At 67.9% G+C, this 57301-nt stretch carries 48 protein-coding genes (2 of these 48 only partly in view); 24 read left to right on the top strand and 24 right to left on the bottom strand.

The window, feature by feature from the left end; translation table 11 throughout:
- Both ACFQ9K_RS09390 and ACFQ9K_RS09385 read left to right on the top strand, forming a co-directional pair.
- Nucleotides 1–157: the end of an amidase gene (locus ACFQ9K_RS09390; RefSeq protein ID WP_378721171.1), read on the top strand. 1232 nt of this gene lie to the left of the window's left edge; the window shows 157 of its 1389 coding nt (coding positions 1233–1389); the start codon falls outside the window, past its left edge; the stop codon is at nucleotides 155–157.
- Nucleotides 158–166: 9 nt separating this feature from the next.
- A complete protein-coding gene (locus ACFQ9K_RS09385; RefSeq protein WP_378721172.1) occupies nucleotides 167–733 on the top strand; it encodes a TetR/AcrR family transcriptional regulator in 567 nt (188 codons plus the stop codon).
- Between the two features lie 7 nt (nucleotides 734–740).
- Here the strand turns inward: ACFQ9K_RS09385 and ACFQ9K_RS09380 are convergent, their stop codons facing one another.
- Complete coding sequence (locus tag ACFQ9K_RS09380) at nucleotides 741–1373, bottom strand: TetR/AcrR family transcriptional regulator (protein WP_378721173.1); 633 nt, start codon at nucleotides 1371–1373, stop codon at nucleotides 741–743.
- Between the two features lie 100 nt (nucleotides 1374–1473).
- Between ACFQ9K_RS09380 and ACFQ9K_RS09375 the strand changes: the two genes are divergently transcribed.
- The gene (locus ACFQ9K_RS09375) at nucleotides 1474–3594 is read left to right on the top strand and encodes a HelD family protein (RefSeq protein ID WP_378721174.1); all 2121 of its coding nucleotides are present in this window, start codon (nucleotides 1474–1476) and stop codon (nucleotides 3592–3594) included.
- Nucleotides 3595–3669: 75 nt separating this feature from the next.
- Here the strand turns inward: ACFQ9K_RS09375 and ACFQ9K_RS09370 are convergent, their stop codons facing one another.
- The 3 genes from ACFQ9K_RS09370 to ACFQ9K_RS09360 all read right to left on the bottom strand — a co-directional run bounded on the left by ACFQ9K_RS09370 (nucleotide 3670) and on the right by ACFQ9K_RS09360 (nucleotide 6375).
- Nucleotides 3670–4272, bottom strand: a complete 603-nt coding sequence (locus ACFQ9K_RS09370) for a hypothetical protein (protein WP_378721175.1) — start codon at nucleotides 4270–4272, stop codon at nucleotides 3670–3672.
- Between the two features lie 223 nt (nucleotides 4273–4495).
- A complete protein-coding gene (locus ACFQ9K_RS09365; protein WP_378721176.1) occupies nucleotides 4496–5767 on the bottom strand; it encodes an MFS transporter in 1272 nt (423 codons plus the stop codon).
- An 11-nt stretch (nucleotides 5768–5778) separates the two neighbouring features.
- The gene (locus tag ACFQ9K_RS09360) at nucleotides 5779–6375 is read right to left on the bottom strand and encodes a winged helix-turn-helix domain-containing protein (protein ID WP_378721177.1); all 597 of its coding nucleotides are present in this window, start codon (nucleotides 6373–6375) and stop codon (nucleotides 5779–5781) included.
- A gap of 112 nt (nucleotides 6376–6487) precedes the next feature.
- On the opposite strand from ACFQ9K_RS09360, the gene ACFQ9K_RS09355 reads away from it, so the two are divergent.
- A complete protein-coding gene (locus tag ACFQ9K_RS09355) occupies nucleotides 6488–8149 on the top strand; it encodes a bifunctional 3'-5' exonuclease/DNA polymerase (RefSeq protein WP_378721178.1) in 1662 nt (553 codons plus the stop codon).
- A gap of 120 nt (nucleotides 8150–8269) precedes the next feature.
- Nucleotides 8270–9013 (top strand): MerR family transcriptional regulator, encoded by a 744-nt coding sequence (locus ACFQ9K_RS09350; protein ID WP_378721179.1) that lies wholly within the window; start codon nucleotides 8270–8272, stop codon nucleotides 9011–9013.
- 54 nt (nucleotides 9014–9067) lie between these two features.
- Here ACFQ9K_RS09350 and ACFQ9K_RS09345 read toward each other — a convergent pair whose 3' ends face one another.
- The 5 genes from ACFQ9K_RS09345 to ACFQ9K_RS09325 all read right to left on the bottom strand — a co-directional run bounded on the left by ACFQ9K_RS09345 (nucleotide 9068) and on the right by ACFQ9K_RS09325 (nucleotide 18961).
- Complete coding sequence (locus tag ACFQ9K_RS09345) at nucleotides 9068–10588, bottom strand: FAD-dependent monooxygenase (RefSeq protein ID WP_378721180.1); 1521 nt, start codon at nucleotides 10586–10588, stop codon at nucleotides 9068–9070.
- Between the two features lie 159 nt (nucleotides 10589–10747).
- A complete protein-coding gene (locus ACFQ9K_RS09340) occupies nucleotides 10748–11413 on the bottom strand; it encodes a hypothetical protein (protein WP_378721181.1) in 666 nt (221 codons plus the stop codon).
- A gap of 87 nt (nucleotides 11414–11500) precedes the next feature.
- A complete protein-coding gene (locus ACFQ9K_RS09335) occupies nucleotides 11501–12442 on the bottom strand; it encodes an alpha/beta hydrolase family protein (protein ID WP_378721182.1) in 942 nt (313 codons plus the stop codon).
- Between the two features lie 177 nt (nucleotides 12443–12619).
- Entirely contained in the window at nucleotides 12620–13351 is a 732-nt protein-coding gene (locus ACFQ9K_RS09330) for a DUF2071 domain-containing protein (RefSeq protein ID WP_378721184.1), read from the bottom strand.
- 153 nt (nucleotides 13352–13504) lie between these two features.
- Entirely contained in the window at nucleotides 13505–18961 is a 5457-nt protein-coding gene (locus tag ACFQ9K_RS09325) for a carboxyl transferase domain-containing protein (protein WP_378725453.1), read from the bottom strand.
- A 708-nt stretch (nucleotides 18962–19669) separates the two neighbouring features.
- Between ACFQ9K_RS09325 and ACFQ9K_RS09320 the strand changes: the two genes are divergently transcribed.
- Nucleotides 19670–20785: a hypothetical protein gene (locus ACFQ9K_RS09320; protein WP_378725456.1), complete on the top strand. Its 1116-nt coding sequence runs from the start codon at nucleotides 19670–19672 to the stop codon at nucleotides 20783–20785.
- Nucleotides 20786–20875: 90 nt separating this feature from the next.
- Here ACFQ9K_RS09320 and ACFQ9K_RS09315 read toward each other — a convergent pair whose 3' ends face one another.
- A complete protein-coding gene (locus tag ACFQ9K_RS09315) occupies nucleotides 20876–21067 on the bottom strand; it encodes a hypothetical protein (RefSeq protein ID WP_378725458.1) in 192 nt (63 codons plus the stop codon).
- Nucleotides 21068–21485: 418 nt separating this feature from the next.
- On the opposite strand from ACFQ9K_RS09315, the gene ACFQ9K_RS09310 reads away from it, so the two are divergent.
- The 3 genes from ACFQ9K_RS09310 to ACFQ9K_RS09300 all read left to right on the top strand — a co-directional run bounded on the left by ACFQ9K_RS09310 (nucleotide 21486) and on the right by ACFQ9K_RS09300 (nucleotide 22723).
- Complete coding sequence (locus tag ACFQ9K_RS09310; RefSeq protein WP_378725460.1) at nucleotides 21486–21863, top strand: hypothetical protein; 378 nt, start codon at nucleotides 21486–21488, stop codon at nucleotides 21861–21863.
- 98 nt (nucleotides 21864–21961) lie between these two features.
- Nucleotides 21962–22402: a protealysin inhibitor emfourin gene (locus ACFQ9K_RS09305; RefSeq protein WP_378725462.1), complete on the top strand. Its 441-nt coding sequence runs from the start codon at nucleotides 21962–21964 to the stop codon at nucleotides 22400–22402.
- Nucleotides 22403–22462: 60 nt separating this feature from the next.
- Entirely contained in the window at nucleotides 22463–22723 is a 261-nt protein-coding gene (locus ACFQ9K_RS09300) for a hypothetical protein (protein ID WP_378725464.1), read from the top strand.
- A gap of 90 nt (nucleotides 22724–22813) precedes the next feature.
- Here the strand turns inward: ACFQ9K_RS09300 and ACFQ9K_RS09295 are convergent, their stop codons facing one another.
- A complete protein-coding gene (locus tag ACFQ9K_RS09295; protein WP_378725466.1) occupies nucleotides 22814–23599 on the bottom strand; it encodes an MBL fold metallo-hydrolase in 786 nt (261 codons plus the stop codon).
- Nucleotides 23600–23931: 332 nt separating this feature from the next.
- On the opposite strand from ACFQ9K_RS09295, the gene ACFQ9K_RS09290 reads away from it, so the two are divergent.
- The 4 genes from ACFQ9K_RS09290 (at nucleotide 23932) to ACFQ9K_RS09275 (ending at nucleotide 28629) form a co-directional block, all read left to right on the top strand.
- Nucleotides 23932–24849 carry an SDR family NAD(P)-dependent oxidoreductase gene (locus tag ACFQ9K_RS09290; protein ID WP_378983025.1) on the top strand — a complete coding sequence of 306 codons (918 nt, stop codon included), beginning with the start codon at nucleotides 23932–23934 and terminating at the stop codon, nucleotides 24847–24849.
- A gap of 161 nt (nucleotides 24850–25010) precedes the next feature.
- Nucleotides 25011–25664 (top strand): maleylpyruvate isomerase N-terminal domain-containing protein, encoded by a 654-nt coding sequence (locus ACFQ9K_RS09285; protein WP_378718159.1) that lies wholly within the window; start codon nucleotides 25011–25013, stop codon nucleotides 25662–25664.
- Nucleotides 25665–25960: 296 nt separating this feature from the next.
- Nucleotides 25961–27919 carry a cutinase family protein gene (locus ACFQ9K_RS09280; RefSeq protein WP_378718161.1) on the top strand — a complete coding sequence of 653 codons (1959 nt, stop codon included), beginning with the start codon at nucleotides 25961–25963 and terminating at the stop codon, nucleotides 27917–27919.
- Between the two features lie 116 nt (nucleotides 27920–28035).
- On the top strand, nucleotides 28036–28629 hold the full coding sequence (locus tag ACFQ9K_RS09275) for a class I SAM-dependent methyltransferase (protein ID WP_378718206.1): 594 nt from the start codon (nucleotides 28036–28038) through the stop codon (nucleotides 28627–28629).
- Between the two features lies 1 nt (nucleotide 28630).
- On the opposite strand, the gene ACFQ9K_RS09270 is transcribed toward ACFQ9K_RS09275, so the two are convergent.
- Nucleotides 28631–29962: a PLP-dependent aminotransferase family protein gene (locus tag ACFQ9K_RS09270; protein WP_378718162.1), complete on the bottom strand. Its 1332-nt coding sequence runs from the start codon at nucleotides 29960–29962 to the stop codon at nucleotides 28631–28633.
- An 86-nt stretch (nucleotides 29963–30048) separates the two neighbouring features.
- Here ACFQ9K_RS09270 and ACFQ9K_RS09265 point away from each other — a divergent pair, with 86 nt between their 5' ends.
- Both ACFQ9K_RS09265 and ACFQ9K_RS09260 read left to right on the top strand, forming a co-directional pair.
- Nucleotides 30049–30666, top strand: a complete 618-nt coding sequence (locus tag ACFQ9K_RS09265) for a DJ-1/PfpI family protein (protein ID WP_378718164.1) — start codon at nucleotides 30049–30051, stop codon at nucleotides 30664–30666.
- 200 nt (nucleotides 30667–30866) lie between these two features.
- Entirely contained in the window at nucleotides 30867–31853 is a 987-nt protein-coding gene (locus tag ACFQ9K_RS09260; RefSeq protein WP_378718165.1) for an ABC transporter ATP-binding protein, read from the top strand.
- 4 nt (nucleotides 31854–31857) lie between these two features.
- On the opposite strand, the gene ACFQ9K_RS09255 is transcribed toward ACFQ9K_RS09260, so the two are convergent.
- Entirely contained in the window at nucleotides 31858–32733 is an 876-nt protein-coding gene (locus ACFQ9K_RS09255; protein ID WP_378718166.1) for an NAD(P)-dependent oxidoreductase, read from the bottom strand.
- A 50-nt stretch (nucleotides 32734–32783) separates the two neighbouring features.
- Between ACFQ9K_RS09255 and ACFQ9K_RS09250 the strand changes: the two genes are divergently transcribed.
- Nucleotides 32784–33188, top strand: coding sequence for a MerR family transcriptional regulator (locus ACFQ9K_RS09250; protein WP_378718168.1), 405 nt, complete (start codon nucleotides 32784–32786; stop codon nucleotides 33186–33188).
- A gap of 215 nt (nucleotides 33189–33403) precedes the next feature.
- Nucleotides 33404–35149: an alpha/beta fold hydrolase gene (locus ACFQ9K_RS09245; protein WP_378718170.1), complete on the top strand. Its 1746-nt coding sequence runs from the start codon at nucleotides 33404–33406 to the stop codon at nucleotides 35147–35149.
- Nucleotides 35150–35153: 4 nt separating this feature from the next.
- Here ACFQ9K_RS09245 and ACFQ9K_RS09240 read toward each other — a convergent pair whose 3' ends face one another.
- From ACFQ9K_RS09240 to ACFQ9K_RS09210, 7 genes are read right to left on the bottom strand one after another with little or no spacing between them, the layout of a single operon-like run.
- Nucleotides 35154–35549, bottom strand: a complete 396-nt coding sequence (locus tag ACFQ9K_RS09240; RefSeq protein ID WP_378718171.1) for a RidA family protein — start codon at nucleotides 35547–35549, stop codon at nucleotides 35154–35156.
- Nucleotides 35546–37183: an AMP-binding protein gene (locus tag ACFQ9K_RS09235; protein WP_378718173.1), complete on the bottom strand. Its 1638-nt coding sequence runs from the start codon at nucleotides 37181–37183 to the stop codon at nucleotides 35546–35548. Before ACFQ9K_RS09235 ends, ACFQ9K_RS09240 begins: the two co-directional genes overlap by 4 nt.
- Before the next feature lie 33 nt (nucleotides 37184–37216).
- Complete coding sequence (locus ACFQ9K_RS09230) at nucleotides 37217–38392, bottom strand: acyl-CoA dehydrogenase family protein (protein ID WP_378718174.1); 1176 nt, start codon at nucleotides 38390–38392, stop codon at nucleotides 37217–37219.
- Nucleotides 38393–38394: 2 nt separating this feature from the next.
- Nucleotides 38395–39246: an enoyl-CoA hydratase family protein gene (locus tag ACFQ9K_RS09225; RefSeq protein WP_378718175.1), complete on the bottom strand. Its 852-nt coding sequence runs from the start codon at nucleotides 39244–39246 to the stop codon at nucleotides 38395–38397.
- Nucleotides 39243–39776: a MarR family winged helix-turn-helix transcriptional regulator gene (locus tag ACFQ9K_RS09220; RefSeq protein ID WP_378718176.1), complete on the bottom strand. Its 534-nt coding sequence runs from the start codon at nucleotides 39774–39776 to the stop codon at nucleotides 39243–39245. The genes ACFQ9K_RS09225 and ACFQ9K_RS09220 overlap by 4 nt, the downstream gene beginning before the upstream one ends.
- 1 nt (nucleotide 39777) lies before the next feature.
- Nucleotides 39778–40566, bottom strand: coding sequence for an SDR family NAD(P)-dependent oxidoreductase (locus tag ACFQ9K_RS09215; protein ID WP_378718178.1), 789 nt, complete (start codon nucleotides 40564–40566; stop codon nucleotides 39778–39780).
- A gap of 5 nt (nucleotides 40567–40571) precedes the next feature.
- A complete protein-coding gene (locus ACFQ9K_RS09210) occupies nucleotides 40572–42914 on the bottom strand; it encodes a bifunctional salicylyl-CoA 5-hydroxylase/oxidoreductase (protein ID WP_378718179.1) in 2343 nt (780 codons plus the stop codon).
- A 129-nt stretch (nucleotides 42915–43043) separates the two neighbouring features.
- Here ACFQ9K_RS09210 and ACFQ9K_RS09205 point away from each other — a divergent pair, with 129 nt between their 5' ends.
- On the top strand, nucleotides 43044–43580 hold the full coding sequence (locus tag ACFQ9K_RS09205) for a hypothetical protein (RefSeq protein WP_378718180.1): 537 nt from the start codon (nucleotides 43044–43046) through the stop codon (nucleotides 43578–43580).
- A gap of 25 nt (nucleotides 43581–43605) precedes the next feature.
- Here the strand turns inward: ACFQ9K_RS09205 and ACFQ9K_RS09200 are convergent, their stop codons facing one another.
- From ACFQ9K_RS09200 to ACFQ9K_RS09190, 3 genes are all read right to left on the bottom strand, one after another.
- Nucleotides 43606–44418 (bottom strand): siderophore-interacting protein, encoded by an 813-nt coding sequence (locus ACFQ9K_RS09200; RefSeq protein ID WP_378718182.1) that lies wholly within the window; start codon nucleotides 44416–44418, stop codon nucleotides 43606–43608.
- Between the two features lie 12 nt (nucleotides 44419–44430).
- Nucleotides 44431–45447 (bottom strand): ABC transporter substrate-binding protein, encoded by a 1017-nt coding sequence (locus ACFQ9K_RS09195; RefSeq protein ID WP_378718183.1) that lies wholly within the window; start codon nucleotides 45445–45447, stop codon nucleotides 44431–44433.
- Nucleotides 45448–45625: 178 nt separating this feature from the next.
- Nucleotides 45626–46111 (bottom strand): carboxymuconolactone decarboxylase family protein, encoded by a 486-nt coding sequence (locus ACFQ9K_RS09190; protein WP_378718184.1) that lies wholly within the window; start codon nucleotides 46109–46111, stop codon nucleotides 45626–45628.
- Nucleotides 46112–46280: 169 nt separating this feature from the next.
- Between ACFQ9K_RS09190 and ACFQ9K_RS09185 the strand changes: the two genes are divergently transcribed.
- The 4 genes from ACFQ9K_RS09185 to ACFQ9K_RS09170 all read left to right on the top strand — a co-directional run bounded on the left by ACFQ9K_RS09185 (nucleotide 46281) and on the right by ACFQ9K_RS09170 (nucleotide 52222).
- Nucleotides 46281–47207 (top strand): RNA polymerase sigma-70 factor, encoded by a 927-nt coding sequence (locus ACFQ9K_RS09185; RefSeq protein WP_378718185.1) that lies wholly within the window; start codon nucleotides 46281–46283, stop codon nucleotides 47205–47207.
- Nucleotides 47208–47274: 67 nt separating this feature from the next.
- On the top strand, nucleotides 47275–48078 hold the full coding sequence (locus ACFQ9K_RS09180; RefSeq protein ID WP_378718187.1) for a DUF6585 family protein: 804 nt from the start codon (nucleotides 47275–47277) through the stop codon (nucleotides 48076–48078).
- Between the two features lie 220 nt (nucleotides 48079–48298).
- A complete protein-coding gene (locus tag ACFQ9K_RS09175) occupies nucleotides 48299–48595 on the top strand; it encodes a WXG100 family type VII secretion target (protein WP_378718188.1) in 297 nt (98 codons plus the stop codon).
- 21 nt (nucleotides 48596–48616) lie between these two features.
- Complete coding sequence (locus ACFQ9K_RS09170) at nucleotides 48617–52222, top strand: hypothetical protein (RefSeq protein ID WP_378718189.1); 3606 nt, start codon at nucleotides 48617–48619, stop codon at nucleotides 52220–52222.
- A 232-nt stretch (nucleotides 52223–52454) separates the two neighbouring features.
- On the opposite strand, the gene ACFQ9K_RS09165 is transcribed toward ACFQ9K_RS09170, so the two are convergent.
- Nucleotides 52455–52877, bottom strand: coding sequence for a hypothetical protein (locus tag ACFQ9K_RS09165; protein WP_378718208.1), 423 nt, complete (start codon nucleotides 52875–52877; stop codon nucleotides 52455–52457).
- A 198-nt stretch (nucleotides 52878–53075) separates the two neighbouring features.
- On the opposite strand from ACFQ9K_RS09165, the gene ACFQ9K_RS09160 reads away from it, so the two are divergent.
- A complete protein-coding gene (locus ACFQ9K_RS09160) occupies nucleotides 53076–54161 on the top strand; it encodes an Acg family FMN-binding oxidoreductase (protein ID WP_378718190.1) in 1086 nt (361 codons plus the stop codon).
- Between the two features lie 488 nt (nucleotides 54162–54649).
- A protein-coding gene (locus ACFQ9K_RS09155; protein ID WP_378718191.1) for an amino acid adenylation domain-containing protein crosses the window boundary here: on the top strand, nucleotides 54650–57301 show its beginning. 6003 nt of this gene lie beyond the right edge of the window; only the first 2652 of its 8655 coding nucleotides appear in the window; its start codon is at nucleotides 54650–54652; its stop codon lies off the right edge, out of view.

The following is a 57301-nucleotide window of genomic DNA, read 5'->3' as shown; positions in this document are numbered from 1 at the left end:
CCCCGCGCTGTCGGTGCCGGTCGGCAATGACCGCACGGGGCTGCCGATCGGCATGCAACTCCTCGGCCATCCCTTCGGCGAGGCGACTCTGCTGCGCGTCGGGCGGGCCTACGAGCGGACCGCCACGAGCTCGTCGCCGCGGTGGGCGGCGAATTAGGGTGACGGCATGAGCCGCAAGCCGATGGTCCGTCCCGGAGGGCGAAGCACGCGCGTCCAACAGGCGGTCCACACGGCCACGCACGAGCTGATGGCCGAGCTCGGGCGCGACGGATTGACCGTTCCGCTGATCGCCGCCCGGGCCGGCGTCACCCCGTCGACGATCTACCGGCGGTGGGGTGACCTGCGCGAATTGCTCAGCGACGTCGCGGTCGAACGCCTGCGCCCGGACACCGAACCGGAGGATCACGGCACCCTGACCGGTGATCTGACCGCGTGGGCCGAGCAATTCCTGGACGAGATGAACTCGCCGCCCGGTCGGGCCTACATCCGGGACGCGCTGCTCGGCGACCCCGATGGGTCGAATGCCGGGCAGTGCTCCGACTACGCCTTGGCGCAGATCGCGGCGATCGTCGCGCGGGCGGACAGTCGCGGCGAACCGACGCCCGATCCCGAGGACGTCCTCGACCGGGTGGTGGCTCCGATGATGTACCGCATCCTCTTTCGGCCCAGCGCGCTGACCGCCGAGTACGCCGGCCGGCTGGTCGACGGCTTCTTCGCCGCGCCCGTCGACTAGGCCGCCGTCAGTGATCTGCGGCCAGGCCGCGCTCCAGGAGACCGAAGGCGGCCTCGGTCCGCGCCACCGCCGTGGGGTAGATTTCGTCGGCGCTCCGACCGGAGCGGATCGCCTGGGCATTGTGATACGTGAGGATCCGCTGTGCGCTGAACACCTGTGCCGCAACGAGATGCGCGGTGAACGCGTCGTCCGGCTCGACGGTATCGCGCAGTGCGTCGGCGAGATCCTGCTCCTGGGCGACCATGTAGCCGGCCAGATGAGCCATCAGTGCGGGCGTCGAGTACAGCAGGCTGTGGAACGTGACGGCCTCCGGCGTGTCGTTGAGTCCGGTGAGCGGATCTCGCTCGGCGAGTAGATCGAGAAAGTTCCGCCGGAGCGCGCCCAGCGCGGACGTGCCCGCCGGACGTTCCCGGACCACGACCGCGGACCCCCGCCCGCCGCCGATGAACCGGCGCAGCACCAGATCTTCCTTCGTCGGGAAGTAGGCGAACAGCGTGGGCTTGGACACCTCGGCCGCCGCCGCGATATCGGCGACCGAGACGCCGTCGAACCCCGATTCCTGGAACAGCGTGAAGGCCGCGTCCACGATCGCCTGCCGCGTGCGGCTCTTCTTGCGCTCGCGCAACCCGGGTTCTTCCATGGCCCCAGCCTAGCGAAATATAACCACGTAAATGATTTGACACGGTCATATAATTAACCGAGTTAAGATATCTGTCTATCGAGTGGGGGTTGACGCGACCATGCAACACACCGATCACGACCACCACGTCGAACCCGAGATCCGGGTCGAACGCGACTACCTGAGCGACTGCCGCGCGGCGCTGGCGCGCATGCGCGAAGCGGCGGTGACCGCGCTGGCCACCGGCCGGGGCGAGGGCGACGTCTTCGACAAGATGCAGAACTTCGCGGCCAGGCAGTTCCATCAGCGGCAGATCAGGGAGCTGTCCGGGCTCGACGAGGTGCCGTTGTTCTTCGGACGTCTGGACTTTCCGCTGGGCGAGGTCTACGACACCGTCCGGGATATCGGCGCGCCGTCGTCCGCGCCCGACAGCGATCGCGTCTACATCGGCCGCCGCGGCGTCAGCGACGAGGCGGGCGAGCTGATGGTGATCGACTGGCGTGCGCCGCTCTCGCGTGCCTTCTACGAAGCGAGCCAACAGGATTCGATGCGGGTCCGGGTGCGCCGCCGGTTCGGCTTCGACCACGACGGTGCGTTGACCGCCTTCGAGGACGAATCGCTGGACTCCCGGTTCGCCCCGTCCGACGCGAGCGATCTGCTGGCCGCGGAGATCGAGCGGCCGCGCACGGGCCCGATGCGCGACATCGTGGCCACGATCCAGCCCGAACAGATGAGCCTGGTGCGTTCTCCGTTGCGGCGCACGCTGTGTGTGCAGGGGGCGCCCGGCACCGGGAAGACCGCCGTCGGCCTGCACCGGCTGGCGTATCTGCTGTTCACCGAGCGGGAACGGTTGCAGCGGGAGGGCGGGGTAGCGGTGATCGGTCCCAACCGGGCGTTCCTCGCCTACGTCCGCAATGTGCTGCCCGCGCTCGGCGAGGTGGAGGTCTTGCAGACCACCATCGACGAGCTGACCAGCTCGGGCATCACCGTGACGCGGGTCGACGATCCGCGGGCCGAACGGATCAAGGGCGATGCGCGGATGGCCGAAGTCCTTCGGCGGCAGCTATTTTCGCGAATCCGGCCGCTGGAGGAGTCGGTACCGGTGAAGCATGCCCAGCGCACGTGGCATCTGTATCCCGAGGAACTCGCCGACGAACTCGCCGGGGTGCGCGAGCGCGGGACCGACTATCGCAGCGGCATCGAGTTGCTCGCCCAGCGACTGGCTCTGCTGGTGTTGCGTCAGCTGGAACGCAGCGGCAGTCCGGCCGGTCCGGGCACGCTGCGCCAGCTCTGCCGGAACCGGGCGATCGTCCGCGCGGTCCAGCGGATGTGGCCCGAAACCGACGCGGTCCGAATGGTTTTCGACATTCTCACCGATCCGGACGAGCTCGCCCGCGCGGCGGACGGGATTCTCCGCGCCGAGGAACAAGCGGCCATCTTGCGTACGCCGCGCCCGCGCGGTCCGCGAACGATGACCTGGTCCAGCCCCGACCTCGCCCTCATCGATGAGGCCGCGGGGTTGATCGAACGCCCGGCCAAGCTCGGTCACGTCGTCGTCGACGAGGCGCAGGATCTCAGCCCGATGCAAATCCGCGCGATCGGCCGCCGCGTCGCCGGCGCCTGCACCGTCCTCGGTGACCTGGCCCAGGCCACCAGTCCGTCGGCCGCCGAAGACTGGACCGCGGTACTCGCCCACCTCGGCCGACCGGACGGGCAGATCGAGGAACTCACCCGCGGCTACCGCGTCCCCGCGCAGATCATCGATTACGCCGCCCGTTTGCTCCCGCACATCGCCCCGGAATTGCGGGGTCCCGCCTCGTATCGCCGCTCGGCGGACGCTCTCCGAATCGTCAGGGCGGCACCGGAAGACATCACCCAGACGATGCTCGAGGCATGTGCTCGCGCGTTGACCGAGGAGGGGTCCATCGGACTGATCGCCGCCGATGCCGACATCCCCGAACTGCGTCGAGTACTGTCCGCCAACGGTTTACCGCACACCGTCCTCGGCGCCGACGACGAAAACGCCGACCCCGCCCGCCTGGCGCTGGTCCCGGTCACGCTCGCGAAGGGTCTGGAGTTCGACACCGTCCTGGTCGTCGAACCCGCCCGCATCGCCGCGGCGGAACAGCTTGGCCTGCAACGCCTTTACGTAGCCCTCACCCGAGCCGTCAGCAACCTCCACATCATTCACGCCGACCCGCTCCCCGAACCGCTGGCGCGCGAACCCGCGATGAGCGTTTAGGGCGTGTCTCGTGTCCAGCGGACGATTCCGCAGAATGTGCGCGCTGCGCTGGGATGTGCGCGGCCTGCGGGGAGGCTAGTCGATCGGGCGGTAGTGCATGGCGGTGTCGAAGACCGTCAGCCATTCGGCGCCGACGGCTCGGTAGCCGAAACGGGTGTTCAGTGCCTCGATTACGGCGGGCATGTGCGCCGCGCCGTAGACGATCGCGACGACTTCCCGACGATCCCCGCGTTCCTCGTGTATCTCGGTCAGGGCTGACACGAGGTCCTCGTCCCGGTCGTGCAGAAAGGTCTTGTGCATGAACCGGAGCCGCACCTCGGTGTTGTCGTAGATCTCGAATCGACTGCGCAACAACCAATCCCGACCGCCGAGTGCCATTACCGCCACGTAGAACGGGGTGAGCAGCAGCAGGTCGAGCAGGGACAGCACCGGTAGCCGCCGCCGTCGACTGCGGCGCGATGAATGCTCCGGCCACATGACCGGTACGCCGAGCGCCGCATGATTGATGTCCTGGTGCACCAGGGTCCGCGCGGAACGCTGCAGTGTCATTCGCAGGGCGAGGACGATCGCGTGGCCGGTCGAACTGGGCGTATCGTCTCCTTCGGAGACGATCAGATCGCATTCGCGCAGCCGGTCGGCGACCGCACGGTAGAACTGCGGCTGACCGATATGGATCATCGGAAACAGCCTAAAAGTCAGCGGTTGTCCGCGAACCCGCAGATCGATGACCGCAGCCCGAAGACGCTGAACTCGGTGACCTGCACCGCCCACCTCCCTACGGCGGCACCGGAAGCCTCGTTCGCGCTCCCGGGTGTCCACACAGCGTACGGCTGGGTCACGGCCGCGCGTGTGCCGTCAATTTCGGTGGCACCGGCCCGCGAACTCGGGGGAGTCCGCGCCGCTAGCCGTTGTCCGTGCAGGTCCGGAGGCGAGGGATGGGGGAGGGGAGCAAGAAGAGGAAGGCGCTGAGTGCGGCGACGGTAGCGATCCAGAGCGTGGGGCGCAGCCCGACAGCGGTCGCGAGCGTGCCACCGGCCAGCGAGCCGAGCGGGCGGACCCCGTAGTTGACCGCCCGGTAGGCGCCGGAAACGCGGGCGAGCATGCGATTCGGGGTGATCGCGGTGAAGAGGGACGACGCGGTGACGTCCAGCCACATGACGCCGAGGCCGGAACCGAATTCGGCGGCGGTGAGCAGGACGAGCACAGCCGGGCCGGTGCCGTGCGCCGCCGGAATCAGCAGCATCGGAGCCGGGAACACGACGCAGCCGGCAACGAAGGTCGGGCCGACGCCGATCCGGTCGGCGAGCGGGCCCGCGGTGACCGCGCCGAGTAGGCCGCCGACCGCGCCCGCACCCAGAACCAGGCCGATCGCACCGGGTTCGAGGCGCAGAACGTCGATGGCATACAGCATGAACAACGCCGCCACCATCAAGGTGAAGAAGTTGACGGTGGCGGTGGCGGCCAGCGCGGCGCGCATGATGGGCGAGCCCGCGATGAACCGGATGCCCCCGGTGAACTGCCCGCGAACCGCTTGCTGCGCAGGCAGTTCCGGCGGCGCGATGTGCGCCAGGGCGACGGCGGAGGCCAGGAACGACACGGCGTCGGCAAGCAGGGCGACCGGCGCCGAAATCAGCTGTACCAGAAGGCCGCCGATGCTCGGCCCGGCCATCTGCGACATCGCGCGGCTGGCGCTGATCAGTGAGTTGCCCGCGATATAGCGTTGCGGCGCAACGAGAGCGGGGAACAGAGACGCGTTGCAGACGTCGAAGAAGACGGACAGCGTGCCCACCGACAACGCGACCACGTAGAGCTGGGTGAGGGTCAGCCCGTCGAAGAGGTACACCAGCGGGATACTGGCAACGAGGACGAACCGGCCGAGATCTGCCGCGATCATCACCCGGCGCCGGCGTGCGCGACGATCCGCCCAGACGCCGGCCTGCAAGCCGAACAGCAAGTGCGGCAACCATCCTGCCGCCACCAGCAGGCCCATCTGGGTGGCGTCGGCATGGGTGACCAGGACGGCGACCATCGGGATCACGACGAGCGAGATCTGGTCGCCGAGGGTGGATATCGTCTGGCCGGTCCAGTATCGGCGGAAGCTCACGTCGCGCAGCAGCTCGGGGAACCAGCGTTTTCTCCGGCCGGACAGCGAGATCGAGGGCGGCGCGGGCACGGCTGTCGGACCTACTTGTTGTCCCGATCGGCGGTGTCCGTGGGAAAAGCCAACTGCAACAGCGTGATCGGCCGCGACCCAGCGGGCCGCGCATCCGCGTCGTCGAGCCGCCCCAGATACGGCCGCAGCAACTCATCGAACTTCGCACCCAGTTCGGTCAACTCGGCCACGGTCAGGTGCAGTACCGTGTCGCCGAACCGAGCGGCCTCCTGCCAGTCGGCCGGCTCCTCGGCCCTGGTCCGAATCCACCGCGCCATGAGTTCGAAATACCGCTCGGCGACCGCTGATTCGAGCGCTTCCGCCGCGGCCGCCGCCGCGGGATCGGCGGTGTGCGCCGCCCAGCTGGTGAACAACGCGGTGGCCCGCCACGGCTTCTCCCGCCCACGCCCGCCCCCGGCCTCCTCCACCAGCCCGTACTTCGCCAGCTGTCGCAGATGAAACGAGCAGCCGGCCACACTTTCCCCGATCGCATCCGCCGCCCGGGTCGCCGTCATCGGCCCCTCCTGCCGCAACAGCCCCACCAGCGCCAGTCGCGTCGGATGCGCGTAGGCGCGCAGCGCTCGCGGATCGGTGAGCTGGATCGAGCTGGGCACATGCCGATCGGCCATCATCTAAAGATATCTTTAGAAAGACTTCTTTACAAGCAATCCGGGGGAGCCGATCGCGACTCCGGCGCGCGGCCGGGCGGATATGTCGGTCCCCGATGCCAGACTCTGGGGCATGAGATGGGCGGTGGCCGAGGCGGGCGAGGGAGGTGCGCGTCTGTGTCCGCTCGATCAGGACGGTCACCCGGCGGGGCCGGTGCTGCACGAGCCCTCGCTGGTCGAGGCGGTGCGCTCGCGCCCCGAGGTCGATCGGTGGGTCTGGCGGTCCACGGCGGAGATCTACCGGACCCTGCTGGCGGCCGGTGTGCGGGTCGACCGCTGCTACGACGTGCAGACCGCGGAGTCCCTGCTGATCGGTCACGAGGAGGGGCAGTCGGGTCAGCCGCGGTCGCTGGCGGCCGCGTGGGCGCGGCTGCACAACTTGCCCGTCCCGCTGGACGCGCCCGCCCGAGCCGCCGAGACACAACCGTCACTGTTCGAGTCCGGCCCGGTGCCGCTGCCGCCCGGCACCGACGAATTCACCGCCCTGCTGGAGGTTTACGCGGATCAGGTAGCGCGCACGGCGAAAACGGAATATCCGGAACGGATGCGGTTGCTCGTCGCCGCTGAGTCGGCGGGCATGCTGGTGGCCACGGAGATGCAGCAGGCCGGGATTCCGTGGCGCGCGGACGTGCACCGCGAGCTGCTGGACAAGATGCTGGGCGAACGTTTCCCCGGCAGTTCGGAACCGCGCAAGATGGCGGAGCTGGCCGACGAGGTGTCGCGGGCGCTCGGCGTGCGCGTCCGGGCGGATCTGCCGCAGGACATCATCAAGGCGTTCGCCCGGGCCGGAATCCTGTTGTCCTCCACCCGGAAATGGGAACTCCAGCGGATCGATCATCCCGCGGTCGCACCGCTGCTTGCCTACAAATCGCTCTACCGCCTGCACACCGCCAACGGCTGGGCCTGGCTCGAACAATGGGTGCACGAGGGCCGCTTCCGGCCCGAATACCTGCCCGGCGGCACGGTTACCGGCCGCTGGACCACCAACGGCGGTGGCGCACTACAGATCCCGAAGGTGGTCCGGCAGGCGATCCGCGCGGACCCGGGGTGGTCGCTGGTCGTCGCCGACGCCGACCAGATGGAGCCGCGCGTCCTGGCCGCGGTGTCCCGTGATCCCGGACTGATGGAGGTCGCGGGCCGCGGCGACGACCTGTACGCGGACCTGGCCGCCCGCGCCTTCAGTGGCGACCGGGATCAGGCCAAAATCGCTTTGCTCGGCGCCATCTACGGCCAGACCTCCGGCGACGCCCTCACCCACATGGCCGAACTCCGCCGCCGGTATCCGGCCGCGATCGCGTACGTCGACGACGCGGCGCACGCCGGTGAGGAGGGCCGCCTGGTCCGGACCTGGATGGGCCGCACCTGCACGCCGGTGTCCGTCGCGCTGCCCGACGAGGCGGACCTGCCCCAGGAGGAAGTCCGGTACGGCACCGCCGCGGCCCGCGCTCGCGGTCGTTTCACCCGCAACTTCGTGGTGCAGGGCAGCGCCGCCGACTGGGCCCTGCTGGTGCTGGCCGGCCTGCGCCGGGCGATATACACCGCAGGCCTGCGCGCCGAACTCGTCTTCTTCCAGCACGACGAGGTCATCGTGCACTGCCCCGCAGAGGAGGCCGCGCAGGTCGCGGCGATGATCGCCGCCGCGGCCGACGACGCGGGCCGGATCGCGTTCGGGCCGACGCCGGTGCGTTTTCCGTTCACGACGGCGATCGTGGAGTGCTACTGGGATGCCAAATGATCGCAGGCCCCTCAGCGGCTGACGTAGCGGCCGGTTGACCATGCCGCAGCGGCATGGTTTTGACTGGAGTCGATCGTCGGCACCGGTGTGCCGGCAACTCCGATTCCTGAGGGGGCAGTCGTGGCGTGGAGTACTCGTCAGCTAGCCGATCTCGCCGGCACGAGCGTGCGGGCGGTGCGGCACTATCACGAGGTAGGGCTGCTCAACGAGCCCGAACGACGGTCGAATGGCTACAAGAGCTACGGCGTCGCGCACCTGGTGCGGCTGCTGCGGATCAAGCGCCTGACCGATCTCGGGTTCTCGCTGGCCCAGATCGCCGAGATGGGCGAGGCCGCCGAACATCCCGAACAGGCACTGCGCGCCTTGGACGCCGAGCTCGCGGCGAGCATCGAACGCATGCAACGCATTCGGGTCGAGTTGGCCCAGACCCTGCGGCAGGCCGCACCGACCGATCTGCCGCCCGCGCTGGCCCAGGCGGCCGCGCGCGCGGATCTGTCCGACGCCGATCGCGCGTTCGTCGTCGTGCTGGCCCGGGTGCTCGGCCCGGCGGGCATCGACGCGTATATCGAGATGCTCCAGACCTATAAGGCGGATCCCGCCGCGGTCGAGTTCGACAACCTGCCCGCCGACGCCGACGTGAAGACCCGCCGAAATCTGGCCACGAGGATGGTGCCGCAGGTCCGGACGATGCTCACCAAGCATCCGAATCTGCTGAACCCGTATGTCGACGCGCCGCGGGGCGCGCGCTATGCCTGGCAGGCGGCGGAGGTGGCGGTGAACGATCTCTACAACCCGGCCCAGATCGATGTGCTGGCCCGCGTCGGCGAGGAGATCGAGGCCTCGCCCGAGCCCGGCTGGGCCTGATCGGACGGCGCGAACAATGCCGTGGCCGCCCTCGCGAGGACGGCCACGACTCGCTTAAGCCCCGAACCAGTGGGTGAGCGCCTCGCGCAGCGTGCGCACCGCGCTCTCGACGGGTTCGTCGATGGTTGCGGCCCAGGCGATGTGCGCGTCCGGGCGGATCAGTAGCGCATCGGCCGGGCGGTCACCGGCTTTCGCGGTCCGGATATCGACGCGGTCCCGCCACTCGCCGGCGATCTCCCGGAACTCCGGACGATCCGCGAGGTCGAGCAGGACCGGCCGGGCGGCGCGCAGCAGTTCCGCGACACCGGTGACGCCCGCATCGGTGTGCAGGGTCAGGTCGGGCGCGAACGTGCCGGTCAACGGGTGGTGCTCGGAACCGGGCATCGGATAGCGAATATCGGCATGACCGACCAGCTCGCCCATGCGCCGCAACGCCGGCTCATCGCTGACCAGTTCCTGGAACACCTGCCGCAGCGCGTCGGCGGCCGGATCGTCGCCGCGCCGCAACGCCACCTGTGCTCGTGTTTGCAGCATGGCGCGGGCGCCGGCGAAGTGGCGTTCGTCGTGATAGGTGTCGAGCAGGCCGTCCGGCGCCCAGCCGTTGACCGCCGCGCCCAGCTTCCAGGCCAGGTTGACCGTGTCGAGCATGCCCACATTGAGCGCCGTGCCGGTGGCGGGGAACAGGTGGGCCGCATCGCCGGCCAGCATGATCCGCCCGTCCCGGTAGCGCTCGACCTGCCGATCCTTGAAGGTGTAGCGCGACAGCCGAATCGGCTCGCCCAGCGGCAGCTCCGCGCCGAGCACCCGGCGAGCGCTGGCCGCCATCTCGGCCATGGTCAGCGGTTCGTCGTCGTCGTATTCGGCCGACTCGTCCTCGGTGGTCTGCATGGACCACACGCCGTCCATGATCGCGAACGCGAACACCCCGCGGTCGGTCCGGGTGAATCCGGAATTGATCCGGCCCAGCCCGGGGACCTCGATGTCGCCGTTGTCCAGCACCGCCACCGTATCCGGCACGGTGACCTGGGCCAGCCGGTTGACCTCCGGATAGGTGGTGCCGGGGAAGGGAATTGCGGCCAGCTCGCGGATTCGGCTGCGTCCACCGTCGCAGCCGACCAGGTAGCGGGCGGTCACCTGATGGGTTCCGTCCGGTCCGCGTACGTCCGCGGTCACCGTGTGCTCGTCCTGGCGCACCCCGACCACCTCGTGCCCGCGCCGGATCTCGGCGCCGAGTTCGCGAGCGTGATCGTCGAGCAGCCGCTCGATCTCCCGCTGCGGGATCGGCAACGCGTGCATCGGCACGTCGGCCATGCCGGTGAAGTCCAAATAGATGTTGCCGAACGGGAATCGGGGCGCGGTGTGCGGATCGCTGCTGACCGCCTCGAACCGGTCGAGCAGGCCGCGGTAACGCAGCAGGTCCAGGATTCGCCCGCCGATACCGCTGGCCTTCGGGGTGTCGCGCCGCTGCGACTGCCGTTCCACAACCAGCGAACGCACTCCGGCAAGGCGCAGCTCACCGGCCAGCATCAGGCCACTCGGGCCGGCGCCCACGATGATTACGTCGGTGTCGGTCACTCAATAACTCCCATTTACGCAGGTTCTGGCTACGGCGCATGAGTATGCCGTACCGCCGGGGCCTTGCGGCAAGCCCCGTAGTGCGCTATATGTTGGGAGGGGAAGGGGCGGGGGACTCGAGTTCCGGCAACCTATTGGCAAGGCCGCGAACGCATCTGCTCACACCAGCGCGGCACGACCTTGCGCGTACTCGATCAGGGTTTCGACGTAGTCCGACGTATCCGGATCCGCCTGGCACGCACGAAGTCGCGTGACCGCCTCGTCGAGTTCCGGACCCGGTCCACGGTCGGCGAGCAGGACGACGATCGCCTCCCAGGTCGCGAACCGCGGGTCCGGATCGGTCAGCAGCTCATCGAGGTATTCGTCGGGTTCGAGTAGTCGAAGTGCCCGGCGCGCGTAGGCGTGCACGCGCTTGGGTAGCTCGGCCCGAATGGTGTCGACGTCCGCCTGCAGCGCGTGTCCGCCGGGTAGGCCGGGGTCGACCCGCAACGACCACAGCTCGGTCAGGTGCTCCGGCAGGCCGCGTTCGTTGAGCAGGCCGGGCCCGCTCGCCTGCTCGATCGGCACGAGGGGCAGGCCCAGTTGCGCGTTGCGCCAGTTGCGGAACTCCCACCAGGCCAGCGGTGTCGCGGTCAAGCACAACCCGAACCTGAGCACCTGCTGCCCGTCGGTCCAGGTGCGTTGCGTCCGGGTGCGTCCGACGGACGCCAGACCGCCCGGCACCTCCCGCGCCCACGAACCCTCCGAGCCTTCGAAACCATAGGGCAGCAGCAGCTTGCCCGCATCGCGCGTCAGCCGGCGCAGCGCCGAGTCCATTCCGACCATGTCAGCAGGCTAGCGGTAGCCGCCGACATATCCGGATCAGCATGCATCGCACCGTGTTTCGCGGTATTCGGAGGACTCCTCTTCGGCTTACTTCGACTCCACCCGGCCGAGCGGGTCGGCGCCCGCCGTCAGCGCGTCCTGCGCCGACTGCCAGGCGAGGTCGCCCGGATAGAACCTGCTGCGCAGGTAGGCCCAGGTGAGTCGCTGGACCGCCGCCACGCGGGCGGGATTCTCATCCGTGGTCTCGGCGACGTCGTAGCCCGAGATCCCGCCGAGCCCGTGCTCCGCGCCGAAGAGGGTGAGCAGGGATTTCGGGCCGGGCGCGAGCAAGTACGGATCGGTGTGCCAGCGCGGGCCGTCGACGGTCAGGTGCGCCGAAGCGTCCTGGTCGCCGGCGACCACGAGCGCGGGGGTCGTCATCGTGGTGAAGTCCGTGGTCGAGAAGAATGAGTAGTTCCGCGTGACGAACTCGGTGAGGGCGTCGCCACCCCGGCCGGGCGCGGCCAGCAGCACGCCCGCCGTGATGCGCGGCTCGGCGAGGTTCACCTCGGTTCCGTCGTCCGGATCGGCGAGCCGCGCGCCGAGCAACAGGCTCGCGGTGTGCCCGCCCATCGAGTGCCCGGCGACCGCTACCTTGCCGCGGTCCATGCGCCCGGACAGTTGCGGCACGGCGGATTCGAGCGTGTCGAGCTGGTCGAGGATGTATGTCATGTCCTGCGCCCGTGACCGCCAATACATCGGTGCCCCAGGGGTATTGGGATCCAACCGCAAGGTGGAGGAACTCAGGTGGGTGGGCTGGATGACGACGAAACCGTGCGCCGCCCAGAAGTTGACCAGGGGTGCGTAGCCGTTCAGCGAGGACAGATTGTTCGAATGGCCCTGGCCATGCGAGAGCAGGATGATCGGCAGATCGCTGCCGGTCGTCGGTGCGGACACCCGCAGTTGCAGGTCGACCGGCCGGCCGGGAGCCGGCAGCGTGATCGGGCTGACCGAGAGGACGGGTGTCGCGCCGAGGGCGGGTTCGTTCATGATGCGTCTTTCCGTTCGATGACCGTCGCCGATTCCGTTCGGCGACTGCGGTTTTCGGAAGAGTCAGCGCGAAGCGCGCCGAAGCGGAACATCGCTCCGATTCAATATGCGGAGCGATGTTCCGCTTTGTCAACGGTCGCATCGTTCGGTGCGGCAGCGGGCCCGGCCCGAGCCGGATCAGGCCATCGCGGGTAGCCGCATCGGCTCGGTGACGTTCCAGTTGGCCGGGACGTCGCGCATGAGCAGCGTGCAGTCGAGAGTGGCGCTGCCGCTGGGGAATCGGGTCGGATCGTCGAAGAAGGTCGAGCGGACGGCGTGGGTGTGCGCCGGGTGCACCCGCCAGGCGTCGGTGGACAACTCGAGGCCGTCGAGCCGGCTGCCGTCGCGGCTGGCCGAGTACCCGACGCGACCCGCGCGGAAGAAGTCCGACGCGGCGGTCAGGTCGGGGAACAGCATGCTGCCGCCGAATTCGCCGACGGTGCGCACATCCACGCTGACCCGGGTCGAATTGTCGCGAGTCGTGTAAGCGACGTGCAGGTCGCGTTCGCTCTCCACGACGTCGAAGCGGGCGAAACTGTGCACGCCGGGGAACAGTCGTCCGCCGAGCGCCACATTCAACGACGATCCGCTGTCCCGCCGCGGAATATAGACACCGCTCTCGATCCCGTCCGGACCGTCCCATTCGACGGCAATTCGGTGCGCGGCATTCTCGCTGCGCACCCCGACCGCGCCGGGCAACCCGACCGGACGCACCTGACCGAGCCGGACCAGGCAGATTCCCGCGACCGCCCAGTCGTTCGCCAGGTGCGGACGTAGCGGCGCGGGCAGCAGGTCCGCGACCACCTCGGGCTCGACCCGGTAATTGATAAGCAGTCGTCTCTCGATGACGCTCGAAATCCGCGGCATCATGGCGTAATTCCTCTCCCCGGCCCCTCCGATCTCGACGGTACTCAGAATCGTTCGCACTGGCTCCGAGACCTTCATCGCATTCGGCCGGAAACGCCGGAGGGCGGGGACCGAATATCGGTCCCCGCCCTCCGTTACCGCACGTGCGGCTGTCGATCAGCCCAGCCGCGCCTCGATCGCCTCGATGATCCGCGGCCGCAGCTCGGCCGCACTGATCACGGCGTCGACCGAGCCGACCTCGACCGCGCGGTGGATGTTGTGCACCTTGTCGAACTCCGCGGCGACCTCGCTCAGCTTCTCCGTGCGCACCGACGACCTGGTCTCGTCGAGCTCGGCGGTCAGCGTCGCGCGGTCGGTGCCGGACGCGTTCGCGGCCCGCGCCGCCAGGTCCCGCACCCGGGCATCGTTCGCGGTGCGCCGGTTGACGTCACCGGCGAACACGACCGCGGCGGCCGGAGCGCCACCGAGCACCGAGGCGAACGAACCCTCCAGCGCGAGCACGGTCATGTTCGGGTTCAGCTGCTTGGAGAACACCACGAACGCGCCACCGTGATACCGCGAGATCACGCAGAACACAATGGGCCCTTGGAAGTTCACGATCGCGCGGCCGATCTCGGCGCCGTACTCCAGCTGCAGCTTCTTCATCGACTCGGGCGAGCCGTCGAAGCCGGACAGGTTGGCCAGCACGACCAGCGGCCGGTTTCCGCTGGCCCCGTTGATCGCCCGGGCCGCCTTCTTCGACGACTGCGGGAACAGGGTGCCCGCGGTGTAGGTGTCCGGTCCGTCGGTGGCCGGGAAGCCACGCCGCGGCACGCCCCTGGACTCGATGCCCAACAGGCACACCGGAATACCGCCGACGTGCGCGTCCTGCACCACCGCGGTCTCGGCGTCGGCCATGCCCGCCCAGCGCTCCAGCACCGCGTGGTCCTGGTCGGACACTGCACGCATGACGGACCGAATGTCGAAGGGCTTCTTGCGATCCGGGTTCGCGGTCGCGGAGAAGATCTCGCCGACGGTACGGAAGTCGCTGTCCGCCAGCATGTGCGGGAAGTCGGAGATGTCGCGATCGATGGGATCGGTGGTCTGCGACCGCCGCGGCGTCTGCTCGCCGGGTGCGATGTAGGTGTGGTCGTAGTGCGCCATCAGCACGTCGCGCGCCGCGGCCAGATCCGGTGCCCAGTACTGGGCCTGGCCGTTCGGGCCCATCACGCGGTCGTAGCCGCCGATGCCGAAGTTGTCCTCGGCCGACACACCGCCGGAGAAGTCCAGCGCCTGCTTGCCGGTGAGCACCATCGCGGAGTCCGGCGTCATCACCAGGATGCCCTTGGTGTGCATGAGCATCGTCGCCTCGGCGTTCCAGTACGGCTGCGCGCCGACGTTGATGCCCGCGACCACGATGTTGATTTCGCGCCCGTCCTGGGTGAATTCGACGATCCGCTTGAGCGCGGCCGCCACCCAGTCCATGTTCTCGGTGCCGGACTCCATGGAGATCCTGGCGCCCGAGGACAGCGCGTACCACTCCAGCGGCACCTGCATCTGCTCGGCCAGGTCCAGCGCCGCGATGATCCGGCGGCACTCCGGCTCCGACAGCGCGCCAAGGGATTTCGTCGGATCACCGAGCAGCACCACCCGGCTGATGCCCTCCGGGTACTGCTTCGTCGGCGTGTTGACCACACCGACGACGATCGCCGCGGTGTTGCGTCCCTTCGGCCGGTCGACCGGCACCAGCGTGTAGTCGGGGGCGAGGTCGTACTCGTCGAATTCGCCGAGCAGGCCGGTCAATTCGTACGGGTAGACGGTGCCGCGGCTGCTGGCCCGGAGCACCTTCTGCCGGTACTCGTCGAGCGGCTCGATCACGTCGTCGGTGCGCTCACCGACGGTGACCTCGGTGGCGTCGAACCCGATGCGCACGGCGACCTTGGTCAGCTCACCGGACTTCGGGTCCCGCTGCCGCGCGATGAGCAGGATCTCCTCCAGCCCGGCGCCCGCGGTGGTCGGGCGCACGTGCCGCACGACCGTCTCCAGCTCGGCCGGGGTGACGTCGATCGGCGGCCAGATGTACATCACGATGCGGTTGGTGTTGAACCGGTTCGCCGACGGCCGCATCGACTGCGCTCGGCGGATCGAGTCGAGACAGGTCGCGATGGCGATCTCGGCGGTCGGCAGCGCGAGCAGCCTGCCGTCCTGCTCACGCAGCGCGGCCAGGTCCCGAACCTGGGCGAACGCGATGAGGCGCTCGTCGGACGGGTTCTCCTTGGCGACGCAGCGGAACAGGTACACCTCTTCGTCGTCGGAGGACGGCAGGCGGGTGAGGTCGAACTTGCGCAGCCGCTGCATCTGCATCCGCTGGGCGATGTACGGGTGCAGGCCGCGGATCAGTCGCTCCTCGGCCATGCCGGTGGCCGACGGACGGAAGGTGAAGTGGTGGTGCATCACCGCGCCGCCGCTGCCCGCGACCGCGACGGTGATCCGGTGCACCTGGCTCGGCAACGGATAACCGCCGAGCACCTCGTGCAGCGCCGACGCCATCGCGTCGAAGTCCGCGGGCTGCTTTTCCCAGCTGAGGTAGATGTCGGCGTCGATGGATGCGGCGCCGCCCCTGGCCAGCTCGGTGAGCCCGTTCAGCACGGTGTCGAGCGCGTCGAATCGCACGGCCGCCGACACCAGGCTCAGGCCACGGCGTTCGGCGATCACGAAGGTGCAACCGGCCACCTCGCGGGTGTGCACGTCGCTGAGGCCCTTGTTGCCGTAGTAGCGACGGGTCAGCACCTCCAGCATGACCGTGTTGTCCCGGTTGCCGCGGACCAGTCGCTGCCCGAGCAGCCGCACCAGCGGCTCGGTGCTGCGCACCATCTCGGAGATGCGCTCGGCCCGGTCCGGCGGTCCCTGGTGCGCGTCGAGGTAGCGCAGGTGCTTGCGGATGTTGGTGTAGACGCGGGCGCGGTTGCGGCGCAGCAACGGCTGGCCGTACCAGGCGTAGACCAGGCCGCGCGCGAGATCGGCGATCACCGGGACGCGGACCTGGGTGGCCGCGACGAGCCGCTCCAGGGCCAGGCCGACCGGTTCGCGCAGCGCGCGATCCGGCATCGGCTCCTGCAACCATTCGCGCAGCAGCGTGGTGATGACGGTGACCGTGTCGGACGGACGCTGCTGGGCGAGGAAGATCCGGAAGACCGCGGCCTCGAGTTCGGGGGTGCGGTCCAGCTCGGTCACGCCGTAGTGGCGCAGCGCGTTGGCGAGCTTGGCCTGGAACGACTCCGGCAGGCCCGCCCGTTCCACGTCGAGGCTCTGCAGGTAGGTGTGGAAGTACTCGCGCGCGCTGTGCACGTGGCTGTGGCTGCCGTCGTCCTCGGACGAGCGGTTCTGGCTCAGCTCGGCCAGGTCGGCGAACACCTCCATGAGCTCGAGTTCCTCGGCCAGCGGCCTGCGGCCGTCGGCGAGGGCGGCCCGGCGCGCGGTGAGGTAGTCGCTGAGCACGCGGCTGTCGTCGTGCGGGTCGACGTCGTAGCCGAGCAGCAGGCTGCGCAGGTCTTCCTGGCCGCGGGCGGTGCGCTCGTGCGGCTGGATCTGGGCGGGCCCGACCGGCAGGTCCAGCTCGACCGACCCGGTCGCGGCTTCCGCCTCGGCCTCGTCCCCGTCGCCGAGCGGCTCGAGCCACATCATCGGGGCGCCGGTCTCCACCTGGCTGCCCACGGAGACGGCGCACTCCTTGACCCGCGCCTTGAACGGCGCGCGCAGCACCGTCTCCATCTTCATGCTCTCCAGCACCAGGATCGGGGCGCCGGCCTCGACCTCGGCGCCGACCTCGAGCGGCGTCGCGACGACCAGCGCGGGCGCGGGGGAGCGGACGACGCCACCCTCGTCGCGGCTGATCCGGTGGGTCACGCCGTCGACATCGACGAGGTGGACCGGGCCGTGCGTGCCGGTGGTCAGGCGGTAGCGGGTGCCGTTGACCATGATCTGGCCGGTATGCCGGTCGAAACGCTCGAGATCGACGTCGGCGGTCCGGATGTCGCCGGCCGCCTCGATGCCGATGCGGAACCGGTGCGCGCCGATCCGCGCGACGCGTACCCGGTAGCCGGTGCCGCGCAGCTTGAGATCGAGCGGACGGCCGCTCTCGTGCTGGACCTGCGGACGGCCGCCGGACGCGGTGGACAGCAACCGATGCTGTTCGGCGCGCTCGTCTTCTTCGTAGGCGTCGATCGCCGCCGCGGCGAGCGCGATGGCGGAGTGCCGGTGCGAGACGAGCCGGCCCTCGGCGCGGACGCGGTCGATCCAGCCGGTGTCGGCGCTGGCGTCGATCACCTCGGGCTGGTTCAGCAGGTCGAGCACGAAACTCTTGTTGGTCGCGCCGCCCTCGATGATCACCCTGGTCTGGGCGACCGCGCGGCGCAGCCGGCCGAGCGCCTGCTCGCGGTCGCTGCCGTACGCGATGATCTTGGCGATCATCGAGTCGAAGTCGGCCGGAATCGTGTCGCCCTCGCTGACGCCGGTGTCGACGCGGATGCCCGGCCCGGCGGGCAGGTTCAAGCGCGCGATGCGGCCGGGGGCCGGGGCGAAGTCGCGGTCGGGGTCCTCTGCGTTGAGCCTGGCCTCGATGGCGTGTCCGCGCTCGATGGGCATCTCGCCCTCGAGCCGGCCGCCGGAGGCCACGTGCAGCTGGGCCCGGACCAGGTCGAAACCGGTGGTGTACTCGGTGATCGGGTGCTCGACCTGGAGGCGGGTGTTCACCTCGAGGAAGGCGAACAGCTGATCGCCGGGGTGGTAGAGGAACTCGACGGTCGCCGCGCCGCGGTAACCGACCGCGATCGCCAGCCGCTCGGCCGAGGCCTTGAGCTCGGCGGCCTGTTCGGCGCTGAGCACCGGCGACGCCGACTCCTCGATGACCTTCTGGTTGCGCCGCTGCACCGAGCAGTCGCGGACGCCGAGCGCCCATGCCGTGCCCTGCCCGTCCGCGATCACCTGGACCTCGACGTGGCGGGCGCCGGTGACCAGGCGCTCCAGGAACACGACGCCGCTGCCGAACGCGCGCGCGGCTTCCTGCCGGGTGCGCTCGTAGGCGTCGACCAGGTCGGCGTCGTTGGTGACCACGCGGATGCCGCGCCCGCCGCCGCCGGCGGTCGCCTTGAGCATCAGCGGGTAGCCGATCTCGGCCGCGGCGGTCATGGCGGCTTCCACGGTCTCGACCGCGCCGCGGCTCCACGGCGCGACCGGCACGCCGACCTCTTCGGCGATCAGCTTCGCGCCGATCTTGTCGCCGAGCTTGCGCATGGCATCCGGGCTCGGTCCGATGAAGGTGACGCCGATCTGCTCACACAGCTCCGCGAACGCCGGATCTTCCGCGACGAAACCCCAACCGACCCATGCCGCGTCGGCACGGGTCGCGATCAGCGCCTGTTCCAGCGCTTTCAGGTCCAGATACGGACGCGCGGACGCGGGGCCGAGGTCATAGGCGATGTCGGCCTCGCGCACGAACGTCGCGTTCCGGTCGACGTCGGTGTACAGGGCGACGGTTTCGATCGGACGCGCGGTTGCCGCGGCCAAATCTCGGACGGCGTGGATGAGGCGCATAGCGGCCTCTCCCCGGTTCACGATGGCGATGCGGCTGAACACTCGCCGACTCCTTCCTCTCCTGAGCGCTGGCCCGGACGACGGGCGAGGGGTTGCAACTCTCGGTCCCGCGTAGTGTGCACCTCTTATCCAAATATGTGCACAGCGAACGGGTGTTACCGGCCCGTAGCGTGAAATTACCTATCGCCACCCGGTCCGGCAGGTGACCTGTGCGCCGGACCGAAGGCTCGATCCCGACGAATGAATCACTTTGCGTACAAACAGTATCGACCCTGAGTCGAGGATTCGTCTCGCGGTCGTCCAGCCGGAACGCGCCCACAGTGCGAAGCGATTGTATTTCTGTTCACCCGGCGCCGTCAGCTGGGAGCGGACTCCGGTCCAGCGGCGACACTGCCCGCCGTGTTGGTCAGAAGGTCGAGCCGCCCCGGTCGCGGCGTTCGTCCTCGGGCAAGGCAGTGACCAGCCGGTATCCGTCGTTCACGGAATCCCGACGTCCGCAAGACCGCTGCGTTGGAGCCGGCCGCAATCTCGGTGCGTATCTCGAGAGCTAGCGCGGATCACGACCGAGACGGCCTGGGTGCGGTGTTCCGGAGCGGGTTGCGCGCGCTCCCCGAGATGATCGGACGGTGCTGAGCACGTCAGGCGGGGTCCTGGACCTGTATGGTCTGCTGAGGCGGGAAGGTTGGGGGGATGTCCGATGTGTTTGCGAAGCAATGAGTTCTGTCTCTGGCAGAGGGCTGTGGGCACAGCATGACCAACTTGACGGTCGATGTGGCCAGTCTTGCGGGGTTCAGGCTGGATCAGCAGGACATCGGGACCACGTCCTCCTCGAACGCCACTCGCTTACTGTCTGCGCTGACTCTGCCCGCGGGCTCGTCGGGATTGATCGCGACGATCGGACAGTCACTGGAGAAGTTCAAGAGTGCGTACTCCGCTGTGCAGCAGGCGGATCTGACCACCATCGAAAAACTCGGTGCCGATCTTGCCACCGTCGAAACGAGCTACCGGGAAACCGACGACTCGAACGCGAACGCGATGAACTCCATCGGCGGCTCGGGGACGCCGAGTTCGTTGAGTGCCGAGCACGGCGTCAGCCGATTCACTGGTCTGCAACAGCCCAATCTGCCTGACGTTCATGAGAGTTCGTTCACGGTCCGCCAGATGGTCACCTCGGCCATCGAACTGATCTCGGTCTACGACGATCGCATGCACGAGGCTATCGGCATCAAGCCTGCCGCAGACGTGCTCACCCCGCTGGTCGCGGACTGGGAAGCCCTGCAAGCCATCGGCCGGCGAATCGCGCTGCTCGGCATCAACGATTACGTCACGTCGGAAAATCTCATCGGCGGAACCAGATGGTTGCAAAGCAAATGGTCGGGCGGTGCCGCCCAGGCTTTCGGCACATCCGCCAACTCGCTCGGACAATCAATTGCCGGGCGCAGCCTTGACCTGGAGGCGGTATCGAAGATTGTCGAGAACGGCGGTGCCTGCCTCGAACGAGTGGTTTACAACCAGGCGGCGGGCTTGAGTGACGGAATACTGCAGCCGATGACCGTTCTCGGCGCGACCTTCCCGCTGGGCGGGTGGGCGCCGTATGCGGGCAAGACCGTGAGTGCGGTAGCGCAAGCGGATATCCGTGCGGCGTTCGATGCGCTCAAACAGGGAATGGAATCGCGCCAAGCGGCGATCAAGACGGTGGTCGAGCGGATCGCGCAGGCACTCGACTATACGCCCGGGCGGACAGTGCCGACCTTTCGGGCGGACGATTTCGGCATTCCGGACAGAATCGTAGTTGATCTGGGGGATAGGAAGTTTGGGTTCGGTGACAACATATGGTGGACGGACAACATTGCTTCTGCTGTGTAAAACCGGCTGTGGCGGCGTGCGCTGATGGCGCCCCAGATCCCCGGAATGCCGCCGACGCCGCCGACCGATGCAGGCCAGGGCAGCCACGGCTCACAACCGTGGTATAGCCGGTACGATGACATCAAATTCCTGGACACGATCGCGGTGGCGTTGGCCGGTGCTGACGCCGCGGGGCTGCCCAACGCGAAAGTGCACTTGGAGCATTACCTTGATAACACCGGTGATGATCTGAAGCTCGATCCGGACCGGATCATGAACGATGACGCCGGACTGAAGAGACATATCGATAGCATCGTCACCAAGTCTGTCCAGCTGACTGCGCTCGACCCGGCCAACCATGGTAAACCGGCGGCGTTCCAATCAGCCTGGGAGGACTACACCTTTGCCATGGGACGGTACGAAGAAGACCGAGATCGGCGGAATCGAGTGGTCAGACCGTCAGTTGGGCGCTTTGCACACCGCAGGATTGGCCTGGGAGTTCAATATGATCGGGTCTTCGACGATCAAGCATTACGAGGGGGACCTGCCTACTTATGGATCACTCAGCTTGCCGCCTGGGCAGCCGCAGACTTCCGCTCCGGGGCGATGAGGTTGTTCGATGACCGGACGTCGGTGGATGCTGCGTGTCCTTATGTTGTCGGTTGTGGGGTTGGCCGGGGCCGGGTGCGACAGCGTCATCGATCGCGCGACGGCGCCGGAAGTGGAGACCTCGACCAGTGTCGAGCTCGTGCGGGAAGCGGTCGAGTACGGCGGGTGGGTGCTGCCGGGGAACTCGAAGGTGCTGCTCGTCCGGAAAGAGATCATTCGAGACCGGAAGTACCAGGTGGCCGCGGAGATGTCGCCTACGGATTTCGCTTCGATGCTGGAGCAGTCTCGGTTCACGGCTCCTTTCGCGCGGGACGCTCCGCCATATCTGACCACGCCGATCGCCGGTCCTGACCTGGCGACGTCGCCGAGTGTTCAACGGGCGCAAGAGTGGTTCACCTCGTCGGCGGGGAGGGTGATGCTTCGCGATGTGGTGGTCGATGAACGTGACGCGAACACCAGAGTGGTCCACATCGAGTTCCGCGGAGTTTGAACGCGGCGGCGAGATCGCGGTCTGAGCCCGTGGCAAGCTCGGGGCAACTGGGGAGCGGGGGCGTTGTGTGGGGCTGGTCGCGGCGATACTGTGCGGCTATGAGCGACTCTCGGTACCGCCGCGGTCTCGCGCGACCGCTGTTCCTGTCCGCCGTGGTCGTCGGGCTGCTGCTTGCCACGGCCGCCTGTGGGGGGACGGGCGAAAGTCATTCCGCGCCAGCGGCTCCGGCGGCGGCCACCAGCGTCGTGGTGAACCAGACCGGGGGCTTCGCCGGGGTCAACCAGGTCTATACCGTCGACGAAACGGTCGACAATCCGCGCCGCGGCGCGTTGTTCGAGCTGGCCGCCGCCCCGGACTTCCGCACGCTCACCGACGCGTACACCGGTCCGAACGATTGCCGCGACTCCTATTTGTACGCGGTGACCGTCACCTATCGCGACGGCACCACCAAGAGCGTCAGCGCCGACGAATGCAACGAGTCACCCAAGGCGCTGACCGATATCATCGCGCTGACCAAGGAAATCGGCCGCCGCAGCTGAGGCCGGTGTCGGTCGTTCGGATGACTTGTCCGCCCATTTCACCGGTCGCAAAATTGATTGATGTCAAGCGCGGCCGATGCTGAATTCGAATCCATGGTCCGGGGATACCTCGTGGCCCGCGCGGACGGCTTCCCGTACTCACCCAGCGCGATCGTGGCGTTCGCCAAGGGGATGCGCCGCACTGGCGGCGATCCCATCCGGCTCCTTTTCGGGCTCGATATCTTCGCCGACCAGCTGGGTGAATACGAGGCGATCCTGGACCTCAGGACTCGAGTCGACGCCGAGGAGACCGCACCGGCGCCGTCGGGCCTGGTCGACTGACCCGAGCCGGGCCAGGGATCAGCAGCCGGCGCACCGCCGAATGATCCTTCCGCCAACCGCGCCACGAACACGGTTGGCGGAGCACGGAGCTCAGGTCAGGTGGTCGAAATCGCCACGCACCCAGCCGATGTGGCGGTCGGCAGAGCGGCGAATGATCGCGCGGGCATCGGTATCGATGGTCTTACCGAAGTTGTCGTACAGGCGGTCGAATTCGAATTCCTCGGCGTTCGTCGTGACCCGATCGACCACGGCGGCCGACAATGGAATGCGGTTCGGGTAACTACGCATGAACGCGACCGTTTTACGGTCCGGGTTGGCCTGAATCGTGTCCGCGCTGAACAACACACCCTTGCCCCCGGCGCCCGCGGCCCAATGCAGAACCGAGCTGCCCGCGAAATGCCCGCCCAACTGACGCACGGTGATCCCCGGCAGCAATTCGAGCCGATCCGACCACGGCCGGATCACCGGATCCGGCCGTGCGACCCAGTGCAGATCGGACTCCGGGACATATACCGGTACCCCGCCGAGCAACCGGCTCCACTCCACCTGAACGCCGTAATGATGCGGATGACTCGGCACGATCGCGACGACCTCACCGAGCGCGAGCACCCGCCGCGCCGCATCCTCGTCGACATACCCGGTCACGTCCCACAGCACGTTCCCCGCGGGCGTCCGCACCACATGCGACTCCTGCCCGATGCCGACCGCCGGTTCCACCGTCACGCCGAACATATCCGGCTCCAACTCCCGCACCACCACCGTGTGGCCGTCCGCGACCAGCTTGTCCAGCGTCACCCACAACTGCCCCTCCGTCGGCACCCACTGCCGCTCATCGGCACAAATACGGCAGACCTCCGCCTCGGCCGTATGCTCCACCGCGCACGTCTGACAGATCTTCCACATATCGACCCCGTCCAATCAGGTACACCCATCCCTGTTCTACACGCAGTACGAATCCCCGCGCAGTCGAACCTCCAGCACACGGGCACGAAGACCACCGTCGCCCTTCGCCGCAAGCGAAACCTGCTCGCCCACCGCGATACCACCCGCGACCGTGGCGGTGAACTCGATGCGGGTTCGGATTCTTACGCGGCTTTGCCCGTGGCTTGGCATTTCCTTGAGGGTGGTCTTCCACCCTGAACGAGACGCCCGGTGGTTACCGGGGATCGTGACGGAAGGAAGTGCCTGCCATGCCTCATCCTCTCCCTATGACCGGTCGTGCCGGAGCATCGCCGGATCACGCAGGGCCACAGCTGTTCTGGAGCCGCGAGAGCCTGTCACCGCCGGACGCTCGGCTCACTTTGCCTGCCGATGTCGTGTGCTACTGGCGCGATCGCCACGTCGTGATCACCGGCGGAACCAGCGGCATCGGGCTGGCGGTGGCCGAGCTGGCGCTGTCCGCGGGTGCCACGGTCAGCGTGCTCGCGCTCGAAGACACTGGACTGGAACGTCTTTCGGCGTTCGCGGAATCCGAGCCGCGATTGACGGTGTTCGCCGCCGACGTGACGAACAGGGCGCAGGTCGATGCCGCCGTGGCGAAGGCCCGCGCCCACCACGGCGATATCGGTGCGGTGATCGCGTGCGCCGGCATCGCCAGGCCCGATTACTTCGACCGCCTGACCGACGCCGATTTCGTCCGGCACATGGCGGTGAATTACTTTGGCGCACTGCACGTTATCCAACCGGCACTACCGGATCTGCGCTCCGGTTACCGCAGCAGCATCACGGTCATCTCGTCCCTGGCCGCAGTGCTGCCCTGTTTCGGATACGGCGCCTACAGTCCGAGCAAATCCGCCGTGCGCACCCTCTGCGAGGTGCTGCGCCAAGAACTGAAGCCCAAGGGCGTCACGGTCACCGTGGTCATGCCCCCCGACGTCGACACCCCGCAACTGGCCGCCGAGGCGGCGACGAAACCCGCGGAACTGCGGGCCCTGAGCTCATCGGCGCCGATCACGGCGAACGCCGTCGCCGAAGCCCTGCTGATCGGCGCGGCGCGCGGTCGCGCCGCCGTCGTACCGACCCGATCGGGCCGTCTGATGCACTGGCTCTCCGCCGTCGCACCTCGTCTGCTGGCCTGGATCATGGACCGAACCATCTCCCGAGTCCAACGCCGCAACCCGTACTGAAACGGCCAAAGTGGCAGCGGCCGGCCAGGTTTCGGCAGGCCGGCCGCGACCGCTCGGTCACCTCCGGGTTGCCGTGATCCCGCCACGAACTGGTCGTCCGTCCCTGCCTCGAGAACTCGAAACCGCTGGCCCCGACGCCCGCGCGCTGCTAACTTGCCGCGGTGGATCTCTTCTCACGCTCATGGACAGCGTTGCGCACGGCCGTCGCCGAACTCGCGGATCAGGACTTCCAACTCCCTTCCGGCTGCACCGGCTGGCTGATCCGAGACCTGGTGTGCCACTTGATCATCGACGCACAGGACGTGCTGATCACGCTCGTCACCCCCACCGAGGCAGAACCGACCCGCGACGCGATCACCTACTGGAACGTCGTGCAACCCCCGACCGGCGACGACCCGCTAGATGCCCTCATCGTCCGCTTGGCCGCCGCCTACCAGCATCCCGAACTGCTCAAGCTCCACCTCGACGACCTCGGTGCCGCCGCGGGCCGAGCCGCGGTACTCGCGAACCCCGACACCAGGGTCGCCACTCAGGAATACGTCCTCACCACAGCCGACTATCTCGGCGCCTACGTCATGGAATGGACGCTGCACCACCTCGACCTCATCGCCCACCTCCCCGACGCCGCCGACCCGCCCGCCGAAACCCTGTCCCACGCCCGGCAGACGCTCGAAAAGATCGCCGGCACAACGTTTCCCGCATCGATGCCGGACAAGGACGCGCTTCTGATCGGCACCGGCCGCCGCATCACCACCGACGCGGAGCGCACCGAATTGGGCGCCCTGGCAGCCCGGCTCCCGTTCGCTCTCGGATAGTCGCGCGCACGCCCGGATTCGATTGAAAGTGCTGCTTAACGTATGTAAGTAGGACACCGCTCGGAGTTCACGGTTCGGGAAATTGATTTACCGTAGTCCCGGATCGACCGTTCGAAGGGCCCACAGCGGCGTGGTGCTCCTTCGGCATGAATTCCATATATCGAAGCGCGGCACGCTACTTCGCCCGGCAACAGCCCCCAGCGCAGTCCCACTCGTCTCGCGGCGGGTGGCTGGGTGATGCGCGTGCCCGTGCGGCCGACCGACCGAATTCGGTAGTGAGGGTGCAGGTGTCAGTCATGCGTTCGTCCAAGCGGTGTGTCGTCGCCACGATGGTGACCGTCGGGGTAGCCGTCGGTTCGACCGCCGTCGCCGCGCCCGTGCACGCGGAGCAGGCCGGGTGCGCGGCGACGTTCAACCTGTTCATCCCCGGAACCTGGGAGACCGACGAGGACGCCGACCCCACCCAGCCCGTCGGCATGCTCGCGCCGATCGCGGAGGCGATTCGCCGCCAGCAGGGACCGAGATCCGAAATCTATTTCACGCCGTACATGGCCCGCGCGTTCGACAACGGCTACACCTACGCCGACAGCAAGAGCACCGCGCTGAACAATGCCGCCGCGGTGCTGCGGGACTACGGATCACGGTGCCCCACGGCGAGATTCACCATCAACGGCTACAGCCAGGGCGCCGACGCCGCTGGCGATCTCGCCGCGGAGATCGGCAATGATCGCGGCCCCGTCCCGGCGGATCGGGTGCTGGCCGTCGGCCTGCTGTCCGATCCCGGCGCCGGGACCAAGGGTGAGTCCGCCGTCGGCCCCGGCACCGCGGGCACCGGCATCGCCGATCCGCGACCACAGGGCATGGGCAAGCTGTCCGGCCGGGTCACCTCGATCTGCGACCCGCACGACCTGTACTGCTCGATCCAGAAGAGCAACAACCCCCTGCTCGGCGCGCTGGGCTCGATCCTGAGCAAGGCCTTCAGCGGCGCACCGCCTGCCGATAACGGCTTCCCCCTCGCCGCGGCCCTCACCTCGGATTTCTCGAAGGCCGACCTCCCCGGCCTGGCCGCCTCCGTCGCCGGCCTGACCTCGAGCCTCGCCGCTCCCGCCGGCCTCGACCTCGCGCGGATCCGGGTCAGCGCGAACAAACTGCTGGACACCCTCACCCCGGTGGTCGACCTGGTCGACTCCGGCGCGGCCAACCCGGCCGCCACCGCCCGCCTGCTCGCCGCCCCGGACGGCACCGACGAGCACAACGCCGGCGAGGTCCTGACCATGGCCGGGAAATCCGACCTGGCCGGTGCCGCGTCGGCGGTGCGCACGATCGCCGACATCTCGACCACCCTGCTGGACCGCGGCGTCAGCACGGTCCCGTCGGGCTCGACCAAGGCCCGCTCGCTGCGTGCCGCCGCCCACGCCGCCCGCGACCGCGTCGCCCCGCTGGCCTCCACGCCGCCCGAAGTCCTTGGATCGTCGACGCGCGTGCTGTCCCTGCTCAAACCGAGCGTGCTGGTCGACCAGGCACTCGACGTCGCCGCCGACGTCACCACCTTCGATTTCCCCGGCATCCTCGGCAACCTCACGCTGTTGCCGCAGAAGATCGTCGCGATGGACGCCGAGGGCGCCCACCAGGTCGCGGGCGAGCTGAACAATCAACTGCAACCGCTGCTCGAACTCGTGGGCAGCGTTGACCTGAACTGGATTTCGCAGATCCTCTCGATCATCCCGGACGCGCAGGGCTTCACCGAGGTCGCCGCGAAGGTGACCTCGATCCTGTCCGGCGCCGACATCCCGCGGCTGGCGAACATCGTCGCCCGAATCCAAGACATCGCCTGGTCGGTGCTCGCGAAGCTGGTTCCGCCGCCGGGCCAGGCCCCGGACCTGATCGGCGCGGGCGCCGCGTTGTCCGGCCTGCTGCCGATCGGCGCCGACCTGGCGTCCGTGGCGTTCGACCTGTTCAGCGGCAAGGCGCGGCCCGCCCCGCCGAAAGTGCTCGGCAAGCGCGCCCCCGCTCCGGCCCACCCGGTCGCCCAGCCGGACGTCGCCCTCGACGACCTGGCCGCACCGCTCGGTCAGATGACCACCTTCCACGACATCAACCTGGTCAACCTGGTCGTAGACGGCCTGAGCGCCGCTAACTTCGTCGCCTCGGGGGTGCACTCGAACTATGGATCCCTCGTCGTGGACGGCTCCGGCCGCAATGCCGTGCAGTGGCTCGGCGATTGGCTGAACCAGCGGATCGGTTACGTCAAATAGGCGTGGCGGCAGTGCCATGATGAGGGGAAACCTGTCGGTCTCGGGAAGGGGACGACGTGGCGGAGCCGTCGAAGGATGATCCGTACGGTGGTCGGCAACCGACCAGTCATGAGCGGATGACGGGCCAGCCCTGGGACGCGTCGTATCAGGACGGGCCCGCGCCGTGGGATGTCGGCGGGCCGCAGCCGGCGATAGCGCGGGTGGCGGCGGCGGGCGGAATCGCCGGGGCTGTGCTGGATGTCGGGTGCGGGTCCGGCGAGAACGCGCTTTATGTTGCCTCGCTCGGGTTTTCGGTGCTCGGTGTCGACGTGGCGGAGACCGCGCTGGCGATCGCGCGAGAACAGGCCGGCGCGCGGGGGATCGAGGCCGAGTTCGCCGTCGCCGACGCGTTTCATCTGGAACGTTTGGGACGTACGTTCGGGACTCTGCTGGACAGCGGGATGTTCCACACCTGTGATCGTGATGAGCGGCCGGGGTACGCGGCCAGTCTCGCCGCGGCGGCCGAGCCGGGCGGCACGCTGTATGTGTTGTGCTTCAGCGACATCGGGCCGGATGTCGGCCCGCACCCGGTCGGCCGGGACGAGCTCGGCGGGGTGTTCGAGGCCGACGGACAATGGAATGTCGTTGCCATAGAACCGGATCGGGTACTGACGCGGTTTCACGGCGACCAGGGTGCGTCCGGGTGGTTCGCGACCATCCGGCGGATTTAGCTCAGCGGTAGGCGTATTCGTCGACGACCCGCTTGACCGTGCCCAGTGCCGCACGCAAGGTGTCGAGGTCGGTCGAGCCGAGTGCCAGCCGGATGGCGTGCGGGACGTGCGCGGACGTGGCGAACGGCTCCGCCGTCGAGACCGAGATGCGTTCGCGCATGAGCGCTGCCGCGATCTGATCGGCGCGCACCTCGTCGGCCAGCGGGAGCCAGAGGAAATAGGACGACGGATGGCCGATATAGGGCAGACCGGCGAGAACGTCGCGTGCGATGGCCTGCCGGGCTTTCGCGTCGTCGCGTTTCTGCTCCTCCATGCGAGCGACGGTGCCGTCTTCCAGCCACCGGCACGCGATCGCCGTCATCACCGCGGGGGTGTTCCAGGTCGTGGCGCGGATCGTCCGCTCGATGGCCGGCACCGAACTGGTTGGGGCCACGACGAATCCGAAGCGCAACCCGGTCGCGACATTCTTGGAGAGAGCGGAGACGTAGACGGTTCGTTCCGGTGCGAGCGCGGCGAGCGGGGCCGGCGGTTGCTCGACCAGGAAGGCGTATGCGGCGTCCTCGATGATCAGCAGGTCGTATCTGCGCGCGATGTCCACGAACCGCGCGCGATGGTCCGCCGGTGTGACCGAGCCCAACGGGTTGTGCATGGTCGGCATCGCGTACACGGCGCGCACCCGCCTGGTCGCGCACAGCTGCTCGAACGCGTCCAGGTCAGGCATGTTGCCGGACAATGGAATTGGTGCGAGCTCCAGATGGAGTGCGGCGGCGAGCACCTTGAACCCCGGATAGGTCAGGGCATCCGCCGCGACGACATCGCCGGGCCGCAGCGCCGCCATCGCCGTCACCGTCAGTCCGTGCTGAGCGCCGCTGACGATCAGCACGCGAGCGCCGTCGACCGGCACCCCGATCTGGGTCACGTGGCGGGCCACCGTGTCCCGCTCGTGCGGCCGCCCGCCATGCGGCTGATAGCGCAACAGCGCCTCCACATCACCGGAGGACGCGAGCTGACGCAACGCTTGACGCAGCAGCTCGGTCTGACCGGGCAGCGCCGGATAGTTGAAGCTGAGATCCACCCCGTCCGCGGTAGTCGCCACCTGGTCGATGCCATAACTGGGCGGCACCGCGATCTCGCGAACGAAGGTGCCCCGTCCGGGCTCCCCGCTCACCAGTCCCATGGCTTCGAGTTCCGCATAGACCCGCGAGGCCGTGACCAGAGCCATTCCCTCGGTCGCCGCCAGGCGGCGATGCGTCGGCAGCCGCGTGCCCGACGGCAACCGCCCGGAACGGATGTCGGCCGCCAACGCATCCACCACACTCTTGTACCGAGACATGCGCCGATTGTATGCATGACAATTTCTTGATTGTATTGAACCGACCGCAATACAGTGCGTGGCAACACGTTCGAAAGGTCGTCGCCATGCATATCGCCATCCTCACCTTCGAGGGGTACAACGAACTCGACTCGCTCATCGCCCTCGGCGTGCTCAACCGCATCAAGCGGCCGGACTGGCGGGTCACGATCGCCAGCCCCACGCGCCGAGTCCGCTCGATGAACGGCGTCGTCATCGAGTCGATGGCCACCCTGGAGGAAGCCTGCTCCGCGGACGCGGTCCTCGTCGGCAGCGGCAGTCACACCCGCGAGGTGGTCACCGACCCGGCCCTCATGGCGCGCCTGCGGCTCGACCCGTCCCGCCAGCTCCTGGCCGGACAATGTTCCGGCACACTGGTTTTGGCCAAACTCGGCCTGCTCGACGGGGTTCCCGCCTGCACCGACCTGACCACCAAACCCTGGGTCCAGGCAGCGGGCGTCGACGTGCTCAACCAACCCCTCTTCGCCAGGGGCAACATCGCCACCGCCGGCGGCTGCCTCGCCTCCCCCTACCTCGCCGCCTGGATCATCGCCCACCTGGAAAGCGTCGAAGCCGCCGAAGCGGCCCTGTATTACGTTGCGCCGGTGGGTGAAAAGGAAGCCTACGTAGCCAACGCCATGCGAAACATCACCCCCTATCTGCACCCGGAACCGGCGGCCGTTTAAGACCGCGGTGTGCGATCGCTCGGGCGCCACAGCCGGACGGACGTGGCGTTTGTGCGTTGTCCCAACTTCGGTTCGGTCCGCGGAATCGGAGACTTTCGCGGTACGTCTCGGTTTACAGTGGATCGACGGTCCAGCACGAGATGTCGGGGGCGTTCAGGCCTCGCCGGTGGGTTCTCGTCGGGAATCTATGGAGGTCTAGCATGGGCGTCGCGGTCAGGGCTGAGGGTGTCACCAAATCGTTTGGCTCGCAACGAATCTGGCAGGACGTATCGCTGACGCTGCCCTACGGTGAGGTCAGCGCGCTGCTCGGCCCGTCGGGCACCGGGAAATCGGTCTTCCTGAAGTCGCTGATCGGTCTGCTCCGTCCCGAACGCGGCTCGATCTATATCGGCGACACCGATATCACCAGCTGCTCCAACAAGGAGCTGTACGAGATCCGCAAACTCTTCGGCGTGCTGTTCCAGGACGGCGCGCTGTTCGGGTCGATGACCCTCTACGACAATGTCGCCTTCCCGCTGCGGGAGCACACGAAGAAGTCGGAGTCGCAGATCAAGCAGATCGTCATGGAAAAGCTCGAGCTGACCGGCCTGCTCGGCGACGAGGGCAAACTTCCCGGGGAAATCTCCGGCGGCATGCGCAAACGCGCCGGCCTCGCCCGCGCCCTCGTGCTCGATCCGCAGATCATCCTCGTCGACGAGCCGGACTCCGGCCTCGACCCGGTCCGCACCTCCTATCTGAGCCAATTGCTGATCGATATCAACGCGCAAATCGACGCCACCATCCTGATCGTCACCCATAACATCAATCTGGCCCGGACCGTCCCCGACAACATCGGCATGCTGTTCCGCCGCCAACTCGTCATGTTCGGTCCGCGCGAAGTGCTGCTCACCTCCGACGAACCCGTCGTCAAACAATTCCTCAACGGACGCATGCAAGGCCCCATCGGCATGTCCGAGGAAAAAGACGAGGCCCAAATGGCGCGCGAACAGGCGATGTTCGACGCGGGCCACCACCACGGCGGCGCCGAGGAAGTAGAAGGCATCATCCCCCAAATGGAAGCCCAACCAGGCATGCCCGTCCGCCAGGCGGTCCTACGCCGCAAGGACCGCGTCCGCGAAATCATGCACACCCTCCCGCACGCCGCCCAAGCCGCAATCCGCGAGTCCCTCGACCGAAAAACCAACTAACCCGTCACTTCCCGGGTTTGGTGAATTCCTTGATCAGCACCGGATATTGTTCGCCGGCGTGTCCGGCGGCGATCGCTCGGTCGGCGATCTGCTTGAACAGTTTCGGCAGTTCGGCGTTCACGCCCACCGCTTCGCTTTCCTCGATCAGGTGGGTCATCGCCCGCACGTCGGTCTCCAGTGCCGATACTTCGGCGGGGAAGGAATCGTTGTCGATCTGCTCGGCGTAGCCGGGGAGCCAGTCCGCTACGCCGACAGCCATGTGCCGGGCAAACGGGGCGAACGTCGCGGCGTCGACTCCGGCGGTTTCCAGCATGGCGGTGCCTTGCAACCAGGCGTTCAGCACGCTCCACATCATCGCCAGGCCGGCCACGTCGTACAGCGATGCCAGCCCGTGGTCTGCGCCCAGGTAGGAGACGGTGCCGAGCGCCGCGAGCGTCGACTCGTGCGCCTCGAACACCGACTGCGGGCCGCTGTGCAGAATCATCGCGTCGGCGGTCCCGATCGCCGGGGGCACGGCCATGATCGCGCCGTCGAGGTAATCCACGCCGTGTTCCTCGGCCCATCGCGCGGCGGATCGAGCCTGCGCCGAATCGCCCGAGGTGAGGTTGAGCAGGGTCGTGCCGTTCGGATCGATAGCGCTGGCGCCGAGCAGTTCGCGCACGGCCGGGTAGTCGGTGAGGCACAGGATCGTCAGGGGGCTCGCGCCGAGCGCGTCATCGAGCGTCGGAGCCAGTCGCGCACCCGCGGCCACCAATGGATCCGCCTTGGCGGGCGTGCGATTCCACACGGTTGTCGGCTGTCCGGCCTTCAGGAACGCGCCGGCCAGGGCCTGGCCCATCAGCCCGAGTCCGATGACTGTCACGGAGGTTTCGTTGTTCATGGCAGCATCATGAACGTTGATACCGGTGTGAAGGTCAAGTGAGGTTTTCGATGTTGATCGGTGAACTGAGTAGTCGGACGCGCGTCAACACCCATCAATTGCGCTACTACGAGGCCCAGGGCCTGCTGGACGCGAAGCGTGGCGCGAACGGTTACCGCGAGTACGACGAGACCGCCGTGCTGCGGGTGAAGCAGATTCGGCACCTGCTCGACGCCGGCCTGTCGTCCGAGGACATCGCCTATCTGTTGCCGTGTGCCGTCGGCGAGGCTCCGGAACTCCCCGGGTGCCCGGAATTGCTGACCGCGATGCGGACCCGGCTGCGGCGCCTGGACGACCAACTCGACAAACTCGCCAGATCCCGCGACGCCCTTGCCGATTACATCGACGCGGCCGAACGCACCGGCGCCGCCTATCCGCCTTTCGGCGACGCTGAATCGTTGCCCGTATCCGCCTGATTAGCTGGGTCGTGCGCGGCAATCAACGGAACCGTTCGAGATATCGGCGCGGTTACTTGTGACGGTTGGATGTTCGCGCGCGAAACCGCTGACAGAGTGCATAAAAGTCCGGTGTCCGATTCTCGTGTTGGACAAGGGAATGGCGACCGTCCTGTGTAGTTTGCTATTTGATAGCTCAAGTGCCCTTCATTCGATTGGGACCAGGGGAGTCGATCATGGCAATCAGGAGATTTGCGGCTATCGCTCGGCGGGCGGCCGACCCGGGCGCGCCTCGGCGGCCGGTGGCGCACCCGCAACCGGAGGTCAGCACCGGGCCGCTGGCGGTACTGGTTGCGGCGCTCGTCTTGGCCGCGATCTTCGCGCCCGCCTGTAGCAGCTCGGAGCCTCCGGCCCGGCCGGCCGACAAGGCGTCGATACAGCAGCGCCCGGCATCGAATGTGCAGTGGGCGGCGTGCGCCGGCGACGAACTCGCGGGTCTGGAATGCGCCACGGTGCAGGTGCCGATGGATTACCGCAATCCCGGTCTCGGACAGCTGGATATCGCGATCAGCCGAGCCGGTGCGAAAGATCCGCAACGACGTCTCGGCGTGCTGTTCACCAATCCGGGCGGCCCCGGCGGCGCGGGATTGGCCATGCCGGCCGGATACGCCGAACAACCGATCGGGCAGGTCTTCGACATCATCGGCATCGACGTGCGCGGGGTGGGCAAATCGACGAACCTCGCTCCCTGCGCGCCCGTCGATGAGGCCCGATTCCCGGTCTCTTCGCAGAGCAGGCCGACCGACAACGACCTGATCCAGCTCGTCGAACAAGCGAAGGCCAAGGAAGCGGCGTGCGCCCAGACCGGTGGTGAATTCCGCCGCTATGTGACCACCATGAACACCGCCCGCGACATGGACAACATCCGCGGCCAACTCGGCGAGTCCATGATCAACTACCTCGGTGTCTCCTACGGCACCTGGCTCGGCGCGGTCTACGGCGAGATGTTTCCCCAGCGGCTGAACCGGAACGTGCTCGACTCGGCGATGGATCCGCGGGTCAGCTGGCGCGCGGGCGATGTGAACAACGCCGCGGCGACCAAGCAGAACTTCGAGGACTGGGCGACGTGGACGGCCGAGCGCGACGCGGTGTTCCACCTCGGCGCGACACCGTCGGCGGTGCGCGGTTCCATCGACACCATCGCCGACGCGATCGCCGAACACCCGGTCGGCGGCTTCGACAATCGTGACGACTTCGACGGCGCCGTCGGCGAATTCACCCGCTACCGCAAGTCCTGGGCCGCGTTCGCCAAGAGCATGCACTACGTGCTCGACGAGGTCAACGGCGGACCGCCGCGGCCCGAGGTGGACCGGAGCAATCAGCACGCCGTGCACACCGCGGACGCGCTCGACGACGACGCGGTCACCGAACGCGACGACCAGGACATGTCCGACGCGGTGAACACAGCGGTGCTCTGCGATTGGGACTGGCCGACCGACATGGAGGTCTACTACCGCGACATGCGTTCGGCCCGAGACACATTCCCGTACGGCAACACGGTCGGCCAGCTCGGCCCCAACGCCTGCTCGTTCCACGCGGGCAAGGCCGAGCCGCTGGTCCGGGTCGGCGCACCGAAATACCCGCGCGGCCTGGTGGTTCAGTCCGACGGCGACACCCAGACCTCGCTCGTCGACGGCCGGAATATGGCCGAGACCCTCGACAGCGTCCTGATCGTCGTGCACAACGAAGGCGCACACGGCCTCTACGCCGCCGACCCGGCGAACACCTGCGTCGACGACGCCGTCAACGCCTACCTGATGGACGCGAAACTCCCTGCCGCGACGGTCGATTGCGTGACCGCGGACCCGCCCATGCCCGTCCCCTCCCGGCCTGACCCGGCCAACCCTGACCCCGAGGCCGGCATCCCGCTGCTGGGCGAAACCGCCGACCAGCTGAAGGCCGAAGTCGAGGCCGGACCCTGAACGCTCAGCGATCCGGAATCACGGCCGTGACCTCGATCTCGACCTTGGCGTCCGGCTCGACGAGGCGGGACACCTCGACGGCGGTCATCGCGGCGCCGAACCCGCCGATGATCTCGCGGAAGGCCACCCCGATCTCCCGGTACGCGCGCACGTAGGCATCCACATCGGTGATGTACCAGGTCATTCGGACGATGTGCGCGGGTTCGGCACCGGCCTCGGCGAGCACCGCCACGATGTTCAGCAGCGCCTGGCGCACCTGATCGGCGAGGTCGGCGGAGCGGAACACACCGTCGGCGTCCCAGCCGATCATGCCGGCCACGAACACCAGTTCGCCGCGTGCGGCAATGCCGTTCGCGTAACCGCGCGGCCGCGGCCAGCCGGGCGGTTGCAGGATCCTCATGCCGTGGCCGCCGAATCGCCCTGCACCGCACCGATTTCCCGTAGCCGGAAGCGTTGCAGCTTGCCGGTGGGCGTGCGCGGCAGGGCGTCCACGAAGGCGATCGCCCTCGGGTACTTGTACGGGGCCACCGTCTGTTTCACGAAGTCCTGCAATTCCTCCACCATCCCGTCGCGGGTCTCGATCTCCTCGCGCAGCACCACATACGCCTTGACGATCTGGCCGCGATCCTCGTCGGGCACGCCGATCACGGCGCAGTCGGCGACCGCGAAATGCCCGGCCAGTGCGTCCTCGACCTCGGGTGCGGCGATGTTGTAGCCGGCCGACACGATCATGTCGTCCGAGCGGGCTTGATAGTGGAAATAGCCGTCCGCGTCCATGGAATAGGCGTCGCCGGTGTAGTTCCAGCCGTCGCGCACGTAGACCGTCTGCCGGTCGTCGGCGAGGTAGCGACAACCGGTCGGACCGCGCACCGCGAGCAGGCCGATCTCGCCGGGAGGCAGGGTGTTTCCGTCCTCGTCCACGACGCGTGCCTCGTACCCGGGGACCGCCTTGCCCGTCGCGCCCGGTCTGGCGTGCGCCTCGTCGGCGGAGATGAAGATGTGCAGCATCTCGGTGGCGCCGATGCCGTCGATCAGTTCGATGCCGGTGGCCTCGCGCCACCGGGTGCGGGTGCTCGGCGGCAAGGATTCGCCCGCCGAGACGCATCTGCGCAACGAGGTGCCATGGAGGTCGTGGCGAGCGAGGATGCGGTATGACGTCGGCGCGGTGAAAAGTACCGTCGCACCGAACTTCTCGATCGCGTCGAGCAACTGCGGCGGTCCAGCCTGCTCGAGCAGCACCGTGGAGGCGCCGACCGACAGGGGAAACAGCAGCAGCCCACCCAGTCCGAAGGTGAAGGCCAGCGGGGGGCTGCCGATGAACACATCGTCGGGCTCCGGCCGCAGGATGTGCTGAGGGAAGCAGTGACAGATCGCCATGACATCGCGGTGGAAGTGCACGGTCGCCTTCGGCACGCCGGTGGTGCCGGAGGTGAAGGCGATGAGGCAGACGTCGTCCGCGGCGGTGGCGACCGGGTCGAATCGCCCGTCGTGGCGGGTCATCAGCGCCTCCAGGCCGTCGGCGGCCGTGCTGTTGAAATAGCGCACCTGGTCCAGCGTCGGGCAGGCGGCGACTACCTCCTCCAGTCGCGATGCGAGCGCGGAATCGCAGAGCGCGTGCGTGATTCGCGCCTTGTCGACGATCTGGGTGAGCTCCTTGACCCGCAGCAGCGGCATGGCCGTCACCGCGATGCCGCCCGCCTTCAGCACGGCGAACCAGCACGCCGCCAGCATGGGGTTGTTCGGGGCATCCAGCAGCACCCGGTTGCCGGGCACGAGGCCCAGGTCCTGCACCAGCACGGCCGCAATGCGATTGGCGCGCTCGTTCAGGTCGGCATAGGTCCAGCGTGCTCCGCCGGGCGCTTGCACACACAGGCGGTCGCCGTTGCCGATGTCCAGCTGCCGGTCGAGTAGCTCTGCGGCGCAATTGAGCTGGTCCGGAAATCGCAGTTCGGGTGCGTCGAACACGAGGTCCGGCCACTGCTCCAGCGGCGGCAGGTGGTCGCGGGCGAAGGTGTCGATGTGCGCGCTTGTCATGGTCGAACCTTGGGAGAGAGCGGAAATCGTGAATCAGGACGCCGAATCGGGGGTGGCGCCGCGCAGGAGTTCGCGGGCGATGATCAGTTGCTGTACTTCGGTGGCGCCCTCGTAGATGCGCAAGGCGCGGATGTCGCGGTAGAGCCGCTCGACCGGCTGATCGCTGACCACCCCGAGCGCACCCCACATCTGGACGGCGGCATCGATGACTCGTTGCGCGCCTTCGGTCGCCGCCAGTTTGGCCATGGCCGCCTCGCGGGTAACGGCTCGCCCCTGATCGCGTTGCCAGGCCGCGCGGTAGGTGAGCAGCGCGGTCGCGTCGATGGTGGTCGCCATCTGCGCGAGTTCGGCCTGGGTCAGTTGGAAGTCGGACAGGACCCCGCCGAACATGCGCCGCGAGGTCGCCCTGGCGAGCGCCTCGGCCATGGCGCGCCGCGCGAACCCGACGGCCGCGGCGGCCACCGAGGTCCGGAAGACGTCGAGGGTCCGCATGGCGAGCGCGAAACCCCGTCCCGCGTCGCCGATCAGCCGGTCCGCCGGGACCCGGCAGCCGTCGAAGCGCAACCGGGCGAGCGGATGTGGCGCGATCACGTCGATGCGTTCGGCGATGTGCAGCCCCGGGGTGTCCGCGTCGACGATGAAGGCCGAAATGCCGCGGGCGTCCGGGGCTTCGCCGGTGCGGGCGAAGACGACATAGAAGTCGGCGATGCCGCCGTTGGAGATCCAGGTCTTCTCGCCGTCGAGCACGTACCCGTCACTGTCGGCCCGCGCGGTGCAGGCCAGCGCGGCGGCGTCGGAGCCCGCTCCGGTTTCGGAGAGCGCGAACGCGGCGATCGCCGTGCCGGCCGCCACCCGCGGCAGATACCGCCGCTTCTGCTCGTCGGTCCCGGCCAGGCTGATCGCGCCGGACCCGAGTCCCTGCATGGCGAAGACGAAGTCGGCCAGCGCATTGCGTTCGGCGAGGATCTCGCGGGCGAGACACAGTGCGCGCGTATCGATCTGGACGCGGTTGCCGCCGAATTCCGGGCCGGCGACGGTGTGTCGGAGCCAGCCCGCGTCGCCGAGCGTGCGGACCAGCCTGCGGCAGCGGGCATCGACGTCGGTGCTGGTCCCGCTGTTCAGCTTGCCGGCTGCCCAGTCGTGCAGCGCGGCGGCCAGTTTCCGGTGCTCGTCATCGAAGAATGGCCAGTCCCAATGGGCCTCGGACATGGTTAGTTCCCTTCGAACTTCGGGCGCTGCTTGTCCCGGAACGCGTGATAGGCGCGTTTGAAGTCCTCGGTGAGCATGCAGAGGGCCTGCGCCTGCGCTTCGGCCTCGATGGCCTGATCCACCGTCATCGACCACTCCTGGTGCAGCATGGTCTTGGTGATGCCCTGCGCGAACGTCGGTCCCTCGGCCAGCCGGCGCGCGAACCGCCCCGCGGTGTCGAGCAGCTGGTCCGGTTCGGCCAATTCGTTGTAGAACCCCCACGCGTAGGCCTCGTCGCCGGTCATCGCCCGCCCGGTGTACAACAGCTCGGACGCGCGACCCTGCCCGATGATGCGCGGCAGGATCGCGCAGGCACCCATGTCGCACCCGGCGAGGCCGACCCGGGTGAACAGGAAAGCCGTTGCGCTGCGGGCGGTTCCGACGCGCAGGTCGGCGGCCATCGCGAGAATCGCGCCCGCCCCGGCGCAGACGCCGTCCACGGCGGCCACGATCGGCTGCGGGCAGGCGCGCATCGCCTTGACCAGATCGCCGGTCATCCTGGTGAACATCAGCAACTCGGGCGCGGGCAGCGCGATCAACGGGCCGATGATGTCGTGCACGTCGCCGCCGGAGCAGAAGTTCTCGCCCGCGCCGTGCAGCACGATCACCGCGACGTCCTCGGCGTAGGCCAAGCGGCGGAACAGATCTCGCAGCTCGGCGTAGGAGTCGAAGGTCAGCGGGTTCTTGCGGTCCGGCCGATCGAGCATGATCGTGCCGACACCCTCGTGCACGTCCCACTGGAAGTGAATGGCCGGGTAGTCGGCGAGGGTCACGCGGTTGGCCTCGCGCAGCGCGGGGTCGAGGTGCTGGGTCATGAGCGTTCCTGAGGATTCGATACGGGGGAGGGGTCGGCCGTGGCGGCCAGGTGCACCCGCAACTGCCCGAGCAGATCGAACAGCGCCTGTTCGTCGCCGCGGCCGAAGCCGGCGAACATCTCGGTCAGCCAGCGTTCGTGTTCGGCGGCCATTTCCTCGAAGCGCTCGCGTCCGAGTTCGGTCAGCCGCACCAGGGTCGCGCGCTTGTCCACCGGGTCCGGGATCCGGTCGACCCAGCCCTCGGCCACCAGCTGATCGGTCAGGCCGGTGACATTGCCGCCGGTCACCATCAGATAGCGGGACAGCGCGCTCATCCGCAGACCGTCGTGATGCCGGTCGAGCTGGGCCAGATAGTCGAAGCGGGGGAGGGTCGTGGCGAACCGGACCCGCAGCCGGGTGCGGATCTCCTGCTCGATCTCGTTGGTGGTGGCCAGCAGTCGCAGCCACAGCCGCACGTCGAGGTGGTCGCCGGAGACGGTGCGGGCCTCCCTGCCGATGCGCTCGTCGCCGAGTTCGCGCTGCGTGGTCACCTCACATCACCTCCCCGCCGCTGACCGAAATCGACTGTCCGGTCAGCGAAGCCGCTGCGTCCGAGCAGAGCCAGGCGACGGTGGCGGCGACCTCGTCCGGCTGGATCAGCCGGCCCTGCGGGTTGTGCTCGGTGAAGGCGGCTCGGGCGGCGTCGGCGCTGCGGCCGGTCGTCTCGATCACGTGGGTCACGCTCTCCTGCAACAGGTCGGTGTCGGTGAAGCCGGGGCAGATCGCGTTCACGGTGATCGGCGTGCCCGCGAGTTCCAGTGCGAGCGAACGGGTCAGGCCGATCACGCCGTGCTTGGCCGCCGCGTAGGCGGTGACGTAGGGGTAGCCGCGCAGGCCGGCCGTGCTGGCGATGTTGATCACGCGGCCGCGGCCTGCCGCGAGCATGTCGGGGAGCGCGCTGCGCGTGCACAGGAAGGTACCGGTCAGGTTGACGGCCAACATGTTCTGCCACAGTTCGTCGGTGGTGCGGCGCAGCGGTGCGCTCGCCGCTCGGCCTGCGTTGTTGACCAGGATGTCGATCGCGCCGTGCATCAGGCGGGCGTCGGTGAACGCGGCGGCGATGGCCTCCGGGTCGGTGATGTCGCAGGCGATGGCATGCGCCTGCGCCGACTTCGGCAGTCGGGCAACGGTTTCGGTGGCCCGGACGAAGTCGCGGGACAGCAGGGTGAGGCGAGCGCCCTGGTCCGCCAGGCGGTGCGCGATCGCGGCGCCGATGCCGCGTGATCCACCGGTGACCAGCGCGTGCCGGTCGGTCAGACCGCGTGGGATGTCGTCGGGCATGCCGGTCAGGCCTTCCCGGCCGCGGCGGCGGCCTGCTGGCGTTGGATATTCGCTTCGAATTGCCGTTTGGCGGCACGGTATTGCTTGGGCCAGCCGAGTTCGGTGAAGCCGATCTTGGCCGCCTCGGTGAGGGTCCAGGACGGGTTCGCCAGGTGCGGGCGGGCGATGGCGCACAGGTCGGCCCGACCGGCCGCGACGATGCTGTTCACGTGGTCGGCCTCGGAGATGGCGCCGACGGCGATCGTCGGAATCCCCGCCTCCTGCCGCACCCGGTCGGCGAACGGGGTCTGCCACATCCGCCCGAAGATCGGTTGTTCCTGCTTGGTGACCTGACCGGAGGAGCAGTCGATGAGATCGGCGCCCGCCTCCTTGAACCGCTTCGCGATCTCGACGGCGTCAGCGGGGGTGATGCCGCCCTCGACCCAGTCGTGCGCCGAAATGCGCACTGACATAGGAAGATCGGCGGGCCACGCCGCGCGCACGGCGGTAAAGACCGCCAACGGATAACGCAGCCGGTTCTCCAGCGAGCCGCCGTACTCGTCGGTGCGCCGATTGGTCAGCGGCGAGATGAAGCTGGACAAGAGATAGCCGTGCGCGCAATGCAATTCGAGCCAGTCGAAGCCCGCGGTGGCCGTGCGCTCGGTCGCGGCGACGAACTGGGCCGTGACCTCGTCCATGTCGGCGCGGGTCATCGCGCGCGACCACTGGCTCTGGCCGGCCAGATACTGCTGCGGCGAGGCCGAGATCAACGGCCAGTTCGGTTCGTCGTCGTCGGCCGTGAGTGGTTGATCGGTGCCGTCCCACATGCGACGGGTGGAGCCCTTGGCGCCCGAATGCCCCAGCTGCATACCGATCTTCGCGTCGGTGTTGGCATGCACCCAGTCGGCGATGCGCTGCCAGGCCTGCCGCTGCTCGTCGGTGTACAGGCCGGGACAGCCGGGCGTGATCCGGCCGGTCGCGCTGACACAGGTCATCTCGGCGAACACCAGGCCTGCGCCGCCCTGCGCGCGAGCGCCGAGGTGCACCAGGTGGAAGTCGCCGGGCACACCGTGAACGGCCGAATACTGGGCCATGGGGGAGACGACGATCCGGTTCTTCAACGTCACCGAGCGTGCTGTATACGGCGTGAACATCGGTGGGACGGAGGCTTCTTCGGCGGTTCGCGGCAGCCCGGCGCGCGCGTCGAACCAGCGTTCGTAGTTCTCCAGCCAGCCCTTGTCGCGCAGGCGCAGGTTCTCGTGGCTGATCCGCTGGCTGCGGGTGAGCATCGAGTACATGAACTGCTCGGGTTCGAGTTGATCGCAATAGCGTTCGCCGCAGACCTCGAACCACTCCATCGCGTTCCAGGCCGCGTTCTGGAGTCGCAGCGCGTCGATCGACCGGATCTCCTGGTAGCGCGTGAGCACCGCGGGCAGGTCCGCGGGAGTGTCGCCGTGCTCGCCGAGCTGACGCACCAGTTCGATGGCGTCCTCGAGCGCCAGCTTGGTGCCCGAGCCGATGGCGAAATGCGCGGTGTGCACGGCATCGCCCATCAGCACGACATGGCTGTTGCCGTTGTGCAGCCACCACTTCTCGCATTTCACCCGCTGGAAGTTCTGCCACCCCGAGCCAGGCAGCTGGCGCGAGTTCGTCAGCAACTTCTCGCCTTGCAGGTTGTCGGCGAACACGCGCTCGCAGAACGCGACCGACTCGTCCGGCGTGGCGCGGTCGAGTCCGTGTGCCCGCCACACGTGTTCGGGCGCTTCGACGATGAACGTGCTGGTGCGCTCGTCGAACTTGTAGATATGTGCCTGCAACCAGCCGTGTTCGGTCTGCACGAAGTCGAAGGTGAAAGCGTCGTACAGCTTCTCGGTGCCGAGCCAGATGTAGCGGTTCGGGCGCGTCACGAGGTCGGGCACGAAGATGTCCTGGTGCCCGCCGCGGGTCCTGGAGGAAATGCCGTCGGCCGCGACGATCAGGTCCGCGTCGGGAAACTCGCTGTCGGCGGCGACCTCCCGGTCGAACTCCAGCTTCACCCCGACCTCTTCGCACCGCGCCTGCAAGATGTTCAACAGCTTCTTGCGGCCGATCCCGACGAAACCATGTCCGCCGGAACGCAATACCCGCCCCTTGAACCGCAACTCGATGTCGTCCCAATGATTGAACGCCGACTCGATCCGGTCCGCGGTGGTCCGATCCCACACCCGCATCGTCTCCATCGTGGCGTCGGAGAACACCACCCCCCACCCGAAAGTGTCATAGGGACGGTTCCGCTCGACCACGGTCACCTCGTGATCGGCATTCAGCTGCTTCATCAACAACCCGAAGTACAGTCCGGCAGGCCCACCACCGACGCACACGACCTTCATACGCTCTCCTCGAGTCGCGGTACGAAGTACTTTACCTCTAAAGCTTTAGACATAAAGCATTTTCACCGGATTGCGGACCCGCGGCGATTGCCGCGGCGAGGTCGGTGCCGGACGTTTAGGGTCGGCTGCATGACTCCGGAAGCTCGAGTTCTTGCCGAAGCGTTCCTGGATGACCCGCTGATGACCTACTTCTGGCCGGATCCAGCCCGCCGCCGGCGCGCGCTGCCGCGCTTCTGGCACTCCCGCGTGGAAGCGCGGCGGCGCCATGGGTTCGTCGACACCGCCTCGGATGGTGACGAGGTCGTGAGCGTCGTGCTGTGGGAGCGGGCGGGCGTAGTCTCGCCGATGGCAAAGCCGTTCAGCTTGCTCCGTTCGCTGGGAGTTGCGCTACCGCGTGCCCTGGCCGTGTCCCGCCGGCTCGACAGCCTTCGACCCCGAACGCCGCATCTGTATCTGGCGTGCGGGGGAGCGTTGCCGGCCGCTCGCGGGAGGGGGTTGACCGCGAGTCTGGTTCGAGCGCGTATCGATGCAAGTGACGCGGATGTCTTCCTCATAGCGACGAATGAGACGAGCGTCGTGCTTGCTGAACATGGCGGCTTCCGGCCGACGAGTGAAGTCGTCATCGACCGCCATACTGTGCTGACGGGGATGTTGCGGACCGTGTGAGGTGTTCTGAGTAGTGGGTGGGGCGTTATTCGTTGCGGAGGTCGTCTTCTGTGGCGCCGAGGCGCCAGTAGCCGCGAAAGGTGATGTGGGACTTGGGGATGTGCCGGTCGGTGACCAGGTGGCGGCGTAGTGCGCGGACAACACCGGATTCGCCGGCGATCCAGGCGTAGGGGCGCTCGTGCGGTAGTGCGGCGTCTTGGATCGCCTGTACGATCCGGCCGCGGGTGCGTTCTTCGTGCACCAGCCAGGTGATCTCGGCGTTGGCGCGGGTGCGCAGTTCGCGGCGATCGGCTTTGTGCGGCACCTCGATCCAGACCTTGGCGACGGTGCCGGCGGGCAGGGATTCGAGGATGCTGGTCGCGGCGGGCAGGGCTGTCTCGTCCGCGGCGATGAGGACGCAGCCGGTGTCGACGGGCGGGCGGAAGGCGACGCTGCGATTGTCGCTGTCGGCGGGTCCGAGAATGGTGACCCGATCGCCCGGTTGCGCCTTCGCCGCCCACCGCGAGGCGGGTCCGCCGTCGGCATGCGGGACGAAATCGATGTCCAGCTCGCCTGTTTCGGGGCGATGCTCGCGCGCGGTGTAGGCGCGCATCACCGCGCGGACCTCGGGATCGGCGGCCCGCCATTCGGCGAACCAGTTCTCCCCGGCGTCCTTGGGCACCCACGGTTTCGCCTGACCGGGGTGTGGCAGGAACAGCGACAAACTCTGATCGCGACCGCCACTGTCGAAGCCCGCCAACGACGGACCGCCGAAGACGATGCGGAGCTGGGACGGACTGAGCGGCTCGGTCCGCAGGACCGGCACGTTCTCGAAGAAGCGAAAAGGCTGGGTGCGCATGGTGACTCCCGGTCAGATGACTGTGGCGGAGCGCAGGATGGTCGCGGCCAGATCCTCGAGCAGCGGTGCGGTACCCGCGTGGGAGAACCGATAGACCGGCTGCCAGCCGCCGACCTGGCCGGCGCGCACCGCGGGCAGGCCGCGCCAGACCGGGTTGGCGGTCAGCGCCTCCGGGGTCAACCCGGTGGACCTGCGGTCGAGCAGGATCAGATCGGCCGGGTACTTGTCGGTGTGCTCCCAGCTCAGTTCCTCGAAGAAGTCGTCCGCGGGCAGCTGATCCGGCCGGACCAGGTCCACTCCCAGTTCCGCGAAATAGCTCAGATCGGCAGAGGCTTTCGGATCGGAGACATAGAAGATGCCTGGCGCGGCCGAGGCCGCCATGACGCGTAGCCCTGGCCGCTGCGCGACCGCGTCCCGAACCGCCTGTGCGGCAGCGTCGAACCGAGCCTTCGCCTGGATGACCCTGGGCGCGTTCGGATCCGCGCCGAGCGAGCGGGCGAGCTCGGAATAGCGCGCGATGGTCTCCGGCAGCGTCCGGTGCGAGACCCGCACCGCCGTCACGTTCGGGTTGATCGTCAGGATCTTCGCTTTGCTCTCGTCCGGGATGTACCAGAGCCGGTCGGGCGCATACATATCGGTGATGAGGAGATCCGGTTCGAGCGCGGCGTACTTCTCCACATTGAATTCGCCCCAGTTGTTCCCGAGCACGGTCACCTTGCCGAGGTCGAGCTCGCCGGTGAGCGGCGCCGGTTCGCCTGCCTGCGCGCGAGTTTCGCCGAAGACGCCGACGACGCGATCGTGCAGGCCCCAATCGGCGAGCATCGCGGCCGCGCCGACGAAGGCGACGATCCGAGACGGCACGTCCTTCGTGTGGACGGTGCTGCCCCGGTCATCGGTGAACGACCAGCCGCCCGGTCCCGAGTACGAATCGTCCGATCGGGACCCCGAGCACGCGGTGGCGACGGCGCCGAGCCCGACTGCGCAGGCGGTCGTGAGCAGGCGGCGGCGGGTGATATGGATTGTGTCCATGGCGGCCATTACAACGACAACTTACCAGTTAGGCAAGCCTCACCTACATGAGTTTGATCACGCGGTCTCCGGTGTTGTTCGCGGTGGATCGCCAATGCTGGTGGGGCGGAAGCGAACCGCGTGACCACCAGGCCCCGCCCGGATCGAATGATCCTGGGCGGGGGCGCGATTCGGGTGGTCAGTTCATCAGGCTGTCGAACATGCCGGGCTGGTAGGAGCCGCCTTTCTGATGCACGATCACGGCGAGCCGGTTGGCCGCGTTGATCAGCGCGACCAGCGCGACCAGGGCGACGATCTGTTCGTCGTCGTAGTGCTTGCGCGCGTGGGCCCAGGTCTCGTCGGACACGCCCTGGCCGGCGTCGGCGAGCCGGGTGCCCTCCTCGGCCAGGGCCAGCGCGGCCTGCTCGGCCTCGGTGAACACGGTCGCCTCGCGCCAGACCGCGACCAGGTTGAGCCGGAGCGCGCTCTCCCCGGCGGCCGCGGCGTCCTTGGTGTGCAGGTCGACGCACCAGCCGCAGCCGTTGATCTGGCTGACGCGCAACGACACCAGCTCCTGTGTGGGCTTCGGCAGCGTCGACTGCACGATCGGCAGACCGGCATTGGCGAACCGCTTGCTGAACTTGGCGCCGAGCTCGTTGGTGAACAGGTCGATACGGGGTTCCATGACTTCGTCCTCACTCGTGGTGTTGTTTCGAACGAACACCAGATGCCGGCGACCCGGGCGCTGTGACAGGCGCGCGGACGTGACGTGTGTCATACGCGGAAGGTGTCACAGAATCGCGGCGCGCGGCATCTGGTGGGGTGACAGCCGAGTGCAGAGATAGGAGCCACCCATGGCAGGTACGCCGAAGACCGCGCCCGACCGGAGCCGGGACGAGCAGCCGGACCCGGCGACCGCCATGTTCGTCACCCATCGGAACCTGCTGTTCACCGTCGCCTACGAGATGCTCGGTTCGGCCGCCGATGCCGAGGACGTGCTGCAGGAGACCTGGCTGCGGTGGGCGGGCGTCGAGCTCGAGCAGGTTCGGGATCAGCGAGCGTATCTGGTGCGGATCACCACCCGTCAGGCGCTGAGCCGGCTGCGCACGCTCGGTCGGCGCAAGGAGTCCTATGTCGGCTCTTGGCTGCCCGAGCCGCTGCTCACCGCGCCTGATGTGGCCGAGGACGTCGAGCTGGCGGACAGCGTGTCGATGGCGATGATGCTGGTGCTGGAGACGCTCGCCCCGACCGAGCGGGCGGTGTTCGTGCTGCGCGAGGTCTTCGATCTGTCCTACGACGAGATCGCCGAGGCCGTCGACAAGACTCCGGCCGCGGTCCGGCAGATCATCCATCGGGCCCGGGCCCATGTGTCCGCGCGCAGGCCGCGTGGCATCGTCTCCCAGACCGAGACCCGGGATGCGCTCGCCGCCTTCCAACGGGCGATCGAGACGGGCGATATGCAGGACCTGGTCGACATCCTCGCGCCGGACGTGGTGCTGCTCGGCGACGGTGGCGGAATCAAGCAGGCGGTCGCGCGGCCCGTCGTCGGGGCCGACAAGGTGGCTCGCCTGCTCGCCCTCGGGTTCGATCGCGTTCGTGCGGCGATGACCGTCGAGCCGGTGCAGGTCAACGGTTCGCCTGCGCTGATCTACCGGCTCGACGGGGAGGTCGACACGGTCGTGGCGCTGCGGATCGATGACGGCCGGATCTCCGGGCTGTACGCGGTGCGCAATCCCGAGAAGCTGTCGCACATGGCGAATGAGACCGCGCTGCGCCGGTGAGGTCGGGTGTATGGGTTCCGTCAATGACGGTGGTCGAGGCGGTGGGGCGGGGGCATAGTCAGCCGTCGTGACGGATCCTGCGGGCAACGATGTCGAACTTCGTGCCGAGATCGGCCGGATTGCGGGGCATGAGGGGCTGGGTTCGCACCGAAGTACCTATGCGGCAGCGCAACCCGATATTCGGCGCTATGTCGTCGAAGGTGTAGCCACGCTCGCTGCCGCGCTGGTGACCATTTCGGGTTTTGTGGGTGGTGTGGCGGTGGTGGCCATCGTCGGCGTGACAGGCATGCTGATGGTCGGGGGCCGGCTGCTGTGGGATCTGTTGTGGCTGGCGTATATCCACGGCCGGAACCGGCGGGTGCGACTGGATCTGTATGAGCGCGGGCTTGTCGTGATCGTCGGCGGCAAGGCGCGCTGTGTCCGGTACGGCACCACGACGCTGCGGCGCAATATTGTCGAGCATGCGGATTCACCTGCTGCGAACCAGGTTTCGTACGCCTACACCGTGACCGACACGGCTGGTGATCCGATCGTGTTGCGGCAGGGGATCGAGCGTCCTGCAGACTGGGGGCCGGAGATCGATCGGGCGATCACCGCGGCTCAGCTGCCGAGGGCCGTAGCGGTACTCGAGGCAGGCGGGTGTCTCGACTTCGAGTACTTCTGGATGACGCGGGACGAGATCGGCGCGGGGGAGCGGTCGGAGCCGTGGTCGCGGGTGACGGATATCGCGTTGAGCGCCGGGTGGGTCAGTGTCGGTGTTGCCGGGGCGGCCGTGCCGCTGGAATCGCTTCCGGTGAGCTTGATTCCGAACTTTACCGTCTTTCGCACGCTCGCGGAGCGGATGCGGACGGAGCATGCGCGGTCGGTGTAGGTCGGCCGGGTGTAAAGGACGCGTCAACGGTTGTCGGGACTTTCGATGGTCTGGGCGGTTGCCGTCAGCGGAGAGACCGGCCCTGGTCCGGCCGATATGCGCAGAATTGTTGCCCGGCAGCGCATGTCAGGGAACCGTCAAATCGGTCGCGCGGATCTTTCCCGGCGCGGTCGGACGCTGACATCGTCTGAATCCGGATCGTTGGTGAAAGGGATCAGGCGTGGCGTCGAAGATCGGGGTGACTCCGGAGCAATTGCGGAGTGCGGCAGGGAAAATGGGTCTGCTGCAGGATCGGATGAACGACATTCTCAGCACATTGGAATCCGCGTTGGCGACCAAGGGCGCGGCCTGGGGCGGCGATGGCTACGGCAGCACCTTCGCCGACGGCCCGGAAGGCTATGTGGCCGCGCACAAGAACCTCACCGACGGCATCGGCAAGACCGCCGCGACGCTCGGCTCGTACTCCGCCGGGCAGTACCAGGCCGCAGACCTGTTGGCCCGAATGGACCGGCGGTAGTACGACTTCTGCTGAAATCGCATGTCCATCACCATGCCCAGCGAGCTGCAATGGCTCGGCTGGATCGCCGGATCGGACTGGCCCGACGGCGACGAAGACAAGATGTGGGCCATCGCCGCCGACTGGCGCAAGGCCGCCGCCGACATCCGCGCGTTGCTCCCGGATTTGGCCGCCGCCAGGAAGGCGACCGTCGAGGCGTATCCATGGGGTGACGGCGCCGAGGAGATGACCGCCGCGCTGGACAAGCTGGACCGCGGTCCCGAATCGCTGGAGCGGCTGGCCGAAATCCTGGACTATGTCGTCGAATCCGCGGATGCGCTCGGCACCGAGATCGAGTACACCAAGATCCTCGTCATCAGCTCGCTGGCCATGCTGGCCTTCGAAATCGCCGCGGCGTGGTTGTTTCCGCCGACCGCGCCGCTGGTCGAGGCGGCGGCCATCGCCGTGACCCGGGTGGCGGTGCGAGTGCTCGGTCAGCGTGCGGTCAGCGCGATCGCTCGCTTCGCGGCCAAGACCGGACTCGCCGCGCTGGCCAAGTTCACGGCGAAGCATGTCGTGTTCAGCACGGTGCTCGGTGCGGGGCAGGATGCGGCGATCCAGGCGTATCAGGTCGGGGCCGGACATCGGGACGGGATCGACTGGAATCGGGTCGGTACGACGGCGTATACCGCCGCGGCGGCCGGTGTGGTCGGCGGACCCGCCGGGGGACTGCTCGGCAAGGCGGCGGCGAAAGTTCCACTGCCGGAGCGACGTTGGAGTGGTGCGTGGAAAGGCGCGGCGGTCGGTGCGGGATCGGGTATGGCCGGGGCGCTGGGGGCATGGGGTGTCGGCGGGTTCGCCAATGGGTGGACCTGGGATCCGCGACTGCTGACCGGCGGGGCGGCCTACGGGGTATTGACCGGTGGCAGCAAGGGGTTTCGGCATGCGCCGTCTGGGCGTGGAGCCGGTGCGCGGGGATTCGACGCGGCGGAACCAGCGCGATTCGGCGGTGGTGACGGCAGTTCCGCTCGGGTCCACCCGGCAGGTGGTGCGGATTCGCGGAACGGGACCGGCACTGATTCCGTACACCGCTCGGGAGACTCGTCTGTCCATGGCAGCGGAAATCGGGAGGTCTCCGCTGGCAGCCGTCCGGGGGATGCACCGAACCGGAGTATGAACGAGGCCGATAGCGCTTCGAATACGAATTCCGGTGCGCGGAATGGTGAGAGCCGCGCCGGGATCCCGGAGGAACCGGCGCAGCGTGCCCATCAGGTGACACCGGCGCGCACCGGGAACTACGAATCCGGAATCGTCGCCGGTCCCAGAGAATCTCAGTCTGCCGGTGGGCCGGGCGGCGACGGTTCTACCTCGTCGACGCGTGGAGGGGATGGAGCAGGCACGCCGATCGTAGATTCGAAGCACCCGGTCGAACCGACCGGGCGCGCAAACGATGGACCGAATTCCGTTGTACCGCAAGAAGAAGGCGCACGAACGCAACAGCACCCGGAGGCCGGTGGTACCGAGCTGCACCCGCCCGTTGAGAATGGCGCTCCGCCAGAACAAGCATCACCCAGGGGGAGCGAAATCGAATCCTCCGCAACAGAAGTCGGAGGCACGACGAGCACCGACGGCGAAACCTCGGCCGCCGCACCCAAGCAGTCGGGAGCCGATATCGACAGTGATGCGAATCAGTCACCGGTGGTCGGCAATCCATCCGATCCGGCGCACGCTCCGGGCCGTACTCAGCCGCACCCCGCGCCGGTCAGCAGCGATGCGCACGAGGCCAACCCGGCTGGGGTTGATCGGGGGCAATCGAAGTCGGCGGCTGGTGGGGACGGGGGCCGGTGGAAGTCGGTGGGTGGTGGTGACGAAGGTCAGGGGAGACCCTCGGCCGGTGTCGACGGCTCCCAGTCGAAGCCGTCCGGACCTTCGCGCGTTGAGGCGCCGACGCCGCGAGCGGGCGGTGCCGATATTCGCTCGGCCGGCTCCGAACCGCGTGCGGGTACACCTGATCGTCGGCCGGATTCGGCTCGCGTCGGGACCCCCGTCGAGGCAAGCGCTACGGAGAAGGCGGCATCCCAAAGTCGTACTCCTGGAACGGAACAGCCGCACGTGCAGTCTCGTGTGCCCGGCGAGGACCACGCGCAAGCCGCCGAGGCGAGACGGTCGGCCGAGGTTTCCGACCAGATCCGCGAGAAGCTCCGCGGGTTGGGGGTCGACCCGGAGGGGATGGGCCCCGATCAGGTGCATCGTAGCGGCATGGATGCGGTTACGCGTCGCCTGTCGGAACTCGCCGCCTCGATGGCGGACCTGGACGGTGCGGGCCTACCGCCGAACGAGCACCTCACCCACCGGAAGGCCCTGCAACGGCAGATCGACGACATCTTGGCTTTGCGACAAGACCTTCGATCCGAATTCGAGCATCCACGAACCGCAACCACGGAGAAACCAGCCGCGCCCACCCACGCGCGGCCGGAATCCACACCGGGAAAGGAGAATACGTCGGGACCGACAGGGGAGCGTGCGCCGTCACAGGTCCGGCAGCCGGACGAGATCATCGATGCGATCCGGGAGAAGGTGCGAGCACTAGGCATCGATCCAGAAGGCATGACCCCGGAGCAGTTGCGCCGCGCAGGCGCGGGGGCACTGGCACGACGGGTCGACGAATTCGCCCAGCGGAGCGCCGATCTGGAAGGCGCCGGCCTGCACCCGAACGACCTACTCCAGCAGCGCATCAATCTGCGACGGCAGATCGACGAACTCCTCGCCCAACGCAGAGAACTCCGCGCGGAATTCGACCATTACGCGAAACAGGCTGATGCGCAGGGGCATACGGCCACTCGTCTCTCCCTCCCGCCCGAACACCCGGCGTCGGAACCCGCACACCAACAGCCACAAGCCGAACACCCGCAACCCGACGTCCACACAGAACCCACCCCAAACCCTCACCCGACACACGACGGCGAACGGACCCCCGAGATCCCCGACACATCCTCAAAAATCCCGTACACGCCAAGATACTTCGCAGTCCCCCCAATCCCCGCCTACTGCCCACCCACACCTCCGGACAACGCGGCATGGGAACCAGACCCAACCCCCACACCCAACCCCAACCCGAACGCAGACCCACAACCCGAACCGAATCCAGAGCCTGCACCGGAACCTGACCCTGACCCGGACCCGGAACCCGAGCCGGAGCCCGAGCCCGAGCCGGACCCGGAGCCCGAGCCCGAGCCCGAGCCGGAGCCCGAACCAGACCCCGAACCGGAGCCCGAACCAGACCCCGAACCAGACCCCGAACCGGAGCCGGAGCCGGAACCCGAGCCGGACCCGGAGCCGGAGCCGGAGCCGGAACCCGAGCCGGACCCGGAGCCGGAGCCGGAACCCGAGCCGGACCCGGAGCCGGAGCCGGAGCCCGAGCCGGACCCGGTGCCCCGACCGGAGCCTGAGCCCGGACCAGACCCAGACCCGGAACGTGAGCCCGAGCCCGAGCCCGAGCCCGAGCCCGAGCCCGAGCCTGGACCTGAGCCGGAACCGGAACCTGAGCCCGACCCCGGACCGGAACCTGAACCCGAACCGGAGCCAGACTCGGAATCCGTGACGGAATCGGAGCCGGAGTCGCCGCCGAACCCCGCGGCGGCGTTCTGAGTCGTGGTCGAAACACGCGTGGCAGCGGCCGCACACTCAGCTCCACACGAAACTCGCGATCTCGGTCGGCGTGAACGGCCGAGCCAGGTTACGGGCGATCTAGTCCACACTCACCGCGCGGGTGTCACGCGGGATAGTCAGTGGGAACACTGATCCGAGTCCTGGTGACCAGCAATAGTTTTGATCCCGCCAACGCCGCCGCATCGTCGACGAACCGGCGGCACCCGCCCGCTTACGGCACGTAGAGCGTCGCGAAACCCGGTGTAACCGTGGGAGAACTAGGCGAACTGACCATGAAGACAACCTGTCCGGCACCGGTGCTCACCGACGCCTGTGCCGGGATCCCGTTCAGTCCGTCGGACAGGCGCGTGGCTCCGGTCGCGCCGGTCGAGAGGTTTACCCACTGCACGGGTGCGGTGAGCATGCAGCCCCAACCGCCCGGCTTACCTCCGGTGATCACCACGGTGCCGGGCTGGTCGCCGACCACCGCCACGCACTGGATGGCGGGTGCGTCGAAACTACCGTTCGGATTACCGAACGGGGCGGGAGCGATCTGGAACGGAACTGTCACGGCCGCGGCGGCGACACCGGCGGCCGACAACCCCGACGCGACACCGAGCATCGCGCCGATACCGAGCTTGCGAGCGAAAGTCAGCACAGCGATCTCCTGGAACGTTGGCGAAACCCGACCCGAACGCCGCCGAGCATATCCCCGTACCGCTGGATCTCGAACCGTGTATTCGGTGCGAGCCACGGCCGGCCGGAACGCGGCGATACGGCGGTGGATACCGGTACCATTGCCGCGACGTGACATATGACTCGATGACAGTCCGCCGATCCGCGATGAGACTGGATGGCGGTGTTGATCGCGAATGGCCTGCTCAGCCGTGGTGATGCGCTGCCGAACTATCTCGATCGGAAGGATGGACTCGAGCTCATGGCTTCGTCGCCGAGCATGGACACGGTCAAGATCGCACTGGAGATGGCGGTGCGAGCGCCGTCCATCCACAACACTCAGCCCTGGCGATGGCGGATTCAGGAGCGGGCGATCCAACTGTGGGCCGACCCGCAGCGCCATCTCGTCTCGAGCGATCCCCAGCAGGGCAAGCTGATCGTGAGCTGCGGTGCCGTGCTGCATCATCTGCGCGTCGCGCTGGCCGTCCTCGGCTGGTCCGCCGCCGTGACGCACCTGCCGGACCCGAACGAGCCGGACCACCTCGCGACCATCGAGTTCGCACCGCATCAGCCGAGCCAGGCCGACATCGACCTCGGCGCCGCATTACTGCAACGACACACCGACCGTCGCGGCTACCGCTCGCTGGAAATCCCGGCCGGCTATCTCAAAACCATCTCCACCCGTGCGACCAAGTTCGGTGCCGTAGTCCGCCACGTCCCGGAGAGTCTCCGGCTGCGTTTGGTGCCCTCGTTTCAGGCCGCGGTCGCGCGCCACGCCAAGGACCCCGACTACCAACTCGAGCTGGCCGCGTGGAGCGGCCGCCGCAGCACCGCGGACGGTGTCCCCTCGGCCAACACGCCTCGCCCGCACCTGGCCGACGAAATCCCCGCCCGGATATTCGCCGACGCCGACCTGATCGACGACCACGAAGCCCCCGACGCGGCGGAGTGGCTCGTGATCTGCACGCCCCACGACGACCGCCGCGCCCAGCTCCGGGCCGGCGAAACCACCAGCGCCCTGCTGCTCGAGGCCACCCACCTCGGCCTGTCGACCTGCCTGCAGACCGAACCCCTGGGCCTGCGCGAACTCCGCGACGACATCCGCGCGGCAGTCCTCTACGACTGTGCCTATCCCCAAACCATGATCCGCATAGGTTGGGCCCCGGCCCATTCCGCCCCGCTGGCCCCGACTCCGCGTCGCCCGATCGAGGACATTGTCGACGCGTGGCCAGGTCCGGCCGCGGCCCATCCGGTTTGCTGCTGAACCGTCGGCGCGGGCGACGTAGTGTGCACGGTCGGGCCAGTAATGTGCACGCACAAAACACCGACTTTCGAGTTGCGGCCGAAGTTTTTTCGCATGGATGAATCTGGAACCATCCAGCAAATCTGACACATCGATGGGCCAGGTCCCGTCTATGCCTACATCTATCCGGAGAACTCGATCCGATCGGGGCCGGGTAGTTATTGTCACGGCGCTGAAGCCGCGGTATCGCCCGGAAAGTCAGCGTATCCGCAGCAACCATACTCGCTCTTGGCTAGCGCAAATAGTACGTGTAATGATTGTTCCTATCGATACCCGCCGGCTCTACCCGGGCATGGAGCCGGATGTTCTTGCGGCACACACATTGTCAGCATTTCAGATACCCCGCGGCCGGCGGCTCCTGTGCATCGTGTCGGTGATCCAGGTAAGCGGCCGGACGCGTCGGATAAAGCGTCGCTATCGGAGCTATCGCGGTGAATTGCGGAGGCGGCATGGTCGACCTTTGTGCTCGGCTCGCTGAGTTATGGAACGGAATAATCGATCAATCGGAATCGGATGTCGACAGTGACCTGCTCGCATCCGGAGCGAATTCGCTGGACATCTGCCGATTCGCCTACGAAATACGGCGTGAATTGGGGATTGCCGTGTCGGCCCGCGCGGTTTACGACGCTGCCAGCCTGGCTCGGCTTGCGCAATCGCTGACGTCCACTGTCGACGACAGGAATGTCCGGTCCGCACAAGCCTTCACACCGATTCCGCGCCCAGACCCGCTGCCGCTGAGCTCGGGACAGTCGGCACTGTGGTACCTCGGCCGCCAGGATCCGGCGTCGTCGGCTTACCATGTCCCGCTGACCATTCGAGTACACGCGGCACTCGACGAAAAGGCGTTGGAAGCCGCAGTCGGCGATTGCGTCATGCGGCACAAGAGCCTGCGAACCGTATATCCCGTCATCGGTGCAAGGCCCTGCCAGGTCGTCGTTCCCGCGGACGAATTTCGTGTCCCGTTCGAGGTGCGATCGGTCTCACCGGAGCAGTGCCGGGCCGTCGTGGCGGCGGAATCGGCACGGCCGTTCGATCTGCGCACGCAAATTCCGGTGCGCGCGACGTTGTTTCGCACCGGCGCGACGGAATCGACCCTGCTGGTCGTGGTGCATCACATTTCCTTCGACGGCTGGTCGGTCGGGCCGTTCTGCCGCGATCTGGCCGACGCTTATGCCGCACGGGTGGGCGGCCGTAGCCCGAATTCGGCTCCGCTATCCATCGAATACGCGGATTACGCAGTGTGGCAACGTCATACGTACGACCGCGCCGACGAGAACAGCGACACCGCCGCCGAGCAAATCCGATTCTGGACCGACACATTGGCGGACCTGCCGACGGAACTGCCCGGCCTGGCCGACCGGCCGCGGCCGAACGCCCCGCTCGGCCGCGCCGGCGTCGTGCACGACGCGTGGCCGGCGGAGCTGCACACGAGATTATCGAAAGCGGCGCAAACGCATCGGGCGACATTGTTCATGATTTTGGCGGCCGCCCTGGCCGAGGTCTTTGCGCAACGCGGCGCCGGGACCGACATACCGCTGGGCACCGCCACCGCCGGGCGGCTCGACCATCGTTTCGATGATGTCGTCGGCTACTTCGTCAACCCGGTGACGCTTCGCGTCGACACCTCCGGGCAGCCGGACTTCCCGGAATTGCTCGCCCGGGTCCGGTCCGTAGCGCTTGCGGCGTTCGACAACCACGATGTCCCGTTCGAGCGCGTCGTCGAAGCCGTCGGCCAGCCACGGGCGCTCGGCCGGAATCCGCTGTTCCAAACGGGATTGGTGGTGCAGAGCATGCCCTGGCCTGTCGTCGAGCTGGCCGGTGTGTCCGCAGAGGTGTCGGTCCCGTCGACCGGCTGGGCGAAGTTCGATCTCTACTTCGAGTTCTGGGAGCAGCATGGCCCGGCCGGCGAACCGAATGGCCTGACCTGCTCGGTCGAATACAGTTCCGATCGCTTCGATCCGGAGACCGTGCGGGAGCTGCTGGACCAACTGCGCGACGTGCTGGCTCGGGCCACCGGGCACGGCGATGCGCCGGCGCTGCCGAAACCAGCCGGGGCGTCCCTTGCCCGGTTGTTCGAGCGGCAGGTCGACGCGCACCCCGAGGCCATCGTGGTCAAAGCAGACGACGGCGTGCTGACCTACCGGCAACTCAACCGTCGGGCAAACCAATTGGCGAGACTGCTCACCGCCGCCGGAGTCGGCCTCGAGACCCTGGTCGGCATCGCGCTGCCGCGTTCGGCGCAGCGCATCGCGGCCACGCTCGCGGTGCTCAAGGCGGGTGGCGCCTATCTGCCGCTGGATCTCGACTACCCGGCCGACCGGCTGACCCAGATCATCGATGACGCGCGGCCGGTGCTGGTCATCGCCGGCGCCGACGGTATCGCTCAGCTGTCGGATCCGTTGCCGGTGCCGGTATTCGCCTTGACCGCCGACACCGTCGAACAGTGCGCGCGTCAGCCCGATGACAATCCGACCGACGCCGCCCACCGCTGTGCTCCGGCGAATCTGGCGTGCGTGCTGTACACCTCCGGCTCGACCGGACGGCCGAAGGGGGTGATGATCCCGCATGCGGGCGCCGCCGCGTTCGCCCTGGACAGCCGCTTCGCCACGGCCGCGCATCGCCGGATGCTGATGCACACCCCGTTCGGCTTCGATGTGGCCAACTACGAGCTGTGGGTGCCCCTGCTGCACGGCGGGCAGACGGTACTGCTGCCGCCGGGCCGGCCGGACACCGCGATCCTGGCGAGCTCGATCGCGCGCGAGCAGGTCTCGGCCGTGTGGCTCACGGCCGCGGTGTTCCAGCTGATCGCCGCCGAGGACCCCGGCTGTCTGCGCGCCGTTCAACAGGTGTGGAGCGGTGGCGAAGCGGTGCCGCCGGAGTCGGTGCGGCAGGTTTTCGCCGCCTGTCCCGAGATCGTGTTCGTCGATGGATACGGCCCCACCGAGGCGTCCTGCATGGTCACCAGCCATGCCTTGCGACCGTCGGATCGACTGGCGGATACGGTGCCGATCGGGCGTCCGATGGACGGCGTCGGGGCATGCGTGCTCGATGAGCGGTTGCGGCCGGTGGCCGACGGTGCGGTCGGTGAGCTGTACGTTGCG

The organism is Nocardia sp. NPDC056564, assembly GCF_042793755.1.
GTDB lineage: Bacteria > Actinomycetota > Actinomycetes > Mycobacteriales > Mycobacteriaceae > Nocardia.
The sequence above is the reverse complement of the archived record's forward strand: the minus strand, read 5'-3'. Positions and strand labels throughout refer to the sequence as shown.

Excerpts from the sequence above, each read along its gene's own strand:
- ACFQ9K_RS09340 (WP_378721181.1), bottom strand. The coding sequence starts at position 11,413 with ATGGTCGGAATGGACTCGGCGCTGCGCCGGCTGACGCGCGATGCGGGC.
- ACFQ9K_RS09195 (WP_378718183.1), bottom strand. The coding sequence starts at position 45,447 with ATGGACACAATCCATATCACCCGCCGCCGCCTGCTCACGACCGCCTGC.
- ACFQ9K_RS09205 (WP_378718180.1), top strand. The coding sequence starts at position 43,044 with ATGACTCCGGAAGCTCGAGTTCTTGCCGAAGCGTTCCTGGATGACCCG.
- ACFQ9K_RS09245 (WP_378718170.1), top strand. The coding sequence starts at position 33,404 with ATGGCAATCAGGAGATTTGCGGCTATCGCTCGGCGGGCGGCCGACCCG.
- ACFQ9K_RS09160 (WP_378718190.1), top strand. The coding sequence starts at position 53,076 with ATGGCGGTGTTGATCGCGAATGGCCTGCTCAGCCGTGGTGATGCGCTG.
- ACFQ9K_RS09260 (WP_378718165.1), top strand. The coding sequence starts at position 30,867 with ATGGGCGTCGCGGTCAGGGCTGAGGGTGTCACCAAATCGTTTGGCTCG.
- ACFQ9K_RS09335 (WP_378721182.1), bottom strand. The coding sequence starts at position 12,442 with ATGAACGAACCCGCCCTCGGCGCGACACCCGTCCTCTCGGTCAGCCCG.
- ACFQ9K_RS09275 (WP_378718206.1), top strand. The coding sequence starts at position 28,036 with ATGACGGGCCAGCCCTGGGACGCGTCGTATCAGGACGGGCCCGCGCCG.
- ACFQ9K_RS09210 (WP_378718179.1), bottom strand. The coding sequence starts at position 42,914 with ATGAAGGTCGTGTGCGTCGGTGGTGGGCCTGCCGGACTGTACTTCGGG.
- ACFQ9K_RS09265 (WP_378718164.1), top strand. The coding sequence starts at position 30,049 with ATGCATATCGCCATCCTCACCTTCGAGGGGTACAACGAACTCGACTCG.
- ACFQ9K_RS09330 (WP_378721184.1), bottom strand. The coding sequence starts at position 13,351 with ATGATGCCGCGGATTTCGAGCGTCATCGAGAGACGACTGCTTATCAAT.
- ACFQ9K_RS09200 (WP_378718182.1), bottom strand. The coding sequence starts at position 44,418 with ATGCGCACCCAGCCTTTTCGCTTCTTCGAGAACGTGCCGGTCCTGCGG.
- ACFQ9K_RS09255 (WP_378718166.1), bottom strand. The coding sequence starts at position 32,733 with ATGAACAACGAAACCTCCGTGACAGTCATCGGACTCGGGCTGATGGGC.
- ACFQ9K_RS09360 (WP_378721177.1), bottom strand. The coding sequence starts at position 6,375 with ATGGCCGATCGGCATGTGCCCAGCTCGATCCAGCTCACCGATCCGCGA.
- ACFQ9K_RS09170 (WP_378718189.1), top strand. The coding sequence starts at position 48,617 with ATGTCCATCACCATGCCCAGCGAGCTGCAATGGCTCGGCTGGATCGCC.
- ACFQ9K_RS09215 (WP_378718178.1), bottom strand. The coding sequence starts at position 40,566 with ATGCCCGACGACATCCCACGCGGTCTGACCGACCGGCACGCGCTGGTC.
- ACFQ9K_RS09185 (WP_378718185.1), top strand. The coding sequence starts at position 46,281 with ATGGCAGGTACGCCGAAGACCGCGCCCGACCGGAGCCGGGACGAGCAG.
- ACFQ9K_RS09320 (WP_378725456.1), top strand. The coding sequence starts at position 19,670 with ATGACCAACTTGACGGTCGATGTGGCCAGTCTTGCGGGGTTCAGGCTG.
- ACFQ9K_RS09355 (WP_378721178.1), top strand. The coding sequence starts at position 6,488 with ATGAGATGGGCGGTGGCCGAGGCGGGCGAGGGAGGTGCGCGTCTGTGT.
- ACFQ9K_RS09225 (WP_378718175.1), bottom strand. The coding sequence starts at position 39,246 with ATGACCCAGCACCTCGACCCCGCGCTGCGCGAGGCCAACCGCGTGACC.
- ACFQ9K_RS09235 (WP_378718173.1), bottom strand. The coding sequence starts at position 37,183 with ATGACAAGCGCGCACATCGACACCTTCGCCCGCGACCACCTGCCGCCG.
- ACFQ9K_RS09240 (WP_378718171.1), bottom strand. The coding sequence starts at position 35,549 with ATGAGGATCCTGCAACCGCCCGGCTGGCCGCGGCCGCGCGGTTACGCG.
- ACFQ9K_RS09375 (WP_378721174.1), top strand. The coding sequence starts at position 1,474 with ATGCAACACACCGATCACGACCACCACGTCGAACCCGAGATCCGGGTC.
- ACFQ9K_RS09370 (WP_378721175.1), bottom strand. The coding sequence starts at position 4,272 with ATGATCCATATCGGTCAGCCGCAGTTCTACCGTGCGGTCGCCGACCGG.
- ACFQ9K_RS09250 (WP_378718168.1), top strand. The coding sequence starts at position 32,784 with ATGTTGATCGGTGAACTGAGTAGTCGGACGCGCGTCAACACCCATCAA.
- ACFQ9K_RS09380 (WP_378721173.1), bottom strand. The coding sequence starts at position 1,373 with ATGGAAGAACCCGGGTTGCGCGAGCGCAAGAAGAGCCGCACGCGGCAG.
- ACFQ9K_RS09290 (WP_378983025.1), top strand. The coding sequence starts at position 23,932 with ATGACCGGTCGTGCCGGAGCATCGCCGGATCACGCAGGGCCACAGCTG.
- ACFQ9K_RS09315 (WP_378725458.1), bottom strand. The coding sequence starts at position 21,067 with ATGTCTCTTCAGTCCGGCGTCATCGTTCATGATCCGGTCCGGATCGAG.
- ACFQ9K_RS09280 (WP_378718161.1), top strand. The coding sequence starts at position 25,961 with ATGCGTTCGTCCAAGCGGTGTGTCGTCGCCACGATGGTGACCGTCGGG.
- ACFQ9K_RS09300 (WP_378725464.1), top strand. The coding sequence starts at position 22,463 with ATGTCAAGCGCGGCCGATGCTGAATTCGAATCCATGGTCCGGGGATAC.
- ACFQ9K_RS09190 (WP_378718184.1), bottom strand. The coding sequence starts at position 46,111 with ATGGAACCCCGTATCGACCTGTTCACCAACGAGCTCGGCGCCAAGTTC.
- ACFQ9K_RS09305 (WP_378725462.1), top strand. The coding sequence starts at position 21,962 with ATGAGCGACTCTCGGTACCGCCGCGGTCTCGCGCGACCGCTGTTCCTG.
- ACFQ9K_RS09270 (WP_378718162.1), bottom strand. The coding sequence starts at position 29,962 with ATGTCTCGGTACAAGAGTGTGGTGGATGCGTTGGCGGCCGACATCCGT.
- ACFQ9K_RS09230 (WP_378718174.1), bottom strand. The coding sequence starts at position 38,392 with ATGTCCGAGGCCCATTGGGACTGGCCATTCTTCGATGACGAGCACCGG.
- ACFQ9K_RS09385 (WP_378721172.1), top strand. The coding sequence starts at position 167 with ATGAGCCGCAAGCCGATGGTCCGTCCCGGAGGGCGAAGCACGCGCGTC.